At 41.6% G+C, this 48,889-nt stretch carries 49 protein-coding genes, 3 tRNA genes and 2 pseudogenes; 32 read left to right on the top strand and 22 right to left on the bottom strand.

The annotated features are described in order from the left end of the window. Positions 1-168 precede the first annotated feature (168 nt). Together dacB and glgA are read left to right on the top strand one after the other, a co-directional pair. On the top strand, positions 169-1,593 hold the full coding sequence (dacB, locus tag H6G40_RS12725; RefSeq protein ID WP_069474228.1) for a D-alanyl-D-alanine carboxypeptidase/D-alanyl-D-alanine endopeptidase: 1,425 nt from the start codon (positions 169-171) through the stop codon (positions 1,591-1,593). Positions 1,594-1,769: 176 nt separating this feature from the next. Next, positions 1,770-3,248 carry a glycogen synthase GlgA gene (gene glgA, locus H6G40_RS12720; protein WP_002737697.1) on the top strand — a complete coding sequence of 493 codons (1,479 nt, stop codon included), beginning with the start codon at positions 1,770-1,772 and terminating at the stop codon, positions 3,246-3,248. 143 nt (positions 3,249-3,391) lie between these two features. Here the strand turns inward: glgA and H6G40_RS12715 are convergent, their stop codons facing one another. From H6G40_RS12715 to trmB, 3 genes are read right to left on the bottom strand one after another with little or no spacing between them, the layout of a single operon-like run. Next, positions 3,392-4,192, bottom strand: a complete 801-nt coding sequence (locus tag H6G40_RS12715; protein ID WP_069474229.1) for a tetratricopeptide repeat protein — start codon at positions 4,190-4,192, stop codon at positions 3,392-3,394. Positions 4,193-4,211: 19 nt separating this feature from the next. Then, the gene (locus H6G40_RS12710) at positions 4,212-4,820 is read right to left on the bottom strand and encodes a hypothetical protein (RefSeq protein WP_002737033.1); all 609 of its coding nucleotides are present in this window, start codon (positions 4,818-4,820) and stop codon (positions 4,212-4,214) included. A 34-nt stretch (positions 4,821-4,854) separates the two neighbouring features. After that, positions 4,855-5,490, bottom strand: coding sequence for a tRNA (guanosine(46)-N7)-methyltransferase TrmB (gene trmB / locus H6G40_RS12705; protein ID WP_190537763.1), 636 nt, complete (start codon positions 5,488-5,490; stop codon positions 4,855-4,857). Between the two features lie 65 nt (positions 5,491-5,555). Here trmB and H6G40_RS12700 point away from each other — a divergent pair, with 65 nt between their 5' ends. The 3 genes from H6G40_RS12700 (at position 5,556) to petG (ending at position 7,666) form a co-directional block, all read left to right on the top strand. Beyond that, positions 5,556-6,692, top strand: coding sequence for a metallophosphoesterase family protein (locus tag H6G40_RS12700; RefSeq protein WP_190537761.1), 1,137 nt, complete (start codon positions 5,556-5,558; stop codon positions 6,690-6,692). Positions 6,693-6,779: 87 nt separating this feature from the next. Beyond that, entirely contained in the window at positions 6,780-7,265 is a 486-nt protein-coding gene (locus H6G40_RS12695) for a hypothetical protein (RefSeq protein WP_190537759.1), read from the top strand. A 284-nt stretch (positions 7,266-7,549) separates the two neighbouring features. Further along, the gene (gene petG, locus H6G40_RS12690) at positions 7,550-7,666 is read left to right on the top strand and encodes a cytochrome b6-f complex subunit V (protein ID WP_002738052.1); all 117 of its coding nucleotides are present in this window, start codon (positions 7,550-7,552) and stop codon (positions 7,664-7,666) included. A 169-nt stretch (positions 7,667-7,835) separates the two neighbouring features. Here petG and H6G40_RS12685 read toward each other — a convergent pair whose 3' ends face one another. Further along, a complete protein-coding gene (locus H6G40_RS12685) occupies positions 7,836-8,387 on the bottom strand; it encodes a 1,2-dihydroxy-3-keto-5-methylthiopentene dioxygenase (RefSeq protein WP_002736975.1) in 552 nt (183 codons plus the stop codon). A gap of 131 nt (positions 8,388-8,518) precedes the next feature. Between H6G40_RS12685 and H6G40_RS12680 the strand changes: the two genes are divergently transcribed. Beyond that, a tRNA-Ala gene (locus H6G40_RS12680) sits at positions 8,519-8,591 on the top strand. Between the two features lie 41 nt (positions 8,592-8,632). On the opposite strand, the gene H6G40_RS12675 is transcribed toward H6G40_RS12680, so the two are convergent. The 6 genes from H6G40_RS12675 to H6G40_RS12650 all read right to left on the bottom strand — a co-directional run bounded on the left by H6G40_RS12675 (position 8,633) and on the right by H6G40_RS12650 (position 16,792). After that, complete coding sequence (locus H6G40_RS12675; RefSeq protein ID WP_190537757.1) at positions 8,633-10,858, bottom strand: hypothetical protein; 2,226 nt, start codon at positions 10,856-10,858, stop codon at positions 8,633-8,635. Between the two features lie 10 nt (positions 10,859-10,868). Next, a complete protein-coding gene (locus tag H6G40_RS12670) occupies positions 10,869-11,933 on the bottom strand; it encodes an NAD-dependent epimerase/dehydratase family protein (RefSeq protein WP_130757492.1) in 1,065 nt (354 codons plus the stop codon). 27 nt (positions 11,934-11,960) lie between these two features. Continuing rightward, the gene (locus H6G40_RS12665; protein WP_190537755.1) at positions 11,961-13,232 is read right to left on the bottom strand and encodes a glycosyltransferase; all 1,272 of its coding nucleotides are present in this window, start codon (positions 13,230-13,232) and stop codon (positions 11,961-11,963) included. Between the two features lie 39 nt (positions 13,233-13,271). Beyond that, positions 13,272-14,798: an ArnT family glycosyltransferase gene (locus tag H6G40_RS12660; protein ID WP_190537753.1), complete on the bottom strand. Its 1,527-nt coding sequence runs from the start codon at positions 14,796-14,798 to the stop codon at positions 13,272-13,274. A gap of 76 nt (positions 14,799-14,874) precedes the next feature. After that, the gene (locus tag H6G40_RS12655; RefSeq protein ID WP_002737062.1) at positions 14,875-15,942 is read right to left on the bottom strand and encodes an NAD-dependent epimerase/dehydratase family protein; all 1,068 of its coding nucleotides are present in this window, start codon (positions 15,940-15,942) and stop codon (positions 14,875-14,877) included. Between the two features lie 70 nt (positions 15,943-16,012). Then, positions 16,013-16,792 carry a pantothenate kinase gene (locus tag H6G40_RS12650; RefSeq protein WP_069474237.1) on the bottom strand — a complete coding sequence of 260 codons (780 nt, stop codon included), beginning with the start codon at positions 16,790-16,792 and terminating at the stop codon, positions 16,013-16,015. 372 nt (positions 16,793-17,164) lie between these two features. On the opposite strand from H6G40_RS12650, the gene H6G40_RS12645 reads away from it, so the two are divergent. Together H6G40_RS12645 and H6G40_RS12640 are read left to right on the top strand one after the other, a co-directional pair. Continuing rightward, complete coding sequence (locus H6G40_RS12645) at positions 17,165-18,442, top strand: M16 family metallopeptidase (RefSeq protein WP_069474238.1); 1,278 nt, start codon at positions 17,165-17,167, stop codon at positions 18,440-18,442. Positions 18,443-18,445: 3 nt separating this feature from the next. Beyond that, positions 18,446-19,705, top strand: a complete 1,260-nt coding sequence (locus tag H6G40_RS12640; protein WP_190537752.1) for a M16 family metallopeptidase — start codon at positions 18,446-18,448, stop codon at positions 19,703-19,705. 52 nt (positions 19,706-19,757) lie between these two features. Here the strand turns inward: H6G40_RS12640 and H6G40_RS12635 are convergent. Continuing rightward, a tRNA-Asn gene (locus tag H6G40_RS12635) sits at positions 19,758-19,829 on the bottom strand. A gap of 147 nt (positions 19,830-19,976) precedes the next feature. On the opposite strand from H6G40_RS12635, the gene H6G40_RS12630 reads away from it, so the two are divergent. The 13 genes from H6G40_RS12630 to H6G40_RS12570 all read left to right on the top strand — a co-directional run bounded on the left by H6G40_RS12630 (position 19,977) and on the right by H6G40_RS12570 (position 31,811). After that, positions 19,977-20,450, top strand: a complete 474-nt coding sequence (locus tag H6G40_RS12630; protein ID WP_190537750.1) for a hypothetical protein — start codon at positions 19,977-19,979, stop codon at positions 20,448-20,450. 479 nt (positions 20,451-20,929) lie between these two features. Next, positions 20,930-21,262 (top strand): antibiotic biosynthesis monooxygenase family protein, encoded by a 333-nt coding sequence (locus tag H6G40_RS12625; protein ID WP_002798459.1) that lies wholly within the window; start codon positions 20,930-20,932, stop codon positions 21,260-21,262. 384 nt (positions 21,263-21,646) lie between these two features. Next, complete coding sequence (locus tag H6G40_RS12620; RefSeq protein WP_002736965.1) at positions 21,647-21,895, top strand: DUF4160 domain-containing protein; 249 nt, start codon at positions 21,647-21,649, stop codon at positions 21,893-21,895. 4 nt (positions 21,896-21,899) lie between these two features. Next, on the top strand, positions 21,900-22,145 hold the full coding sequence (locus H6G40_RS12615) for a DUF2442 domain-containing protein (protein ID WP_002737254.1): 246 nt from the start codon (positions 21,900-21,902) through the stop codon (positions 22,143-22,145). A 202-nt stretch (positions 22,146-22,347) separates the two neighbouring features. Next, positions 22,348-22,602: a hypothetical protein gene (locus tag H6G40_RS12610; protein ID WP_016516668.1), complete on the top strand. Its 255-nt coding sequence runs from the start codon at positions 22,348-22,350 to the stop codon at positions 22,600-22,602. Further along, positions 22,583-22,843 carry a Txe/YoeB family addiction module toxin gene (locus H6G40_RS12605; RefSeq protein ID WP_002735847.1) on the top strand — a complete coding sequence of 87 codons (261 nt, stop codon included), beginning with the start codon at positions 22,583-22,585 and terminating at the stop codon, positions 22,841-22,843. The genes H6G40_RS12610 and H6G40_RS12605 overlap by 20 nt, the downstream gene beginning before the upstream one ends. A gap of 368 nt (positions 22,844-23,211) precedes the next feature. After that, entirely contained in the window at positions 23,212-25,782 is a 2,571-nt protein-coding gene (locus H6G40_RS12600) for a DUF3536 domain-containing protein (protein ID WP_069474241.1), read from the top strand. Between the two features lie 245 nt (positions 25,783-26,027). Then, positions 26,028-27,275, top strand: a complete 1,248-nt coding sequence (trpB, locus tag H6G40_RS12595) for a tryptophan synthase subunit beta (protein WP_123230259.1) — start codon at positions 26,028-26,030, stop codon at positions 27,273-27,275. Between the two features lie 100 nt (positions 27,276-27,375). Beyond that, the gene (locus H6G40_RS12590; protein ID WP_042790572.1) at positions 27,376-28,365 is read left to right on the top strand and encodes a CAP domain-containing protein; all 990 of its coding nucleotides are present in this window, start codon (positions 27,376-27,378) and stop codon (positions 28,363-28,365) included. A gap of 269 nt (positions 28,366-28,634) precedes the next feature. Further along, on the top strand, positions 28,635-29,264 hold the full coding sequence (locus tag H6G40_RS12585; protein ID WP_002735888.1) for a ribonuclease D: 630 nt from the start codon (positions 28,635-28,637) through the stop codon (positions 29,262-29,264). 347 nt (positions 29,265-29,611) lie between these two features. Next, positions 29,612-30,262 (top strand): DUF3318 domain-containing protein, encoded by a 651-nt coding sequence (locus H6G40_RS12580; protein ID WP_002756255.1) that lies wholly within the window; start codon positions 29,612-29,614, stop codon positions 30,260-30,262. A 114-nt stretch (positions 30,263-30,376) separates the two neighbouring features. Further along, positions 30,377-31,372: an anti-sigma factor antagonist gene (locus H6G40_RS12575; RefSeq protein ID WP_069474243.1), complete on the top strand. Its 996-nt coding sequence runs from the start codon at positions 30,377-30,379 to the stop codon at positions 31,370-31,372. After that, positions 31,359-31,811: an ATP-binding protein gene (locus H6G40_RS12570; RefSeq protein WP_002756253.1), complete on the top strand. Its 453-nt coding sequence runs from the start codon at positions 31,359-31,361 to the stop codon at positions 31,809-31,811. Before H6G40_RS12575 ends, H6G40_RS12570 begins: the two co-directional genes overlap by 14 nt. Positions 31,812-31,817: 6 nt before the next feature. On the opposite strand, the gene H6G40_RS12565 is transcribed toward H6G40_RS12570, so the two are convergent. From H6G40_RS12565 to petN, 4 genes are read right to left on the bottom strand one after another with little or no spacing between them, the layout of a single operon-like run. Then, positions 31,818-33,263 carry a serine/threonine-protein kinase gene (locus H6G40_RS12565; RefSeq protein ID WP_190537748.1) on the bottom strand — a complete coding sequence of 482 codons (1,446 nt, stop codon included), beginning with the start codon at positions 33,261-33,263 and terminating at the stop codon, positions 31,818-31,820. Positions 33,264-33,323: 60 nt separating this feature from the next. Next, positions 33,324-34,577, bottom strand: a complete 1,254-nt coding sequence (gene sbcD, locus H6G40_RS12560; RefSeq protein ID WP_002777928.1) for an exonuclease subunit SbcD — start codon at positions 34,575-34,577, stop codon at positions 33,324-33,326. Between the two features lie 42 nt (positions 34,578-34,619). Beyond that, positions 34,620-34,763, bottom strand: a complete 144-nt coding sequence (locus H6G40_RS12555; protein WP_002736416.1) for a hypothetical protein — start codon at positions 34,761-34,763, stop codon at positions 34,620-34,622. Between the two features lie 16 nt (positions 34,764-34,779). Further along, positions 34,780-34,869 carry a cytochrome b6-f complex subunit PetN gene (petN, locus tag H6G40_RS12550; protein ID WP_012265708.1) on the bottom strand — a complete coding sequence of 30 codons (90 nt, stop codon included), beginning with the start codon at positions 34,867-34,869 and terminating at the stop codon, positions 34,780-34,782. Positions 34,870-35,283: 414 nt separating this feature from the next. Between petN and H6G40_RS12545 the strand changes: the two genes are divergently transcribed. From H6G40_RS12545 to aroB, 3 genes are all read left to right on the top strand, one after another. Then, positions 35,284-35,679 (top strand): hypothetical protein, encoded by a 396-nt coding sequence (locus H6G40_RS12545; protein WP_002777927.1) that lies wholly within the window; start codon positions 35,284-35,286, stop codon positions 35,677-35,679. 86 nt (positions 35,680-35,765) lie between these two features. Then, positions 35,766-35,903, top strand: a complete 138-nt coding sequence (locus H6G40_RS22940) for a hypothetical protein (RefSeq protein ID WP_206755284.1) — start codon at positions 35,766-35,768, stop codon at positions 35,901-35,903. Then, the gene (aroB, locus tag H6G40_RS12540) at positions 35,881-36,981 is read left to right on the top strand and encodes a 3-dehydroquinate synthase (protein WP_069474246.1); all 1,101 of its coding nucleotides are present in this window, start codon (positions 35,881-35,883) and stop codon (positions 36,979-36,981) included. The genes H6G40_RS22940 and aroB overlap by 23 nt, the downstream gene beginning before the upstream one ends. Here the strand turns inward: aroB and H6G40_RS12535 are convergent. Then, positions 36,958-38,094, bottom strand: coding sequence for a geranylgeranyl reductase family protein (locus H6G40_RS12535; RefSeq protein WP_190537746.1), 1,137 nt, complete (start codon positions 38,092-38,094; stop codon positions 36,958-36,960). The genes aroB and H6G40_RS12535 overlap by 24 nt on opposite strands. Positions 38,095-38,332: 238 nt before the next feature. Here H6G40_RS12535 and H6G40_RS12530 point away from each other — a divergent pair, with 238 nt between their 5' ends. Further along, positions 38,333-39,520, top strand: a complete 1,188-nt coding sequence (locus H6G40_RS12530; RefSeq protein WP_123230253.1) for an AAA family ATPase — start codon at positions 38,333-38,335, stop codon at positions 39,518-39,520. Next, on the top strand, positions 39,517-40,107 hold the full coding sequence (locus tag H6G40_RS12525; RefSeq protein ID WP_002756225.1) for a DUF4276 family protein: 591 nt from the start codon (positions 39,517-39,519) through the stop codon (positions 40,105-40,107). Before H6G40_RS12530 ends, H6G40_RS12525 begins: the two co-directional genes overlap by 4 nt. 321 nt (positions 40,108-40,428) lie before the next feature. On the opposite strand, the gene H6G40_RS12520 is transcribed toward H6G40_RS12525, so the two are convergent. After that, positions 40,429-40,821, bottom strand: coding sequence for a DUF4278 domain-containing protein (locus tag H6G40_RS12520; RefSeq protein ID WP_176721636.1), 393 nt, complete (start codon positions 40,819-40,821; stop codon positions 40,429-40,431). A 309-nt stretch (positions 40,822-41,130) separates the two neighbouring features. Here H6G40_RS12520 and H6G40_RS12510 point away from each other — a divergent pair, with 309 nt between their 5' ends. Together H6G40_RS12510 and H6G40_RS12505 are read left to right on the top strand one after the other, a co-directional pair. Next, entirely contained in the window at positions 41,131-41,304 is a 174-nt protein-coding gene (locus H6G40_RS12510; protein WP_199309408.1) for a hypothetical protein, read from the top strand. 21 nt (positions 41,305-41,325) lie between these two features. Continuing rightward, positions 41,326-42,375 (top strand): AI-2E family transporter, encoded by a 1,050-nt coding sequence (locus H6G40_RS12505; protein WP_002737465.1) that lies wholly within the window; start codon positions 41,326-41,328, stop codon positions 42,373-42,375. A gap of 1 nt (position 42,376) precedes the next feature. Here the strand turns inward: H6G40_RS12505 and H6G40_RS12500 are convergent. Further along, positions 42,377-42,449: transfer RNA gene (locus H6G40_RS12500), tRNA-Gln, on the bottom strand. Positions 42,450-42,575: 126 nt separating this feature from the next. Here H6G40_RS12500 and H6G40_RS12495 point away from each other — a divergent pair. Then, positions 42,576-42,761 carry a hypothetical protein gene (locus H6G40_RS12495; RefSeq protein WP_002736073.1) on the top strand — a complete coding sequence of 62 codons (186 nt, stop codon included), beginning with the start codon at positions 42,576-42,578 and terminating at the stop codon, positions 42,759-42,761. On the opposite strand, the gene ctpC is transcribed toward H6G40_RS12495, so the two are convergent. Continuing rightward, complete coding sequence (gene ctpC / locus H6G40_RS12490) at positions 42,751-44,043, bottom strand: carboxyl-terminal processing protease CtpC (RefSeq protein WP_002737617.1); 1,293 nt, start codon at positions 44,041-44,043, stop codon at positions 42,751-42,753. The two genes, H6G40_RS12495 and ctpC, sit on opposite strands and share 11 nt — an antisense overlap. 353 nt (positions 44,044-44,396) lie before the next feature. On the opposite strand from ctpC, the pseudogene H6G40_RS12485 reads away from it, so the two are divergent. Continuing rightward, positions 44,397-44,600: pseudogene (locus H6G40_RS12485) on the top strand (IS5/IS1182 family transposase); the annotation flags it as partial. A 206-nt stretch (positions 44,601-44,806) separates the two neighbouring features. On the opposite strand, the pseudogene H6G40_RS12480 reads toward H6G40_RS12485, so the two are convergent. Next, positions 44,807-45,247 (bottom strand): annotated as a pseudogene (locus H6G40_RS12480) (alpha/beta fold hydrolase); the annotation flags it as partial. Between the two features lie 218 nt (positions 45,248-45,465). On the opposite strand from H6G40_RS12480, the gene H6G40_RS12475 reads away from it, so the two are divergent. Then, positions 45,466-46,635, top strand: a complete 1,170-nt coding sequence (locus H6G40_RS12475; RefSeq protein ID WP_069474250.1) for a phosphotransferase — start codon at positions 45,466-45,468, stop codon at positions 46,633-46,635. Between the two features lie 24 nt (positions 46,636-46,659). Continuing rightward, positions 46,660-47,763: a T3SS effector HopA1 family protein gene (locus tag H6G40_RS12470; protein WP_069474251.1), complete on the top strand. Its 1,104-nt coding sequence runs from the start codon at positions 46,660-46,662 to the stop codon at positions 47,761-47,763. Between the two features lie 153 nt (positions 47,764-47,916). Here the strand turns inward: H6G40_RS12470 and H6G40_RS12465 are convergent, their stop codons facing one another. Both H6G40_RS12465 and H6G40_RS12460 read right to left on the bottom strand, forming a co-directional pair. Continuing rightward, the gene (locus H6G40_RS12465; RefSeq protein ID WP_002737941.1) at positions 47,917-48,207 is read right to left on the bottom strand and encodes a hypothetical protein; all 291 of its coding nucleotides are present in this window, start codon (positions 48,205-48,207) and stop codon (positions 47,917-47,919) included. Further along, positions 48,167-48,529 (bottom strand): DUF6972 family protein, encoded by a 363-nt coding sequence (locus H6G40_RS12460; protein WP_069474252.1) that lies wholly within the window; start codon positions 48,527-48,529, stop codon positions 48,167-48,169. The genes H6G40_RS12465 and H6G40_RS12460 overlap by 41 nt, the downstream gene beginning before the upstream one ends. Positions 48,530-48,889: the final 360 nt, after the last annotated feature.

The following is a 48,889-nucleotide window of genomic DNA, read 5'->3' as shown; positions in this document are numbered from 1 at the left end:
GAAACTATCTCATCAAATTAGTCCCCCCATAGAACCCCCTTGAGCCATCTTGCACACTTTTCTCTTTTTGTCAAATTTTATGTTAAGAAAGATGTGACTAATGGATAGCCTTAATAAGGGGGGCATCTGATAATTTTTAACGCCTACCTACTGCCAAGATTTAATTCTATGCTAACACGCTGCTCGAAATTATCTTTTCTCTTGGGGACCTGTTCCCTATTTCTCTGGGTAAACCATCCCGTCACCCTCGCAACCCCCATCAGTCAAGACAATTCCCCCCCTTCCCAGTTTATCTGTCCAGCAGACTTAGCCACCGAGATCGATCGCATTTTAGACCGACCCGATTATCAAGGCGCTTACTGGGGAATTTTAGTAAAATCCCTCAATTCTCAAGAAAATCTCTATAGTCTCCACGAAAATAACTTTTTTACTCCCGCTTCTACTGCGAAATTATTAACCACTGCTGCCGCTTTCAGCAAATTTAACCGCGATTATCGTCTGAAAACCCCCATTTTAGCCCAAGGCAACCCCCCCGATTTAGAGACTTTAACCTTAGTCGGGAGGGGAGATGCAACCATAACCACAGAAAAGTTAGAAAAATTAGCAGAAAAGTTAAAAGCAAGGGGAATTAACTCAATTTCTCGTTTAATTGTCGTTGCTAGTCCTTTTGTCGTCTCCGATAGTCAAAAAACATGGGAATGGGAAGATGTCTTTTTTGACTACGCAGTTAGTGCTTCTAGCTTGGTTTTAAACGAAAATTCCGTCACTTTAAGGCTTTTACCGCGACAATTGGGGCAAAGCTTAGATTTACAATGGTCTGATCCCATTGCCGCTAAACAATGGCTAATTGAGAATCAAACCAGCACTGCAGCGCAAGGAACCCCGAATACTTTGGCAATTAAGGGCAATTTAGCCAATAATCGCCTGATTATCACTGGTTCTCTGGCTATTGATAGTCAAGATGATTTTAATTTAGCTATTCCCCAACCCTCGGAGTATTTCCTCGATCGCTGGCGTAATATCCTCGAAAAAACGGGAATTACCGTTAAAACCGCCGAAATTAGCTCAGAAATTCTCGGCGATGAAATCACAAATTTAGAATCAGAACCCCTAGCATATTTGGTGGAAAAAGTCAATAAAAATAGCGATAATTTACTAGCCGAAACCCTACTACAAATGCTCGGCGGTGTCTCGGGATTGCAAGAAACTTTAACAAAACTGGGAATTAACAGCGATAGTTATAAAATCGGCGATGGTTCGGGGCTATCACGACAAAACCTGATTAAACCCAATACTTTAGGTCAAATATTACAACTAATGGCAGAAAATCCTGATTATCGTCGTTCTTTAGCTATTGGCGGCATTGATGGCACTTTAACCAATAGATTTCGCCAGACTCCCCTAGAAGGACGATTACAGGCAAAAACCGGGACTTTAACCGGAGTTATCGCTCTCGCCGGTTATCTAGAAACCGCCGACAATCAACCCCTAATCTTTAGCATAACCGTCAATAACAGCGATAAAACCGCCACCACCCTCAGAAACGGCATCGATGAGGTGATTTTGCTCCTAGGACAGTTAAAACGCTGTTAATATTGAGGAGGCAAAAGGCAAAAGGCAAAAGGCAAAAGGCAGCTTTGTTCTCCCCACTACCCCAACACCCAAACCCGCAACTAATTCGATCGAGCCATTTAATCACAGAAGACTGTATACTTTTGTAAAAATTGCTTCTAGCTGACCTGTAGATTAATCGAGGGAGTTATTGATATATGTATATAGTTCAGGTTGCCTCTGAGTGCGCCCCAGTGATTAAAGCTGGGGGATTGGGGGATGTGGTATATGGATTGAGTCGAGAATTAGAAATTCGCGGTCATTGCGTGGAGCTAATCCTACCCATGTATGATTGTATGCGCTACGACCAAATTTGGGGCTTACACGAGGCTTATCGGGACCTGTGGGTGCCTTGGTACGGTGGCGCAATTCACTGTAACGTTTTTTGTGGTTGGGTACACGGGCGCTTGTGTTTCTTTATTCAACCCAATTCGGGGGATAATTTCTTTAATCGCGGTACTTACTACGGTTGTAAAGACGATAATATGCGTTTTGCCTTCTTCTCTAAAGCCGCTTTAGAATTTTTGCTCAGAAGTAATAAACGTCCCGATATAATTCATTGTCACGACTGGCAAACGGGTTTAATTCCGCCCTTACTTTTTGAAATTTATAAATATCATGGTATGGGCAATCAGCGCGTTCTTTACACCATCCATAACTTTAAACATCAAGGATTTGGTGGTGCAGAAATTCTCTGGGCAACAGGATTAAATAACGATTCTTATTACTTTAGCTATGCCCGAATGCGCGATAACTTCAATCCTTTTGTGATTAATTTTATGAAAGGTGGTATCGTCTTTTCCAACTATTTCAATACCGTCTCACCCCACCATGCTTGGGAAGCACACCACACCGATGTTAGTTACGGTTTAGGCCATACAATTCACCAGCATCAACACAAATTTACTGGCATTCTCAACGGTTTAGATTACAATATCTGGAACCCAGAAGTAGATAAATTTATTCCTGCACCCTACGGTATTGATAACTTCTCCGAGAAGGCACGCAATAAGAAGGCACTGCGAGAAAGACTCTGGTTAAGAGATGAACCAGAAAAACCCTTAATTTGTTATGTCGGTCGTTTAGATGACCAAAAAGGCGTACATTTAGTTCACCATGCCATGTATTATGCCTTAGCTCGCGGGGCGCAATTTGTCCTCTTAGGTTCCGCCACCGAATCGTTAATTAATAACTGGTTCTGGCATGAGAAAAATCACCTAAATAATAACCCTGATGTCCATATTGAATTGGGCTTTAATGAGGAATTATCTCACCTCATTTATGCGGGGGCCGATATGATTGTGGTTCCCAGTAATTTTGAACCCTGCGGACTGACACAAGTAATCAGCTTAAAATATGGAACCGTTCCCATTGTCCGGGGAGTTGGTGGTTTAGTTAATACGGTTTTTGATCGCGATTATGATACCTATCACAAACCCGAAGAACGCAATGGTTTTGTCTTTTTTGATCCCGATAATAATGCCCTAGAATCAGCCATGTCCCGGGCATTAGAATTGTGGTACACTCAACCGGAAGAATTCCAAAAATTAGCGATCCAAGGCATGGAATGCGATTACTCTTGGAATGGCCCTGGGGAAGAATACGTTGCCCTCTATGAAATGATTCGCCACAAATAAACTGTCTTGTCTCTAGCAATTCCCTGGCAATTATCAACAGAAATTCGAGGAATAGATTTGTTGAAATTACCAGGGTAATTGCTTTAGTTCTGACCGATTCCTGACTCCTAACCCCACCAACAAACTTTTTTAGTAAACCCTACTTAGTAGAGCAGAAATGTTAACTTTGCTTGGTATTCTTGGGTGAGGGGATGACTAACTCCCAAAATCTGAAATATGGCTAACATGGCTTTTCTTGCCCCATCCTGACGATATTTTCTACTTTCTTCCACCAGACTGATCAGTTTATCTAAAGCGGCGGCATAATCTTCTTTTAAAGCGAAATTAATCCCAGTAAAAAATATCGGATCGAGGGGATTATTTTCTGGTTTTAACTGTTGAAATTCTAGGAGAGTTTTCCAACCTTTGATAACAGGATTTTCCTCTTTAATAGCACTGATTAATCGATAGGCATCTGACCATTTTTCCAGACGCATGAGAAATTTTACCGCCATAATAATTAATCGCGGTTCGTTGGGATATTTAGGGAAAAGACGATCAAATAATTGTTTAGCTGCGGGCAAATTATCGAGGGCGATCGCTTCTTTGATTTCTGCTAATCCTGTTTCTAATTCCGATTGTAAATCGAGACGGGAAAATAAGTCTCTAATTTGTTCTTCTGGCAAAGCACCGACAAAACAGGGTAACACTTCTCCCTTGCTGACAATTCGCACATCGGGAACTCCTTCTACATCGTATTGTTCGGCTAATTGAGGATTTTTATCTATATCTATTTTGGCTAGGATAAAATTATATTCGCTTGCCAGTTTTTCTAGCATCGGTTTTACCAATTTACAGGGTCCACACCACAGGGCATAAAAGTCTAAAATCACTGTATTTAGATAGGACTTCTCGATCACTTCACTGTCAAAATTTGTCCCATCTACATCGATAGAATATCCCATCTATTTCTCCTCTAATAAATTATTTTTCAGCTAGTTTTGTCTCACTTACCTCTTTTACCCAAAGGGCTAATCCTCCCCCTCGTCCCCGGGCTGCTATCATTGTTTCTGTGATCAGAAAATAGGCAAAAAATGCCTGTTTTTTGATGCTTTCCTGATAAAAATTAGCTTCGCTTACCTGGCCATTTCTAATAAAACCTGAATAGAGAGAGCGATTAAATAGGGTTAAGTTGAGCCGGGTGAAATCAAAGGCAAGAAGACGGGTTTTAGGAAAAAACTTAACCGGACCGCTTACAGATAGTTTTACTGCCCCTAAAAATATCTGATTGCTGACGGTTCCAGAGACAAATTCTCCCAGTTCTAAGCTCTCATTTCTTTGGTAAGAGATGGTAATTTTTAACCAGGATGGGAGATAGCGCCCCTTACCCAAAACAATTCCCGCTCTCTTTTTCGCTTTTTGAGTTCCTGTGATCAAGTATAATCGCCAAGTACCGACTAAAGCCTCAAAAGTAAGATTTTCTTTAGTTTTTTTATTGTTTTTTTCTGTTGCTAAGAGAAATTCTAACAATTGAGATACAGGAGGGCGATTATTCTCCTCAAGTATTAGGGGTGAGTCGAGATTTATAACCATGATTTCAGACAGTGCCAAGATATTTTAGCTGAAGCTACCAAACTCGAAAAAGCGAGCGATAAACCGGTTGACCCTTATTATAAGTGGACTTTTCCCTTTCCGTCGGTACGGGGAAAATATTTTCCGCTAACCAGGGGGTTTGATGTTGCCGAACAAAATGGGGATGTGCTTGAAATCTCTCCGTCATTTCCAGGGCGATCGATTCCACATCCGACTGTAAAAAAACCCAGCCTCCAGCTACCATATACTTAGCCAAAGCTATGACTAATTCCGGCTGCACAACCCGACGCTTACTGTGACGCTGTTTAAACCAAGGATCGGGAAATTGAATCGACACCCGAAATAACTTATCTGCGGGCAAAGATTGCAGTAAAATTTCTGGGGTAACATTCATATTGCCAAAAACAAAAGCGAGATTTTTTAATCCTAACCTTTCCCGTTCCTGATTCGCTTCAATTACTAAAGGTTGACGAATTTCAATCCCCAAAAAATTAATTTCTGGATATACTTGGGCCATTTGTAACAAAAATTTACCCCGCGCACAACCAATATCAAGATGGAGAGGTTGCGTCATATCCTGATAAACTTGATTCCAATCGGGGGGAGCGATCGGATGGCGATATTTATGACTTAAGGGATTGACGTGCTGACGAACGCGAACTTTAGCCAAAGATATTTTCTCCTCATTTCTCCTCGATCGATCTAGTTTACCGATATTTAGCCCAATTGAATGCGATGAATTTCCGTTTCGCCATTCTCAGCGATCCTCATATCGCTTTACCCACAACCATTTTGAACCATTCTAATCGCTTTCATCTGGTGGAAGTGAGTATTCCCGCTTTAAAAATTGTTTTAGACCATCTCATCACCCTTAACCTCGATTTTCTGCTGATTGCTGGCGATTTAACCCAAGATGGTGAACCAGAAAATCATCGTTGGTTAGCCGATTGTTTAGCCACTTTACCCTTTCCCGTCTATGTGGTGCCGGGTAATCATGATGTTTTGAGTTTAACCGCAACAGAAAACCAGATCGGTTTAGGAGATTTTCCCTTTTATTATCAACAATTTGGTTACAGCGATCCAGAACAAATATACTACCAAAAAGAAATTTTACCCGGAGTGCAATTAATCGGTCTTAATTCTAATCAATTTGATGAGCAAGGTAAACAAATTGGCAGTTTAGATGCAGAACAATTGCATTGGTTAAAACAGATTTTACCATCGCTAAAAAACGATCTAGTGATGGTAATGATCCATCATAATGTTATCGAGCATTTACCCGGACAAAGCAATCATGAATTAGGTAAACGCTATATGTTGGCTAATGCGGTAGAACTGCTCGATATACTACAGGAAAACGGCGTAAAATTGTTGATTACTGGCCATCTCCACGTGCAGGATCTGGCTTTTACTAGAGGTATCTATGAAATTACCACCGGTTCTCTCGTCAGTTATCCCCATCCCTACCGGGTGTTAGAATATTGCGAAAACACGGGAGAATTAGCCATAGAATCCTTTCATCTGCAAAATATACCCGGATGGGAGAATTTACCCGCTATTTCTCGGCAATGGTTAGGCGATCGCTCTTATCCTTTTATGATGCGTTTGTTAACCTGCCATCCCCTCAATCTTCCCATGAGTCTAGCGGAGGAATTAGCCCCAAAATTACGCAATTTTTGGGCAGATGTGGCCCAAGGTGACACAATCTTCGATTTTAGCGATTTTCCGCCCCTAGCACGCCGTTATTTCTACGCTTTCAGTGCCATCGATCCCCTCGGTAATCCTCATTTTATCGACAATCAAGCCGTAATTAGTTTCAAGCATCAGTTTAGTTATCAGCGCTCAAACTTTCTGCCGGAGATGGGAGAATAGCTGCAACAAATAATTAACTATAGCTTATAGTTATGGTACGCGGCCGCTATCTTGGCAGAAAATATCAAAAAAAATCAATAAAAATAAATGGAAGCACTTAAAAAGGAATTAAAAAAAATCGGTTCTCTTGCCCTCTTTTTTTTCTTGGCTTTCGGTTATATTCTTCTGATCATGAAATTATTTCTGGAAGAGTATTCGATTACCACCTACGTGTTGGGTAAAGCGATCGTAGGAGCGATCATTGCCGCAAAAACCGTGGCCATTCTCGACGCAGCCATGAAGCTAGAATGGTTAGAAAATCGTCCCCGTTACGTTAGTGTTCTGTATCGAACCTTTGTTTATACCCTAGCAGCACTGATTCTCGGCTCGATCGAGGGTTTTCTGGAAGCTTATCGGGTAACGCGGGTGATTTCGGAGGCAATGGCCAAATTTTGGCAAAGGGAAAGTTTCTCTCAAATCCTTGCGGTTACTCTCTGTCTCGCAGTGGTTTTTTGTCTCCACAATCTCTGGCACGAAATCGATCGCTCTTGGGGTAAAGGCAAATTGAGAAAATTTTTTCTCGATCGCTCCTAGAGTACAGCAGTTATCTTAATGGTGAGATGGCAAGTTTTCCTTTTGGGGAGTTGTTCGTCAGGAAACAGGGATTTAGGGAGATAGGGATTTAGGGAAATTTCAGCTAAATTCCCCACTACCCCCCGCAACGCGCACGCAGTGACCACCCCACTACCCCACTACCCCACGAAAAACTTGTTCAGCAAACCCTATTTAAGCAGTGTGTGCGATCGCCCTATCTTTCGCGGGCAACCCCTGCTACGATAAAATACGGGTGAAAAATTGCTAATCCAAGGAGTACAGACGTGATTGAACCTTTAGTGCTAGGGATTGTCCTAGGCTTAATTCCCATTACCCTAGCGGGTTTGTTCGTTGCCGCCTATTTACAGTACAAACGGGGCAATCAATTCGGCTTAGACTAAATCTATCACGCCAATCCCCCGAATTGAGAAAATCTCCCGTCAAGCTAGGCACTAGACGGGAGATTTTCAACAGGACAAATTTGCCGCTTAACAGATTGTGGCTGCCAGCGTTGCCATCCCCGCAAAACTTATCTGTCTTACTGGGAGAGCGATCGCCTAAAACCAAGAGCTACACGGCTGTTAAACTAGGAAAACGAATAACGGTTTCCGTGTATTCGGGAACCCATCCGGCGGTAGTGGTGAAGTAACGCACTGCTTTAACTCGTTTACTGGCAGTGAGGTGAAACCAGTGTTCGCTATGGGCGGGAACATTGATGTATTCTTGAGGTTGAATAGTTAATTCCCCCTGAGAACCATCGGGAAAGACGAAGCCAAAAACCCCCTCCCCATCAATGATATAACGCACCTCATCGTCAGCGTGGGTGTGACAGCGCTCGAATTTGGCCAGTAAAGTGTCGAGATTGGGAATTTCAGGGTGTAAAACGATTAAATCTCTAGCTTGATAACCCGCTTCTTGCTTTAGTTGCTCAAAATAACCGTCTAAGCTGGTTAAAACTATTTCTTTTTCTTCGTCAGTCAGAGAAGCTTGCTTAAGTAGCTGACGGGTGGCCTCGTTTTCGATCGGCCAATAGTTTAAAGTAACATTTAATTTGGCCAATTCCAGACTAATATCGGCTAACTGGGTATAGGTTGTCCCATTCTCTAAGCGTAGTATCGCCATTGGTTATCATCCTCAAGATTACTTTTTTCATTTTAAAGTTTTCCAGAGGCAAGCCGCTCGATTTTTTACCCCTCGAGCCCTTGCCAGTTCCTAGGATTTTCTGCTCAAAAATGCTATTATGGTCTATATCTGGGGAATTAGCTCAGTTGGTAGAGCGCTGCGATCGCACCGCAGAGGTCAGGGATTCGAGTTCCCTATTCTCCATTTTCCAGAGATATTAACCGCTTTTCAAGGTTCAAGAAAGATTACGAACCAGTCTCAACTTCCCAAAAAGGCGTTACTTTTATTTCTGGGGAGAATAGCAGAGGATTACTGACAGAAAAGCTAAAAGATTTGACTTGTGGTGGTAATTTTCCTTGAAAAAATGCCATTAATTCCTGATCATTTCTCGGTAAATGACTAAGGATAACTCCATTAGCTGAATTATCTTGAACAAAGCGAAAATTGGCTTGAGTTCCATCGAGATAATTAACGTTAATTATCACGGGAGGGATTCTAAATATTTTTTTGATTATTTTACCGAACCAAGAATATTCAAATTTAACTTGAACACGAGTAATCCCACTATTACGAGTAGGTAATTCATAGACTTGATCCCAAGTAACATTAGTAGTCTCTCCTAGAGGGGTTGGAATGCAACGACTGACTTTTTGTTTTTCTAGAAGATAAAAGTTGGTTTTGATTGCGGGGACTTGGAAGGGTGAATTTACCGAGTCAAGTTGATAATTACAAACCACATAGGAAAAGGCTTTAGGTTCATCAAAAAAAGGATGTCTGCGATCAATAGATTGAAAGTGATAAATCAGATAATCTCTGGGAGATTTAGATAAGCTTTGGTAATTTAGTTCATCCAGTTTTTCTGTATAAGCAGAATAGGATTGAATAATCGGCCGCGGTTTCCAATTAAGCTGATTGCCCGGAATCAGTGAAAATTCCCAGGGAATTATATCAATAGTTTTGCCTTGCACTTTTCCCAGCACAGAATCGGGTATTTTGGTAGCGGTAGCAATGACTTGTAAATTTTGAGTTGTACTCCTTTCACCTCGCATTTTTAATTCTCTGGGATTAAGCATAGAGGAAATGACAACCCCGATATTATTAACCACTCTATCGGGACTGAAATTACTCCACTGGTGAGCATTTTCCAATATAGTCCAATTAGGACTAGAGGTGATAATAATACATCCCAAAAAAATTATTCCCCAAGCACAATAAGCAATTTTCTTAAACCGAGATTTTTTAATAATTATTGTATAGAGAGAAGCTAAGACAATAACCACAAGTGTAAAAACAACAACGTGAGCATCTTGCCGAACAAATCCATGCTTAAATGATAAAAATATGGGAAAAATATAGGCAATAGCCAGACTAATTTTTTGGTCTATAATTGCCAGAGACATTAAAAGCAAACTTAAGGCAAAGCAGAGCAAAGCAATTAGTAAACGCGGGTAATTTCCTACAATACTCATCGCACTGGAATAACCAGAAGAAATTTGCCAAGAATTGCTTAAATATCCGATGAGAGAGGGAAAATTATCTAGATTAATTGTTTGGATAAGAAGTAACCCATAAAGCCCATAAAATACTAACAGAGGTAAGAAGTTAAGTAAGTGGTTATGATTAAATAGAAGATAGATTCTGCCTTTGATACCCCTTGCCTCTCTTAATAAGGGGGGTGCCGATAGGCGGGCAGATCTGACGATAAACCAGAGAGTTAAAGCCACTCCTCCAGCAATGCAAAAATTAACTATAATGTGGATAAAGGCTCGGTTAGAGGCAGCTGGATAGAGAAAAATAAAGGCAATGGAAGGAATGCTTAAAGTTAAGTTAATACCAGCGAGAACATTTTTTATAACTATCGATGGTGACTTCTGAAAATATCCCCGAACAATATTAACGATTATGTAGATAAACAGGCTGCCTGCTAGATAAATTCCTAGAGTTAGTTTGGTGAGTATAGAGAACCCAGTGATCATGCCAATAGCTATAGCTAAATAATTGATGTACTTTTGAAAAAAGTTATCAAAAGACATGAGTATCAGGAGGATAAGTGTCATCTGATAATCAACAGTAAAGCCGATACTGTTGTAGGGATTTCCTACTAGAGTAGCAAAAATAATTGACAGCACAAAAACTATTTGATTGCTATAGTCCTTAATAAATAATAATCTGAGAATAACTACTGCTAATAGACAAAGGTGTATCAACCAGCGAAAATAGATAATTTGGGAAAAGTTGTGATTTAAAGATGTGCCATGAATCAGATAGCCTAGGGGTCCATAGGTGAAGATAATATCTTGGCCAAAAATTAACTGTTTATGGGCAGCATCACTAATAGCAAAAGCCCAAGAAGCATCTAAGCCCCTTTTTAACCGATCAATAATAGGCAAATTTGCCAGAAAAAAGTAGGCAGTAATAATAATTAGTATTCCCTTGACGAATACAGGTAAATCGAGAGATTTTTTTTGCATAATTTTTGAGTTAAAAAATTCCTTTTAATTCCTTCTCGTGATTATAAATCCAATCAAAGATATCTTGGATTAATTTTCTACCGTCTCGCTGGGGTTGCCATCCAGTTATAGAACTGATTTTGCGGGAATCAGTGATAAAAATTGGCATATCTCCGGTGCGATTTTCGGGAATTGCCTCAATCATTATACTATTGCCCGTGATTTCTTGACATAGTTTTGTAGTTTCATAAAGGGACAAGGAAAAATCTTGCCCACCCCCCACATTAAAAGTCTGCCCTTTGAATTGTTCTAAATTAGCAATCTGAATATCGATTAAATCGAGTAAATCAGCTACATGAAGAAAATCTCTAACCTGTTTCCCTGTACCCCCATAACCGATATATTTTAAGGACTTCTGAAAGTAATGATTAGCTACCCAAAGGGCAAAAACTCCCTGATCAACTTTTCCCATCTGCCAAGGACCGGTTAAAACTCCACAGCGATTAATTAAAGTTCTTAATCCGTAGGCATCCCCATATTCATTAATAATCAATTCCGATGCTAACTTAGTGGAACCGTAGAGAGAACGGGGCAAATCTAAGGGAAATTGTTCACTGATACCAAAAGCAGAAACCCCAGGTAAATCTTGCTGTTCAGATAACTGAAAACGAGTATCTGTTTCTGTATAGTTTAATTGATTAAGATAGGCGATAGGATAAACTCTGCTGGTGGAGAGAAAAATAAAATCTGCTTGGGTTTGTCTAGCTAATTCTAAACAGTTAATCGTTCCAATTAAGTTAGTCTGCAAAACATAGCCAGGAGAAGTATAACCAGCTAAAACGGAAGGTTCTGCCGAACATTCTAGGATTAAATCCACTGGCAAAGCGGCTGCTTCTAAGTCTTCCGCATTTCTGACATCTCCATGAACAAATTCAATTCCCGCCTGTTTAAGACGGGGAATATTCAACTCGGAACCGCGACGTTTTAAGTTATCTAAGGCGATAATTTTCCAATCGGGATAACGTTGGGCTAATCCTAAACCTAAAGAACTACCCACAAAACCCGCACCACCAGTAATTAACACTTGCCTAGTCATCAAAAATACTCCACTAGATGATAATTATCAAACAACTTGATTTTTTTTCCGTTTGCGCTTATAGTCGCCTCTAGAAAGGTGTTTTTCTAACCAGATAGAGAGAACTATAAATAAATAACGACTGCCCATTTCCTTGAGTTTTAACTTGGAAATCCCCGTGGTACGATTGCGCCAAGTGATGGGAATTGTCGTGTAGGAATATCCTCGCACGATTGCTTTTAAGGGCATCTCTACTGTTAAGTTAAAATGGTGAGATAGTAGAGGTGAGATTCCTTCGATAACATCCTTACGATAGATTTTAAAGGCGTTAGTGGTATCATTAAATTTTAGCCCAAATAAAACTTGAATGAAGAGATTAGCCAAACGATTAACGATTAACTTGTGTATGGGATAATCAATAACTTTTCCTCCCCTGATAAAACGAGAACCAAAAACGCAATCGTAGCCTTCTTGGAGTTTATAATAATAGTCCACCATGTTATCGGGAGAGTCGGAATTATCTGCCATTACTACTGCCACTGCATCACCGCTAAAATTTTCTAATCCACAGCGTACCGCAAAACCAAAACCGTTGGGATAATAGTTATTGATGTAGCGAATCCGATGATTTTCTTGGTTGATTTTTTGCAGAACTGCTTCGGTGTTATCTTTGCTATTGTCATTAACAACTAGGATTTCATAATCAATTTTATCCCGTTCTAAACGTTCGGATATTAAGTGAGCAGTGCTTTCGATGCAATCTTCTTCGTTGTAAGCAGGGATAATTATTGATAAGGTTTTTACTGCATAGTTATCCCTTGATTGACGTGGGTGAGAGTAACCGTCCATCTCGAAAGCTGGTGCTAATCCTTCGGGATAGTACATTTCTGTCTCATTAGTCTTATTCTTAGGTTTAAAAATTAGGCTATCACTGGCGACATAATTAATACCAGCACCCAGTAAAACCCCAATCATTGTGTTAACTCCGGGGCTAACTCCTAGCCAGTTTAAGAATGGAAATACCAAAAAAACTCGCAGTAAAACTGCTAAACCTGCCGAGAGATGATAGAGAGGAAGTTGTATCAAAATTACATCTCTAATTGTCCAATCTCCCCCAGTCCACACCCAGATTCTATAGATAAAGAAACTAGCAATTAAAGATATTTCTATCGAAATAACATTAGCAACATTCTTCAGAAATGGGGTATTAAATCCTAAGTCGTCAATGAACCAATAAATGAAGAATAAGTTGATTAAAAATGCCACTCCCCCAGCAATGAGAAATCGAAAAATTTTATTATTGTAGATTTTAGTTAACATAAGGAACTCAACTCAATATAAATTACAGATAATTATCTCTTATTTACCGTGTCTTGTTGTGTATATATCACAATGTTTGTTAGAAAAAACGGGCTTGTCATTAGGATTATACAGGCTATTTAAATATTTTTTATCTTCTCGGTTTTCTTTTGTTTTGCGGCAAAAAACTATCGCCTCAACTTGATAATTAGCTCTTGATAACTTATAGAGAGCATTTTTTGATTCTTCCTCACTTGCTTCACTATAAATCATTAAGGCACGACGTTGACTATAGTAGGGTATCAATGAACTCCAATAATCTCCGTAGATTAACAAAACACCATCAGGAGAAGTAATACTTTGGACTTGAGAGGCAATTTCTAAGTAATTGATACTATAAAATTTTGTTTTAGGATGCCAGAAAGCTCGATAAAATTGCAGTTGTGATAACAAAATTAAAGCTAGGAAAAACCAGCCTACAGACTGCCAAATTTTCCGTTTTTTTTCTATTAATCCCATGATGGTAAATCCAGAAGCACCGAGGAGAAAGATAGCATTAGCATAGGGATAATAGTTATGAACAAAATGCAAATTGGTAAAAATGGCAACTGTCAATATAAATAGTAAACTTAAGCCATAACTTAGTAACTTTTTTGAGGTGAAAATTGGTAATATTACTAAAGCCATAACGCTGATTATCAATCCGCCAAAAACGTCATTTAGAGTCCTAGTTAGATAATTTCTCCACTGTGACCGAGATAATTTTTGAGCGATAGTTCCAAAGTTCCAATCTCTCAAAGCTTTCGAGGTGATAAAATCTGCTGCCATGGGATTGAGTAGCTTTTGGGCATCGGTAAAGTTAACCCAAATTTTGGCTATAAGGAAGGGTATGATTATAAAAACAACGACCGGTATCAATAAATCTCTCGCTAAGTTACGAGATGACTCTTTCTTAAACCAATTAGCACCTATCCAGACAGAAGCTAAAATTAAAAATCCAGCCATAGTCGTTACTTTAGTTAGACTGGCAGCGATTCCACAAAGACAGGCTAGTAAGGCAATAATTGGCGATTTATAGCGAAAATAAACAGCAATACAGGCAAGATAAGCTAAAGAGAAAAATAGGGCGGTTGATTCAATCATGAATGTTCGCGACCAAAACAGATAAAGAGGACTGGCTAAAAATAAACTCAAAAACAGCCAACGGAAAGCTCGCGCTACTTGTAAATAAGATAGGATTACATATATAGGAATCAAACTTAAATAAAAGAAAAAAGCACTCACAAATCTACCAGTTTGATCTATCGGTGTCTGCAAAAGCTTAACTAAAATAGCCACTATTCCTTGATAGAGCGGAAACTCCATCGGAATTGACCAAGGCACTCCTAAAACAGGGGTTTCATAGGCTAACCAAGGACTACCTTTGAGTAAATAAAAAACCGAGATGGCCGTTTGAGTTTGACGAAAGGCGTGAGCATCTATCAAAGGATTATTCCAGCCTCTGCTAATCCCCCAAAAACTATGGATTAAGCAAGCTGCAAAAATTAACAATAATATTTTCTCAGTCCATGATTTAAAAGCAAGCATATTTGACCATCTCCAGTTTTTTAAACCCATAGACGCACAGACCCAGATAGTTTTGACATAGTAATCTAATGATCTACTATAACCAACGGCTAACGTTTTGACTAAAAATCTCTTTGAGAATATCTGTTACTGTGTAGGTTAACTGCCAATCAGGATAATGATTTTTAAACTTACTCACATCAGAAATCCACCAGATATGATCACCAATGCGATTAGTCTCCACATACTGCCATTTTAACTTTTTATCCGCAATCGCTTCACATTCTTGAATAGCTTCTAACATGGAACAATTACTAAAGCGACTACCACCGATATTATAAACTTCTGCCACTCGCGGAGTCTGATAAAAATGATAGAAAGCATTGACCAGATCGTAACTATGAATATTATCGCGTACCTGCTTACCCTTATACCCATAAATACTGTATTCTTTGCCAATCATCGTACATTTCATTAAGTAGGATAAAAACCCGTGTAATTGGGTTCCCGAATGACTTGGACCGGTTAAACAACCGCCACGAAAAGAGGCAGTTTTCATCTCAAAATAACGCCCGTATTCCTGTACTAATACATCCGCCGCCACTTTTGAGGCACCGAACAAAGAATGTTTACAAGCATCAATACTCATCAACTCGTCAATACCTTGAGCAAAATAAGGATGACTTTCCGAGATTTCCCAACGTAATTCTTTTTCTACTAAAGGCAATTCATTCGGTCTATCCCCGTAAACTTTATTAGTGGAACAGAAAATAAATACTGCTTGGGGACAGTGTTGACGAGTATTTTCTAATAATACTAAAGTTCCGTTAGCATTGACACTAAAATCCATATAGGGATCCTTAGCTGCCCAATCGTGGGAAGGTTGCGCCGCCGTGTGGATAATTAAGGATATATCATGACTATAGGTTTTAAATATATCTGCAATAGCCTCATGATCGCGAATATCTACAGCATGGTGAATGTATTTATCCCCGTAATCTTGGGATAATTTGGCTCGATTCCACTCCGTTGAAGCGTCTTCGCCAAAAAATACCTGACGCATATTATTATCAATTCCAACGACGGTATAACCCCGATCACAAAAAAACCTCACTGATTCGGAACCGATTAAACCAGCAGAACCGGTTACTAGAACGATCGCCATAACTATATCCTGAATTTTTTGCCTAGTTGTTCAGAAATTTCTCAAGTTGAGAAAACTTTCTCCGACTTTACTAGATAGGTTCGCCTTTGTCAATTAAACCCGAGGAGATTCCCTTAACTGCGGCAATTCCCTGAAAAATGATCGTCTCATCTACTAGGAGCGATTTAATGGCCTTTTCTTGCCAGTAATCCCTAATTAAGTCCCCATCTCCCCCCGTTAAAATTATCCCGCTCTCTGGATATAAATTTAACCATTCCCGACTGAATTTTTCTATTCCCGCCAAAATTGTATAAATTATCCCACTTCTTATCCCTTCTGCTGTTTCTTTTGCCCACATCTGGGGTAATCTTTCCGATAAGGACACCTCTGGTAAGGCTGCCGTCCGTTCCCTTAAACTGGCTAATTGCACCTTTAACCCGGGTAAAATTGCCCCCCCCACTAGCTTTTTATCCCCATCCACTCCCGTAAAAGTTAAGGCTGTTCCCGCATCGATGACTAAACAGGGAAATCCGTATTTTTTTCCCGCACCTAAGACAGCTAAAGCTCGATCGATGCCGAATGTCGGATATAAATCCAGTAAAGGAATATCTTTTAAAGTAATTATCCGTAAATTGTCATAATTTGCCCATAATTCTTTTTGGCTAGGAACCACAGAAGCGACAACCAATTCACAGTTACATTTATTTGTCAAGAGTTTAGGGAAAATTTGTTGCAAAAATTCATTACTTGGGGGTTCCCTCAGGTGGGGAGTATCGAGACAAGCTAACAGGGTTTGACCGCGAAAATACCCCCAATGTAGCCGAGAATTGCCGATCATCAACCCTATCCAGTCAGTATCTTGCTCAGTCATTTAGTTAGTAGGAAGTATTTTCAGTGAACAGTGAACAGTAATCAGTAATCAGTAATCAGTGAAAAGACAGCACTGTTAATGCTATTTAATACTCCTCACTTACAGCTTTTCTCAGATACATGAGGTTCGTTCTTGCAGCTGAAATACTTGATTAGCAAAGATCAGCTTGTGCCTCACCTTTACGGGAAAGGCTGTCTTACTCTTCACTAAAAACTCACATCTGATAACTGATCACTGATCACTGATCACTGATAAGGCCGATATTTGGCGGAATTATCTAGAAATCATGACAAAAGTTTTTTAATGGTTGCACAGGCAAGAGAATAAGATAACCTAGGTATAGAATTTAACAAAAAATCTGGTTAACGGACATTGATCAAGTCGATAGCGCAGTGTCAAACGAGTTCTTTTCCCGCTCAGGTATGGCAATTAGATCACGGCTTAACCGTAATTCATCAGTACTTACCCGTGACTCCTGTGGTGGTAGTAGATGTGTGGGTTAAAGCAGGTGCGATCGCTGAACCCGACCCATGGTTAGGTATGGCCCATTTTCTCGAACACATGATCTTTAAGGGGACGAAAAAACTTCCCCCCGGACTCTTTGACTATTTAATCGAAAATTGTGGCGGCATGACCAACGCTGCCACCAGTCACGACTATGCACACTTCTATCTCACCACCAGTGTTGACCAAATTGAACATACCCTACCCCATCTGGCCGAAATTCTCCTCCATGCTGAGATTGACGATGAGGAATTCTATCGGGAAAAAGATGTAGTTTTAGAAGAATTACGCGCCTGTTATGATGATCCCGATTGGATTGCCTACCAAACCCTCTGCGGAAGTATCTATCAAAACCATCCCTACGGACGCTCTATTCTAGGCGATCAACCCCGTTTAGAGCAATTAACCCCCAATCAAATGCGCTGTTTCCATCGCACCTATTATCAACCAGAAAATATGTGTGTGGCGATTATCGGGGGAATTGAACCCCAACCAGCTTTAGAAATTATCCGGCAATCTTTTCGGGAATTTCCCGTCCCCTCGGAATCCCCCTCCCATCTAGTGGCTGCCGAACCCCCCCTGATCGAAATTCGTCGTTCCCAAGTATATTTACCCCACCTAGAACATTCTCGTCTCTTGATGGGATGGACTGGACCAGGATGCGATCGCCTAGAAGATGCCTTTGGATTAGACTTGATTTCGGTAATTCTTGCCGGGGGACGCTGTTCGCGCTTAGTGCGACAGCTGCGGGAAGAAGCGCAAATCGTCCTCGATATTAACAGTAATTTTTCCCTGCAACGAGATTCCAGTCTCTTTACCATCGGTGCTTGGCTATCTAGCTCAGAAACTGAGACAATTGAAGGCATTATCTGTGAACATCTCCAACATCTGCACGATGATCCCGTCACCCCCGCAGAATTACACCGCACTCAACAGTTATTAGCTAACGATTATATTTTCTCCACAGAAACCCCGGGCCAATTAGCCGGACTCTATGGATATTATCAAACCCTGAGAGCTGCCGACCTAGCCACGATCTATCCCCAAGTTATCCAAAGTTTGCAACCATCAGATCTACAACGTCTGGCTCGTCAGTATCTCTCCCCGGAGCGATATGCTATTACAATAATGCAACCCTGTGAATAAACGATGTCCGCTTCCCCCATTCACCGCTTAACCTTAGAAAATGGCATCACCCTTTTAGTGGTGGAAAATACGGCCGTGGAGTTAGTTGCAGGGAGGATTTTTCTCAAAAATGCGGGTACTCGTTGGGAAAAAACCGAAAAAGCGGGTTTATTTCGTCTTTTAGCCGTGCTGCTCACCAAAGGTACAGAAAAGTTATCTTCCCTAGAAATTGCTGATCGCGTTGAGTCCACGGGGGCCGGTTTAAGTGCAGACACGGGGACTGATTATTTTGTGGTTAGTTTAAAGACTGTTACCAAGGATTTTTTAGATATATTGCGTCTAGCGGCGGAAATTATTCGTTTTCCCAGTTTTCCCCCCCCAGAAATCGAATTAGAGAAAAATCTCACCCGTCAAAGTATTCGCTCTCAATTGGAACAGCCTTTTAATGTAGCTTTTAATCAATTACGCGCCGCTATGTACCCAGATCATCCCTATGGTATGTCTTTATTAGGTACGGAGGCAACGGTTTCGCAATTGCAACGGGATGACCTGCTGGCCTATCATAGTCGCTTTTTCCGTCCCGATAACTTGGTAATTAGTCTTTCTGGCCGTATTACCCTAGAGCAAGCAGTAAAAGCAGTGACGGAAATTTTTGGCAGTTGGTCAATTCCCGATCTTCCTTTATCTAGTTTACCTCCGGCCGCTTTTGATTTTCAGCCCACCTGTTTAACTACCGTCCAAGCTAGTCAACAGGCGATCGTTATGTTAGGATACCCCGGCTCTTCTGTGCAAGAGGATGATTATGCGGTTTTAAAATTATTGAGTACCTATCTGGGGAATGGGTTATCTAGTCGTTTATTCGTGGAATTGCGAGAAAAACGGGGATTAGCCTACGATGTTTCCGCTTTTTATCCCACCCGTCTCGATTCTTCCCAATTTGTCATTTATATCGGAACTGCACCCCAAAACACAGCGATGGCCCTGTCGGGATTGCGTCAGGAAGCAGAAAGGTTATATAAAGTAACTTTGAGTGAGGAGGAGTTACAGTCAGCTAAAAATAAGTTATTGGGTCAATATGCTCTCGGTAAACAAACTAACTCCGAAATCGCTCAATTATACGGTTGGTATGAAAGCTTAGGTTTGGGGATTGAATTTGATCGCACTTTCCTGGATTCTATTAATCAGATTACCCCCGAACAAGCGCGATCGGTAGCCAGTAAATATTTTCAAAATCCTTACATTTCTCTAGTCGGTCCAGAAAATGCGATCAACGAAATTCTCTAGTAAGAGCAAAAAGCAGCAACAAAAAACTATTGCCGCTGCTATTTTTGATTAACTCCCCGGGTGGGATTCGAACCTACGACCAATCGGTTAACAGCCGACCGCTCTACCACTGAGCTACCGAGGAAGGCTACTCACAATTAATAATTATAATCATAAGTCCCTCAATAATGCAAGTGTTTTCTGGATTTTTTCTCAAAAAAATTTCCGGTGCCGGTAGCGGTGGGCAGAGAATCGACTATTGTGGAGATAAGGACACCATTAAGTCTAGTCTATGCTTGCCCATCACCGCCGTCCCGTTTCCTTCTGTCTGCTCTCGACAGATCTACCCATCCTCTCCTCTTTAGACACTGCCGCTACCCTCTACCAAAAGGATCGCCACCGGTTTCATCTTCTCCTCAATCAACCCCCAGTCGCTCTCCCAGAAATAGAGACACTTAAACCCAAAAATAATCAAAATAAATTAATTTGGCTAGAAATTTCAGCCAATCGGGTAATTATGACCATGCAGGGCCAGGGAAAATTCGCCTATCGTCATTTTTGGGAGCAAGGGGTTTTTGGTGTCAGTCGCTACTGGTTAAATGCCGAAAGTTCTCAACCGGGTTACGCTTTTCGCGTCCGCAACTATACCCGTAGTCTCAAATTAGAGGGGGATAATTTCCCCGAATATTTGCGTCTAGAGTACGAATTATGGTCAGATAACCTGATTTTAGGTCATTATGTCCTTCATTTGCAGGTACACCAATAAATAGGGTTGGCTGCATAGAGCTAAGTAGCTGGTTATAATTAAATTAAAAATGGATTTTAGGTTTGATCCCCCCTGCCCCCCTTGATAAGGGGGGTGCCGATAGGCGGGGGGATCTGAAAGTTTTTAATACCTATCTACTTAAAAACCTTGTGGGATAAAACTTTTGGACTTTTTGTCCTCAAAAAGTGCCAGCCGGTGGCAAAATTTAGGCACTTTTTCCCCGAAAATTAGTTAATTGTCGGGTGGATTGAAGACTTAGTGCTACACTTCCCGAAAAGTCTATTTTATTTGAGCTTGTTGTTAGGAATCCACTTAAAAGAGGTTGTTTAATCTGGCTAATAAGCTCTTGGGTATGATATGGGAAAAAGTTCCAGCAATTGCGCTAAAATGGAGCAGTATGCCGAAAGTTTCCACCTATCGTTACTCTGAGGACTGTTATACAGAAAGTTTCTGTATAATATGTAGTTCGCCAACCAGCCATGATTCTTCGCATCTTTCGTGTCGAGATTGATCCATCAACCCGTTCCGCTTTTGAGGCCGGGTTTCGATCCCTGTCCGTCGATGCAGTCACGCGAGCCCCCGGCAATCTTTCGTGCGAGATTGGGATGCCTACTCGATGGGCGCCCAACACGTATTCCATGATCACCCGATGGCGCGACGAAGATGCTTTGGTCGCCTTCGCAGGGCCGGAATGGAACACACCAGTGATTCCCGCCGGTATGGAGGCTTTCGGAAGAAAGCTGTCCGTAGAGCACTACCGGATTGACGATTCTCCCATCGGCGAACAACGCAATGCAGCGGACTCGCGATAAAATCGGGCGGTGTGGATCGTCCAAGGTCGCGAGCCGCTGATTGCCAACGTTATACATACATTACCCGTAGCAGAAAGCAGCAGCTATCGCCGTAGGGTGCATTCCCTAATGCAAGTCCTGCTACAAAGCGCTCGCTTTTGGGGAACGCACCATGCACATTGATGGCAGCTGTCAGTGGGATGCCGAAGAACGTAGTGCGATCGCCGTAATCTTCTTGATTAAACTTTAAAACTGCCATTGCTTGGGATAGGAACGTCACTGGCGATCGCTTTTTGGGGATGAGGAGTGCGATTGCTGATCTTGTCGTTTAAGTCGAGGTAACAAAACCCAACAAGCTTTGTTATAATATTTTTGTCATAAAGCAAGACTTATAAAAATAGATTTATGCCAGAAATTACTCGATTTTATGGAATTATCATTAAAATCTTTTTTGCCGATCATCCACCTCCCCATTTTCATGCGATTTATGGAGAATATAACGCCCTATTTAATCTGGAAACCTTAGAAATCATTGAAGGAGACTTACCTAATAGAGCTACAAAAATGGTTGTAGAATGGGCAACAATCTATCAATCAGAATTATTGAAAATGTGGAACACTCAAGAATTTAATAAATTACCACCTTTGAAATAAAACAATGCTTTACCCCAAAATAACATCAGCCGAAATCATTGAAAATTATACTCTATTGGTGCATTTTTCTAATCATCAAGCTAGAAAATATAACTGTGAAAATCTACTAGAAAAAACGATGTTTTCTTCCCTTAAAAACTATGCTTTCTTTAAAAACTTTCAACTTGATCCATCAGGTAGCGGAATCGTTTGGAATGATGAAGTTGATATAAGCGAGTATGAAATTTGGATCAATGGAATTGAACTATGATTGCCGATCTTGTAGTGCGATCGCTGTCATCTTGTTGATTAAACTTTAAAATTGTCATTGCTTGGGATGGGAACGCCAAGGGCGATCGCTTTGGGAAGGATCAATTTTTGGGAAATGGCGATCGCTTTTTTTTCATTAGTTCTAACTCATGCTGATTTTGATATAATAGCCATAATTGTTTGACATCTTAAGAGAAAAAATCATGATTAGAGCGATTAAACAGAAAGGAATTGTTGGTAGAGAAGGAAAAATAGAGCTTTATTCTGCGGAACTAGAAGAAGGAACAGATGTGGATATCATTATTTTAGTATCTGATCCTGAACCCGATACAACCGAATATCTTCTTTCAACAGAAGCCAATCAGCGTGAATTATCCGAAGCTATTGACAGAATAGAAAAGAAAGAAAACTTAGTGACAATTACTGTAAAAGAATGGCGTGAAAAATATAGTATTTGATCCAAAAGCTTTTAAACAATTCAATGAATGGGCTATAGAAGACAAAAAACTCTATAAAAAAATCGTTGATTTAATTGACGACATATTGCGCCATCCTTTCTCTGGAATCGGTAAACCCGAACCCTTAAAACATCAACTCAAGGGTTATTGGTCAAGACGCATTAATGATGAACATCGCTTAGTTTATAAAATTACAGAAACAGAAATTATTATTATCAGTTGTAAATTTCATTATGACTAGGCTCAATGTAATCGCTGTCATCTTGTGGATTAAACTTTAAAATTGCCATTGCTTGGGATAGGAACGCAAATGGCGATCGCTTTTTGGGCTGCAGCAGGAGCGATCGCATCTCTCTTAGGGTAGAACGCTGATGGCAATAGTCAACAGCCTACCGGGAAAAGCTAGATTTTGTCACAAAATTTAGTATTACTTAGTGCTGTGTATAGAGAAGTTGCGAATTGTTAACCCTAGCTTTGCTAGGAACGCAAAATATGATATTGTGACACCAAGTCCGTAAAAAACGGCAAGGTTTTCAGTTTTTTAAAACATCAGGTCGCTACATTCTACAGCTATTTTCGCTCAAAAAAACCGATTTTCTAGGCATTTCTATGACTTATCTTGTTGAAAATCCTTCTACAACCTTTTATTCCTATACCGACACGGGGGTTGATCCCCTAAAAATCGCTCACGGAGTTTATATCACGGTTCACGGACATTTTTACCAACCACCGCGAGAAAATCCCTATCTAGACAGAATTGAACGGCAACCGAGCGCCCATCCCTTCCACAATTGGAATGAACGCATCCATCACGAGTGTTATCGTGCCAATGCTTTTGCGCGCATTTACAATGACCGGGGGGAAGTGCTCAAAATAGTTAATAACTACGAATATCTCAGCTTTAACATCGGGGCCACCCTCATGTCATGGATGCAATCCCACGATCCCGAAGTTTATCAACGCATCCTGGCAGCGGATCAAAAAAGTTGTCAACGCTTAAACGGTCATGGTAACGCCATCGCCCAGGTCTATAATCATATCATTCTGCCCCTAGCCAACAAACAGGACAAATACACCCAAATTCGCTGGGGAAAAGCCGATTTTCAGCACCGTTTCGGCCGGGATCCCGAAGGAATGTGGTTAGCAGAAACAGCCATTGATTTAGCCACAGTGACAGCTTTAATCGATGAGGGGATTAAATTCACCATTTTAGCCCCTTCCCAGGCCCTGCGCTGTCGTCCTTTCCCTAGCGACCATGATCCCCATCCCCAATGGCACGCGGTGGCCGGAGGTCAAATCGATCCCACCCGTCCCTATCGCTGTTACATCCCCGATGGTCGTTATCTGGATATTTTCTTCTACGATGGTCCAATTTCTCGCGATATGGGCTTTAATGATGTCCTAGCCAGCAGTGATTTTCTCGTCGGTCGTCTGGGACAAGCAATTAAAGGGGATCATCGTCCCTCCCAGTTAATCAGCGTCGCTACCGATGGGGAAACCTTCGGCCACCACAAACGGGGGACAGAGAAGTGTCTTAGCTATGCTTTTACAGAATCTTTCCCTAAAAACGGCTGGACAGTCACCAATTTCGCCCATTATCTCAGTATTTGCCCCCCCACTTGGGAAGTGGAATTAAAACCCGTGACCGCGTGGAGTTGCGTCCATGGCGTAAATCGTTGGCAGGATGACTGTGGTTGCGGGGGAGGGGGAAATTACCAGCAAAAATGGCGTAAACCCCTGCGGGAGTCCCTAAATTGGCTCAGAGATGAGTTAATTAAGGTCTATGAGATTCAAGGACAGGAATTTTTCCGCGATCCTTGGCAGACAAGGGATAACTACATTGCAGTTATTTTAGATCGATCCCCAGACGCGATCGAACATTTCCTGGCTGTGCATCAAAGTCGTAACCTGAGTAAAAGCGAGAAAATCGATGCTTTGCGTTTATTAGAAATGCAAAGACAAGCTTTATTGATGTTTACCAGTTGTGGCTGGTTTTTTGAGGAAATTTCTCGACCTGAAGGTACGCAAATTTTGAGATATGCTGGCCGGGCCCTGGAATTAGCTGGAGAAGTGGCCGGAATTCAATTAGAAATGAATTTCCTCAGTCGTCTAGCTTTCGCCCCCAGTAACGTTAAGTTATATCAAGATGGGGCTGATGTCTATCGACAATTGGTCACTTCTGCGCGGGTCGATTTGGAACGGGTGGCGGCCCATTACGCCATTAGTTCCCTATTTACCAATTATCCCAGTCATCATCGGATTTATTGTTACAATGCCCGTCAATTAGATTATCAAAAACAAGCGATCGGGTCTTTAACTTTAGCGGTGGGACAGGTGGAATTAACCTCGGAAATTACCCAAGAAAGTGAACATTTTGTCTTTGCTGTTCTACATTTAGGAGGTTGGGATTTTTACTGCTGCATTCAACCGTTTAACAGTCGGTTAATCTACACCAATCTTAAGGATCATCTCTTTGAATCTTTACAACAGGCCAGTGTTTCGACCATGATCGTAGAAATGGGGCGCGGATTGGGAGAAAACTTCTTTGCTTTACCCCATCTTTTTGCCGATGAAAGACACCGAATCATGCAGAAGGTGACAGCCGAAACTAAAAAACGTCTCGATCAATTATACACCCAAGTTTATCGGGATAATTACGGCATTTTAGCGGCTTTCCAACGGGATGAGCTGCCCGTACCTCAAGAGTTACAGGTAGCGGCCGATATTGCCATTTCTCACCGTTGTTTACAGGTGATTAATGCCCTAGAAAAAGATTTTGAGCATCGGCAAGTGACGGAGAATAATCTCGATCAATTATTTGCTATTGCTAAGGAAGCCAATCATTTACACTGTCAATTAAACATCCCCGAAGCGCGTCAAATCTTAGAAAGTCTGCTCTGGCAATCTCTTGGGAAATTATTACACGATGGCGATCCTTTAACGGCGGAGGAGGATACTCGTCTAATCACCCGTTTAATTGAAGTTAGCCAACAATTAAAGCTAGGATTATCCCTTGATCGCTCTCAGGAGTTATACTATTATTATTTCCATGATCGTCTAGTTCCTAATTCTTTGCGGTCTAATTTAATAGGTGCTGCCTGTCCCTGGCCGATGACTCAATTAAAGTGGTTATTACTATTAGGACAGGTGTTAAAAGTTGATGTGAGTATTTGGCTGTGAAATCAGTCAAAGGGTGGGCAATGCTCACCCTTTAATGATTAAGTGGGTTATACTAAATCCGGTTATTAAAAACTGATTATTTATTCCCCCTTTTGCCCCTTGCCTTTTGCCTTTTGCCCGTCCTGATATATAGCCTATACTCAACGGATTTAGTATTAGGTGATGATTGCCCTGAAACTCAGGTTAACCCAGAGACTAAACCCTTAGATTTATAATGGATCATAAGTCTCTCATTGAAGGTTTACATGACTATCACGCCGATTTATACCGCCTCAGCCAGCACAGTAACCCAGTATCCCGATGCTTTTGGGCGTTTTGGACGCTACGGGGGCAAATACGTCCCAGAAACCCTGATGCCAGCCTTAAGTGAACTAGAAACGGCCTATAATCAGTATAAGGACGACCCCGATTTTCAAGAAGAATTAAATCAACTGCTCAAGGATTACGTCGGCAGACCTAGTCCCTTATATTTTGCCGAACGTCTCACCGCCCATTATGCCAAAACGGACGGTACTGGGGCGCAAATTTACCTAAAACGGGAAGATTTAAACCATACCGGGGCCCACAAGATTAATAACGCCCTTGGTCAGGTTTTATTAGCCAAACGCATGGGTAAAAAGCGAATTATCGCCGAAACCGGGGCAGGACAGCACGGCGTGGCCACCGCTACGGTTTGCGCTCGTTTTGGTCTAGAATGCGTGATTTATATGGGAATTCACGACATGGAACGCCAAGAACTCAATGTTTTCCGCATGAGACTGCTTGGCGCAACGGTGCAACCCGTGGCCGCCGGGACGGGAACCCTGAAAGATGCCACCTCGGAAGCGATTCGCGACTGGGTAACAAATGTGGAAACTACTCACTACATCCTCGGTTCTGTGGCAGGTCCCCATCCCTATCCGATGATGGTGCGCGATTTTCATGCGATTATTGGTCAAGAAACTCGTCAGCAAAGTCTGGAAAAATGGGGCGGTTTACCGGATATTCTCCTCGCTTGCGTGGGGGGTGGTTCTAATGCTATGGGTTTATTTCATGAGTTTGTTAAAGAAACTGCCGTGCGTTTAATTGGTGTTGAGGCTGCCGGGGAAAGTATCGCCTCTGGAAAACACGCCGCCACCCTTACCCAAGGTCAACCGGGGGTTCTACATGGAGCAATGAGTTATTTATTACAAGATAGCGAAGGTCAAGTTATCGAGGCCCACTCCATTAGTGCCGGTTTAGATTATCCCGGAGTCGGGCCAGAACATAGCTTTTTAAAAGATAGTGGTCGCGCCGAATATTACAGTGTTACCGACAAGGAAGCACTAGAAGCTTTTCAACGAGTTTCCCGTTTAGAAGGGATTATTCCGGCCCTAGAAACTGCCCATGCTTTAGCCTATTTAGAAACTCTTTGCCCACAAGTAAGTGGTAGTCCTCGCATTGTTATTAATTTCTCTGGACGGGGTGATAAAGATGTGCAATCGGTGGCTAAATATTTATCGATGAATGGTTAACAGTGAGCAGTTATCAGTTAACAGTTATCAGAGGGACAGCTATTGTGCATCTAAATTTTATATTCATTTTGACCTATTCTCTGTTCTAGACTAGCTTAATATGAAAAGTTCTTTTAAGAAGGGTTATCAGTTAGGAATTTTGATGCTTGTATCGACAAGTTTAATGGCCTGTAGTGCCTTAAACTATAGCTCTTTTACGGAACTTGTACCATCTTTCTCTCCCGCTCCTTCTCCCTCTCCTTTAGATGCGGCAACTTTACTTGTTTTAGAGAATAAAATTTATCAACAGGTCAATCGCTATCGTCAATCTCGCAATTTATCTCCCCTACTGTTAAATCGGACAATTTCGCAACAAGCAAGATTACATAGCCAACGTATGGCCGCGGGTTTAGTTCCTTTTAGTCATCAAGATTTTGACAAAAGAGTGCAAACTATTGGCGTTTCGGTTCCCTATGAAGCGGTGGGGGAAAATCTGGCAGTTAATCAAGGTTATGATGACCCAGTAATGATTGCTGTGGATGGTTGGATTAAAAGTCAAGGTCATCGGGAAAATATGAAGGGAGATTTTGATAGTACTGGGATTGGAGTAGCGACGGATAATCAAGGAAAATTGTACTTTACTCAAATATTTTTAAAACGTCAATCCGCTCCCGTTTCTACTAATCCCCTTAGCTACGATTCTATCGGGAATCAATCTTTTTTAATTACCCTCGAAGAAAACACTAATTATCAAGTTAATCGCTACCGAATTTCTCAAAATTTACCGCCCCTACGTCTCGATGCTCGTATTAGTCATGAAGCTCGCTTATTTAGTCAAAAAATGGCCAATAAACAGGCTCCTTTTAGTCATGATGGTTTTGAGGGAAGAGTCAAGGCAGTACAAAGGAAGATTCCTTTAGAAAAAATGGGCGAAAATTTGGCTTTTATGAAGGGATATCCTGACCCCGTTAGCGTTGCCGTCAAGGGTTGGATTAATAGCCCCGGTCATCAAAAAAATATGGTTGGTGATTATAATCTTACCGGTATCGGTATCGCTAAAAATAATGCTGGTGAATATTATTTTACACAACTTTTTGTTAAAAAGCGTTGACAAAATGGTCATGATGATATTTAAATTTAATTATCAGTTTTTAAAATCAGTTATCAGTTATCAGTTAAGTAGTCGGACATAAATTCTGTGGTCTATCTTAAGAAATGTAAATTGCCGCAATTCTTACTGACGACCGACTCGGAGACTCCTTACCCCACAGTTAACTTTACTTTTGTCCAACTACTTATCAGGGAAATAAAGGCAGTCGTGCGATAGGCAAAAGCATGACAAATTTCCCTCCTATCTCCTATCTCCTATCTGCTAACTATATGAACTTAGACAATTTTCAAGTGTGCGATCGAGATTTAAGCGATGACCTATTATCCCGTTATCTAGGGGTTAATTCGATCGCTGTAGATACAGAAACTATGGGATTAATCCCAGGACGAGATCGACTGTGTTTAATTCAACTCTGTGATCCCAGTGGTTTTGTCACCGCTATTCGCATTTTTAGGGGGCAAACAGAGGCTCCTAATCTCAAAAAGGTCATGGAGGATGAGCGGATAGAAAAAGTCTTTCATTTCGCCCGTTTTGATGTGGCTCAATTGTCCCAAACTTTTGGCATTGCGACTCAACCGATTTTCTGTACCAAAATCGCCAGTAAACTGGCTCGGACTTATACTAGCAGTCACGGTTTAAAAAGTCTCGTGCAGGAATTAGAAGGCATAGAATTAGACAAAACCGCTCAAAGTTCTGATTGGGGAAATGCCGTTAATCTTACCCCAAAACAACTGAGTTATGCCGCCAACGATGTGCGCTATTTACTCTCAGTGCGAGATAAATTAATTGTGATGCTGCAAAGAGAAGAAAGATGGGAATTAGCCCAAAAATGCTTTAGTTGTATCCCCATCTTCACCGCTTTAGATTTACAGCAGTATAAAGATATATTTGAGCATTAGTCAGCAAAAGTTACGGTCTATTTAATAAGTAAATAGAAGATAAATTTTGTCTTTTATCCCCCCTGCCCCCCTTGATAAGGGGGGTGCCGATAGGCGGGGGGATCGCCCTTAATAAGGGGGTATCTGACAATTTTTAACACCCACCTACTTAGTATGATTGACTCCCAATCGAACTTTAAAAACCCAGTTATGGATTGTTTCTCCCCACTTCCCACTTCCCTCACTGATGACTGATCACTGATCACTGAAAATACTTCCTAGGGCTAAAAGCTGCCAAGATCAGAAAAAAGACCGCTATGATCGAAAATGGAAATCATCGTCATTGGTAGAGAATAGGTAAAAAATCTATGACATCTTATGCGGCCTCCTCTGCACGAGCCGAAATGAGCGAACTTCGGCGCCTAAAAACCCTGCTACCCCCAGAATTACAAAGCTGGGTAACGGTAGAAGGTTCCACAGAGATTAACCCCCCCCTGATCCGTTGTGAAGAAATTGGCAGAGATGAGGTAGAAATTCAGATAGATTTGGCAAAATGGGAAAATTTAGCCATCGATCAGCGTAATTTGCTCTTTTGGCATGAAGTGGCCAGGATTCAAAATGATAGTATTCCCCGGGAAGGCTGGGAAATGGCCGCCCTCGCTATTGGTTTAGGTGGTGCGGTGGGGGAATTATGGGTACAGGACGGTTTATTATTGCTCTTGGCCATGGGATTGTGTGGGATTTCTGGTTATCGTCTCTGGCGCAAAAATAATGGCGATAAAATTCTCAAAGAAGCGATCGAAGCCGATGAAAAAGCGATCGCCTTGGCCACTCGTTTCGGTTATTCTCTTCCCAACGCCTACAAGAGCCTAGGCAGTGCCTTTAAAACCCTAATCGAACAAACACCTAACCGTCGTCTGCGTAAGCGTTATGAGACCCGTTTAGATGCCCTAAGGAAGAGTGCGGCGAAAGCGAAATCCCAAACCCAAGGCCGTCCGCCTTTAGGTGAGATTCGTTAGCCGATAATCACAGGTAATCTGTAACATTGCCTATTGGTATTTGGGGAAAAGTGTAGTAAACATTTAAGTGGGTCATCAGGCCTTGTTCATCTATCAAATCATCTTTTTGTGTCGATGACTTCCCAAATCCCTGAAACGCGTTTTCTGATCATTCCGATGGAGTATCCCATTTTGCGGATACCCGATCGCTTGACTGTCCTGGAAGCATTACAGTTCAAGGATATCTTTCACCATCTCATCACCCAAACACCCACTCCCGAAAAAGTCATTCTCGATCTCAATGCCACTCAATTTATGGATAGTAGTGGTGTGGGTGCTTTGGTGCATAATCTCAAAGCGGCCAGGGCAGAAAATATCGAGTTAGTGCTGGTTAACGTCCATCCCCCAGTGATGGGGGTTTTATCGATTACGGGACTAGATCAATTATTCACTTTTCAAACCCCCCCCCTAGCACCCCAAGAAAATGGCTTTACTGCCACTGAAAACCATCTACTGAAAACCCATCCCTCGATTCGTAGTTGGTTAAAGCGCGGTCTTGACCTTGTTGGTGGGATCGTGGGTTTATTGATCACGGGGGTTATTTTTGTCCCCATTGCTATCGCTATTAAGTTAGATAGTCCGGGTCCGATTTTTTTTAGTCAAACCCGCTGCGGTTGGTTGGGAAAGCAATTTAAGATTCTTAAGTTTCGTTCCATGTGTGTGGATGCAGAAGCACTCAGGGATAAAATCCCCAATCAAGCGCAGGGAGCTTTTTTTAAGAATAAAAATGATCCCCGGATTACCCGGGTAGGAAAATTTTTACGTCGCACCAGTTTAGACGAATTCCCCCAGTTTTGGAATGTGATCATTGGTGAAATGAGTCTTGTTGGCACTCGTCCTCCCACCCCCGATGAAGTGGAACGCTACGATGTTCCCCAATGGCAACGTTTAGATGTAAAACCCGGTATGACGGGAGAATGGCAGGTGAATGGTCGCTCTCAGGTGCATAATTTTGAAGAGGTAATTCAACTAGATTTGCGCTATCAAGAAAATTGGAGTTTAAGCTACGATCTACGACTGATTTTTAAAACAATTTTGATTCTCTTTCAAAAAAACAGTGGTGCCTTCTGAAGTCTTAATTTCCCCTTCTTTCCCCCTTCAATTCCATCTACAAGTCCGGACGGAATTGGCAGCTCTAATCCCAGTCCTACAATGGTTTGAATCCCACGGCTGCCCTTTTTTACCTGAGTCGGTGCTTTGGCAGTGTAAGGTGGCTTTAGCAGAAGGATTTACTAATACTGTCCGTTACGCTCACAAAAATTTACCCCCAACTACACCCATCGATCTAGAATTAACTTTTTCGTCCCATTCTCTAGAAATAAAAATATGGGATCACGGTCAACCTTTTGATCTGCAAGCAAAACTTGATTCTCCACAACAAGATCCCGTCGCACCTTTGGAAATGGAAAGCGATCGAGGATTACTTTTGATGCGTTCTCTTACTGATACTTTACAATATATCCGCACTGGCGAAGGGAGAAACTGTTTAATTCTCCAGAAAAGTTTTTAAGTCAATTTATCCCCTGCTAGAAACTCTGTCCATAGCACAGGTTTCCAGACGAGAAAAAAGAATTATCCCACCCCCCACACCCCACACAAGGGTGGGGAGATGTCCAGGGGGTGCTTTGAGAGAGAAAGTAATTTGATCGTAGTATAACCACTTGTTATTAACTCGCCAACCGACTTTTGACCCAAAATCGTTCCATTTTTGTTGATCATAATTGCCGCTTCCTCCCAAACTTTCATAGATTCTTTTCTGAACAGATATACCGAATTTTCCCTGACTATATTTTAACCAGAGTTGATTGATAGTGGCTAAATCTTCACAGGGAAAGTTATCTATGTCTTCTATCTTAAGATATTTTTCTTTAGTTCGATCGGCAACTTTTAAGAAGAGATTAGCCGTTTCTTGATCTGCCTCTTGCCATTTTTCTTGCGCTAAGAAATCCCGTAGGTTAGTGTAATCAATTTCCTTGGCACTTTTGAGGTTAATTTCCTCCCTGGTGGCGGCTGGAAAAACTGGCAAAACTGTTTCTTGAATTGTATTCTGTGATCGGGGTTTTGGCGGAATCACTACGGCTAATTTTACCGCTAACTCTTGCAGGACTTCCCCGGCTGATTGATAACGTTTTTTGGTGCCAAATTCAATTAATTTATCTAAAATTTTACCTAATTCAACACTAACAGGATTATTAATCAGGTGCTGTCTCCATACCCATTCATGTTCACTCACATCGAATAATTCAAAGGGAGATATTCCCGTTAATAAATAGATACAAGTGACTCCCAAACTATATAAATCACTGCTATTAATCGCTTTGCCATTACTTTGTTCTGGAGCGATATATCCCGGCGAACCGATCACTGTTCCTGTTAGAGAAAGATTAGCAATGGTTATAAATTTAGAGGCACCGAAATCCACTAAAATTATTTTATTATCGCTGGGTCTCCTAATTATATTAGCTGGTTTAATATCTCGATGAATGACTCTTTTGGCATGGATAAAATCAAGAATTGGCAAAATTTCTAATAAAAGATGTTTGATCTTTTCTTCATTGAAAACTCCTTCGCTTTGTAATTCTTGTTCTAGATTTTGTCCTTCAATATATTCTTGAACAAGATATTGTCGCCCATCATTGCCGGTAAAATAGGCATAGAGCGAGGGAATTTGTGGGTGTTGACCGAGATTATCTAAACTAATCGCTTCTTCTCTAAATAATTCCGCAGCTTTCTTGAGAGCATTACTATCTTGAGCGCTAGGAAAAAATTGTTTAATCACACAATAAGGTTGAGAAGGTTTATCCTCATCAATTGCTTGAAAAGTTTTACCGAAACCTCCTTGACCAATTAATTTTATAGCACGATAACGATCTTTTAGTAATAATTGAAAGCGACATTTTTGACAGAATTTATCCGTAGGATCATTGTTATATAGACAATCGGGATTAAGACATAAACTCATTGTTAGTTCAAACAGGGATAGGGAAGCTGTTTCAGTAAACTGATAACTGATAACTGATAACTAAATCGAGGTTTCTTCCTCTAGCCAAATTTCTGGCTGTTGATTTAATAAAAGCTGGGCTGCCTCTAACATATCATCAACAATATCGCGCAAATCTTTCTTATTATCGATATAAGCTTTTAACGCTTCCATCGGATCTAATTGATTACCCACCCCTAATTCCGGTAAACGGGGACGGGTTAATTGACTAATTAATTCCGCCCGAATACTATAACTATGGGCAGTTTTTAACGCTTCGTCAAGCTGATTGGTGTTGATTAGTTCTAATTGTTCACTGCGAATTTTATAAACTAAGCGGATAACTGCTTCCTGAATATCGTGTTTTTTGAGAGCTTTCAGCAATTCTTTTTGGGGGTTTTCTGCCTCGGAAACATCCACTTCGATGGAACGGAAAGGACGCACGGGTAAAGGACAAAATTCCCATTTAACCTCTCCTTTAGCCACTTCTATTAAAACATAGCCCTTATCTTCTTTTTCCTCGCTAAAATCCACTCGATCGATGCTCCCCGGATAGACAATGGGCGGATCATTGCTAGGATTAAGATTTTGATGTTTGTGAACATGACCGAGGGCAACATACTCGAATTGTGGACGATTTAGTAGCGATAAAGGCACGGTAAAACCTTTACCAACCGCTAAAAGTCTTTCTGCTCCTAGACTAGCTCGATCAGCCATTAAATGGGCTAATAAAACTGTTGGTACACTTGTATCTAATTGGCGAATTTCTCCTTCTAACACCGGTTCCAAACGGTTAATTAATAATTCATTTACCCCACTCAAGGATAAACCCTCGGTTTCGGGACGGGTTAAGAGAGTGGCGCGGGTTAACCAGGGTAAAGTAATTACTTGGATATCGCCGTTGCGGGTGGTGATGCGATGGGTGGTCAAGCGATCGCCAACAATAAAACCCGGCACCGCTAGGGTACGATAGATGGAGAGACTGACACCGCCATTACCATGAGAATGTTGATCGTGATTACCCACTAATAACACTGTCGGGATATTAGCATCGGCAAGACGACGGAATTGACTGGCAAAAGCTTCGTGAACAAAAGGAGGAGGAGTGGCATCGGGAAAGGCATCTCCCCCAAAAAGCACTAGATCCACAGGGGTGGCAATAGCCCGATCGATACAGAGGCTTAAACTGCCCATAAAATCCTCGAAACGAGTATTTAATCCCGTTTTTGGATTTAAACGTCCATGGGAAAAACCGCTCCCCATGTGAATATCCGATAAGTGCAGTATTTTAATCATAGTAAAGGAAAAACAGGCGTAATTAAGTACACCTGTTCGGGATTATTTTCCTAATTTTTTATCGCCATCTTGACGACGGCGATCGCGCCATTCTGTAGTCGTCAGGTAGAGAATGCCACCACTGACGATAACGAGGAGAATTAAGGCGACTAGAAAGAGAGTGTTCAGAATCAAGGATGTTTCCATGGTATCTATAGATTACCTAGAAACCGTTACGACCCCAAACCACCATGGCGATCGACCAAGTGAACAGGGCGAGAATGCTAACCCAACCAAGTGTCAAAATATCCATAATTGCCTTTGTTAAACGAATTACTTGCGAGTTGACACTCTCCGCCCTAAAAGTGCGGAGATTCTTGGGCTGAATCTTGCCGCTACTAGCAAAGCTAATTTTGGTCTTACAGTTTCATGTCTAGTCCGACTACACCTACAAGGTAAGCACTCTTAAAGACTACTCCCCAAGCGTAAATTTCTGTGTGTCCCACAGTATTTAATTGTTTTTCGCTCTTACCATGTGGACTTACGATGAAAGCTTTTGTACCAGTGATGGTTAGAGATTTAGGGATTACGGAGTGTCGCTTGTTTCCTGCGTTCCCAAAGTCAACGACTCAATTTAATGCTAACATAAAGTCGCCCTAAAGGGCGAGGTTTTCAACCCAAATTTTCGATAATACTTCATCAGTGACTCCGTTTTAGAGAGGCGATCGTGCAAATTACGCTCAAGGAAAGAATCGAATCCATACAGGTGGGGAGTATCTCGGCGCTGGCTTTCCTGGTTCCCTATCTGCTATTTTTAACTGTTGATCGACTATTTTTAGGGGGATCGCTTACAGTAATTGGCGCTTTTGTCAAGATATCCGGGGCGATAATTAGCGGATTTCTCTTCGGTGTCACCTATCGTTATGTCGTCCGTAACGACGATAATCCCCATCTCAAAGATGGTACAGTAGCAGCTTTTGCCCTAGTCCGCGGCCTAGTTCCCCTACAATTATCCACAGACTTGCTCGCTGACAGTGGGCAATTAAGTCTCTTTCTGGGAGAGAGCTTTATCTGTTTTTTATCCTCTCGTCTGCTCTTAGAGTTGACTAAGCTGCGTCAATAACCGATCATCTTTTTGCCTATCGGGAGTCAGGAGTCAGGAGATAGGAGTCAGGAAATAGGGTGATAAGGTTTTGGGGTGATAGGGTGATGAGACAACTTCCCCACACCCCACACCCCACACCCCACACCCCACACCCCACACCCCACACCCCACACCCCACACCCCACTTCCCCACACCCCACACCCCACACCCCACACCCCATGGCTATTTGTATTCCCGTTAATTTACCCGATCGCTCCTATAATATTCTGATCGAGAAGGGCAGTTTAGCCAATCTCGGTGCAGAAATGAGCCGGTTAAACTTAGGTAAAAAGGTTTTATTGGTTTCTAATCCCGAAATTTTTGACTATTACGGACATACAGCCGTTAATTCTCTAGAAAAAGCGGGATTTACCGTTTTTACACATCTGATCCCCGCCGGCGAAAATTATAAAACCCTCGATTCGATCGCCCAAGTTTATGATACTGCCCTCGCTCACCGGTTGGAACGTTCCTCGACTATGGTTGCCCTCGGTGGTGGTGTGATCGGGGATATGACCGGATTTGCGGCAGCCACATGGTTACGGGGCGTTAATTTTGTCCAGGTTCCCACCACCCTGTTAGCGATGGTAGATGCTTCCATCGGGGGTAAAACCGGTGTTAATCATCCCCAGGGCAAAAATCTGATCGGGGCGTTTTATCAACCGAAATTAGTTCTGATTGATCCTAGCGTGCTTAAAAGCCTACCCGTGCGAGAATTTCGCGCTGGAATGGCAGAAGTGATTAAATACGGTGTAATTTGGGATGCTGAGTTATTTCAACAGTTAGAAGACTCGGACAATTTAGCCAGTTTTTCTCAGATCGATGGCGAGCTATTGCAAACAATTATTACAAAGTCTTGCCAAGCTAAAGCAGATGTGGTATGCACAGACGAAAAAGAAGCGGGTTTGCGGGCGATCTTAAACTATGGTCACACGATCGCCCACGGCATTGAAAGTTTAACGGGATATACTAGCGTTAACCACGGGGAAGCGGTGGCCATGGGGATGGTGGCGGCAGGAGCGATCGCTGTTAAACTGGGAATGTGGACCGCCGGGGAAAATCAACGTCAAACCGATTTAATCGAAAAAGCCGCCTTAGAAACCCGTATGCCGCCTTTAAATGCCGATGAGATGGTAAATGCTCTCACTGCCGATAAAAAGGTTAAAGATGGCCAAGTTAGATTTATTTTACCAACGGCAATCGGCCAAGTCACCATTAGCGATCGAGTCACCCCTACCCTGGTGCGGGAGGTGTTATCACCAACCGAATCCGGGCAGTAAAAGCTTTTTCAATTGTTGCATCGCTTGTTCCGTAACATCCCGGTATTTTAAATCTCCCACGAGAATACGTCCCATCAGTTGACCGGCGATCGGCCGTTTAACGGCGACATTGTAGGCGATTTGGGTAAATTGATAGAATAAACCGGCTAATTTAGCCGCTAAAGCCATATCTTCCCCCCATTCTTCCCGAATTATCCGACTATAGCCCGCTAAAGCCCGATGATCTCCGGCTAAAGCTCGATCGATCGCTTCGGCTGCCTTAACTCCCGTCAAAATTGCCGGACGGATACCCTCTCCGATGAGCGGATCGAGAATCCCCGCCGCTTCCCCTGTAATTAGGGCATTTTGGGCGTGTAGCGGTTGATTTCCGTTCCAAAGGGCTAAAGCATAATCACTATAGCGATAATCCTCTAAATTCCAGCCCTTTTGACGGGCATAATTTAACAGTTGTTTTTTCAGATCCTCGGATTTGATGCTGCCCTTAAAACAAGCACCGCTAATTGTGTAACCATTAGACTTGGGAAAAGCCCAGATATAACCATTTTTTAGGGAACCAAAATCAAAAAAAGCTTTTTGGGGGGGAATAGTCGCTTCTGCGTTAGTAATTTCCAGAGTAGCCCCGATCGCTTCGTTTTTTGCTGGTAATCCCAACCAGCGACTGGTATTACCCTTAACACCATCGGCAGCAATCAGATATTTACCTGAAAATGTTCCTTGAGATGTGGTAACTTGCCAGTGATCTTGGACAAATTTGATCTGGGTAACTTCGCTGTTATCTTGGATAGTTGCCCCGACTGCGATCGCCTGTTGACCTAAAAAATCATCGAAACGATCCCTTTGTACCATCCACATCGGTTCTAGCATATTTAACTTAGTGGTGACGGCATCCCCCTGTTTCCAAGTAAACTGTACTTGCGTGACGGTATTCTCGATCACGGGGGTAAAATCAAAATCAAACCACTGCTTAATTGCCGGGGATACCCCCCCACCACAGGGTTTATAACGGGGTAATTTCGATTTATCGAGGATCAGAATCGATCGTCCCTTTTTAGCTAGATGATAACCCGCCGTCGCTCCTGCTGGTCCCGCACCGATGATAATACAGTCAAACATTTGTACTAATTTAAGTCGTTGAACAAATTTATAGACAATTTACGCTATTTTGGGCAACTTGTGTTGAGTCTGGTTTCTTGTCCCTTCCTCAGGCGGTTGAGCTTGCCTCTCTAGTTTCTAACTGATTTATCCCCCAATGTCCAAGAGAGTCTAATCTCTGGCTTTTTTGGCTAATTGATCAATTATCTTCACCTGATCAATCGTATAATCAAAAAAACTATAACGGCTCGATTATATCATGAAAATTGTTTCTATTAAAATAAAAAACTATCGTATGTTTAAAAATATACACATAAGAAATATTCCCCCTTTTTGTGTGATTATTGGAGCTAACGGCACGGGAAAATCTACTCTATTTGATATTTTTGGGTTTCTGCGAGATGCCCTTAAAAACAACATTCGCCAAGCTTTACAAATTCGCGGCGGTTATAGAGAAATTATCACTAGAGGTCAAGAACAGGAAGATATTGAAATCGAGCTGCAATTTCGCATGAAAATCTTAGATACAGAACGTCTGGTTACTTATCAAATCATAATTGGACAAAACAATAATCGCCCCGTTATCAAACGCGAAATACTTCGCTATAAACGGGGTGAACACGGTAAACATTTTCATTTTTTAGATTTTCAACTTGGTCAAGGATATGCTATCACCAACGAAGAAGATTTTAGTAAACCGGATAAAGAACTCGATCGAGAAGAACAACAGCTAGAATCTAACGATATACTAGCAATCAAAGGATTAGGACAATTTCAACGTTTTAAAGCCGCTACAGCCTTTCGTTCTCTGATTGAAAATTGGCACGTTTCTGACTTTCATATTAGCGAAGCTAGAGGAAGTAAAGAAATATCTTACGCTGAACACTTATCCCCCACTGGCGACAATATAGCTACAGTTGCTCAATATATTTATCAACAATATCCCGAAATTTTTCAGCAAATTCTCGAAAAAATGAAACAACGAGTTCCGGGTATTTCCTCTGTGGAAGCCAAAGAAACCGAAGACGGTCGCTTGATTTTACGTTTTCAAGATCAGGCCTTTAAAGACCCTTTTATTGATCGCTATGTTTCTGACGGGACTATGAAAATGTTCGCCTATTTAATATTACTATTCGATCCCAATCCTCATCCCCTACTCTGTGTCGAAGAACCAGAAAACCAACTTTATCCTACTTTATTAAAAGAACTAGCCGAAGAATTCGCCCACTATAGCGATCAGGGGGGTCAGGTATTTGTTTCTAGCCACTCCCCCGATTTTATCAATGCGGTTCCACTAGCTAGTATTTTCTGGCTAATTAAATCCCAAGGTATCACCCAAATCCATAGGGCTGCCGATAGCGAAATCCTCAAAAACTTAGTAGCGGAAGGCGATTTACCCGGCTATCTTTGGAATCAAGGCTGGTTTGAAGGAGTAGAACCCTCATGAACTATGATATCGTATTTTTGCTAGAAGAGTCATCTATAAAAAATGTGTTAGAAGAACTTTTGCCTAAACTTATTCTCCGAGAAATCAGCTATATATGTATTAGTCATCAAGGTAAACAAGACCTAGCAAAATCTATTCCTATAAAACTCAAAGCTTTCAATAAATCTAGTCCCAATACCAAATTTATTATTGTCCATGATCAGGACTCCCACGATTGTCAAAAACTCAAAAAAGACCTAGGAGAAATTTGTCAAAATGCCAGTGATGCTCAAGTCTTAATTCGGATTATTTGCCATGAATTAGAATCTTGGTTTCTGGGAGATTTAGCAGCGGTGGCCAAGGCGTATAATTTAAATAGTCTCGGCCAAAAACAAAATAAAAGTAAATACAGAGAACCGGATCTGCTTAACTCGGCCAAACAAGAATTAAAAAAGCTAGTGAAAGAGTATTATGCAGGAACCCACTCTAAACAGATTGCCCCCCATCTTTCCCTAACTGAAAATAAATCGCGTAGTTTTCAAACTTTTATCCAAGGTATCAAAAATGTTGTGGAAATGATACAACGCCCCAATCCGAACCCGAACTAAAATAGACCTCGACCTAATATAATTAAAAGCCTGTAAACTCCTAACTAGAGTTGGCTGAAAAAATCTAATACCATTTCTCTAAATTAAAACTACACATCGAATTTAAGTCACCCTTTTTAAGGGGGATTTAGGGGGATTAAACTTCTGTAGTCAGACTTTGGAGAATTGGTATAAAAATCTTGTTGGATAATATCTTTAGGCTTTTTTAAAATCAAAAAGTGCTGGCCCTGGGAGTGAGCGGGGGGAAGATTTAGGCATTTTTGCGCCCAAAAATATTCCCCCCGGCAGAACCGAGGGGAAAGTGGTAAAAAAACCGCTAATCTAGCAGTTTAAGGCTAAGTCTTGGGATTCTTTTTTCAAGAGATTAACGAGGGTTTCATCCCCATTCTCTTGAGCGATTTGTAAACGACGTTCCAGACGAAGACGAATATTGCTCAGATGGACGCTAGAAAGGGTTTCCTCTTGGACGACAATAGGGGGGTTGACAACCGGCAACGGACAAGTGCTTGGGATGACTTGTCCAGCAAGATGAGGACGGGTGCTGTAGGCAACCCCACGATACTGACGATGCAGTTTCGGCTCTAATTGGAGCATATGGCGAGGATAATGGTGATTCCAGTCTTGACCTCGATATTTACCCCCGATATCTCCAGTCTTCATCTCCAAGGGGAGAGAATCCCTTTCATACTTAACTCCTCGATAGGCTAACATAATATCACTGACTCCCTGCAATGCTTTAAAGTGACTTTAATCCCCCTTGTCGTCCCTATTTAGGGTCAACAAACGAAAAGATCTTATTTCTTATTCTGTATCTATTTTTACATTTTGTTAGGGAAATTGAAAAAACTTTATAAAAATTTAATATTTTCTAGTTGGCCATAGTATCCTTTTCCGGCTGAGTTTGGTTGCCCACCAAAGGAGCCTCTAGGGATTTGAGGATTAAGGGGGATGATTGCCAGATTTTGAGCAATTTTTAACCTCTTCAGGGATAAGATAGTGCTGGTGTCCCCTAAACATTCATCTATGAGCGGCTTTATTATCAAAATAATCTTGATATCGGCTTTAATTTCCCTGGGAATTAAATATCTTGCCCCTTTATTATCGATCGCTCCTGGTCCTCTTAACACTTTAATTCTGGTTTTTACTCCTTTTCTGCTCACGGTTTTTGCCCTCTGGAGACGGACAATAACTGATTAGGAATTTTTCTCCTTACTCATCATGACTTTTGGCAGCAGCTTCGGTTTAGTCCTGTTAGTCTTTTGTCTGTTGATTCTCTGGCAGATTCGACAGATTCTTTTATTATTATTGATGGCGATTCTTCTGGCTCAGATTTTAAATTTGGCTGTGACTTGGTGGCAGCGTCATCACCTGAAGCGTTCCTACGCCCTAATTATCACCCTTTTTGGCTTCTTTATTGGTATTATCGGTATTTTTTTAGTAATTATACCCGCTTTAGTCCAACAATTTCGCCAATTATTTAGTTTATTACCCCAAGCGATAGAAAGACTCTGGGGACAAGTGCATCGTCTTGAGGATTATCTCGATCCTAGTCTGGCCAGTGTCTTTCCAGACTTTAAAACGCTGCTGGCTCAATTACAACCCCTAATTAACCAAATTGCTGGCCGGGGTTTGAGCATTTTTTACGGTACTTTTGGCATTATCCTCAGCTTACTGCTAATTATTGCCCTGAGCTTGATGATTCTCGCCGATCCTGCCGCTTACTACCGTTGCTTTCTGCGTTTATTTCCCGCTTTCTACCGTTCTAGGGTACGATCGATCCTAGAACACTGCGATCGAGATTTAAAAGCTTGGCTAAAAGGGATTTTCTGTCATATGTTGATTATGACCTTGGGCAGTTGTTTGGGTCTATCCCTGATTGGCATTCCCCTCGCTTTTTCCCAATCTATTCTCGCAGGATTTCTCACCTTTATCCCCAACCTCGGGCCGGTTTTAAGCACGATTTTACCCTTTTCTATCGCCCTTCTGGAAGCTCCCTGGCAATCCTGGGCGGTTTTACTACTCTACAGCAGTATTTATCTGTTAATTCAGTATTTCGACCATCATCCACCGTTGCCCATTTTAACAGTGCGGTCGCTCAAGCTCTTACCCGCTTTTACCCTGTTGGCCCAGTTGTTTTTTGCCTCGATTTTTGGCTTTTTAGGGCTATTTCTGGCGGTTCCCCTGACGCTTATTGCTCGTATTTGGCTCAAGGAAGCTTTGATCAAGGATATTCTCGATCATTGGCGGATTAGGGATAAAAAATCTTAAACTGGGGATCTAGGATTCGAACCTAGGAAATGGCGGGACCAAAACCCGCTGCCTTACCGCTTGGCTAATCCCCATTGGACAGACCTTTCTAATATTAGCATTTATCTCCCCGGTTTTGTCAAGAAGTTGATAAAAATTTTTTACTTCGGGATTGAGAGACGCTATAAACAAGGGAATAGAGGGATTAAGGAGAAAAATCTATGGATAATAGCGCACAAAACTGGTACATTGTTCAAGAAAATACGGGAATTTGTCAGATTATAGCCCTAGAAAACGGAAAAACCCCAGTTAATGGTCAATACTGGGGTCCTTTTGCCGAGCGGGGAGAAGCGATCGCCCGTCGGGTGGGTTTAATTCGAGCGGGCAAATGTCAACCTATTGTTTAGCGGTATTGGTGGGCGTTTTCTTGCCTTCAGTGATTTCTTTTTCCAAGATTTCAAAAGCTTTCTTGAATTGAGGATCCTGGAAAGTTCCCACCCGATCCCGTTCCTGTTGAAGATTTTTGCGCTCTTCCTCGCTCAGTTCCGACTCCACATCCGGATGAATACCATCTTTATTGATGTCGCGTCCGTCGGGGGTGAGATACTTGGCAATTGTCACCGCTAATCCGGAACCGTCACTAAGACTGCGTACCGATTGCACTAATCCCTTACCAAAGGTTTTCGTACCGACAATAACCGCCCGATCATGATCCTGTAAAGCTCCGGAGAGAATTTCACTGGCACTGGCGGAACCACCATCGACGAGAACAACTAGAGGTTTATTAGTCAAAGCTTGATTGTTGGCCCGTTGACGTTCCGTCACCCCTTTGCGATCAACCGTAGAGACAATTAAACCATCGGGTATCCACATCCGAGCGATTTCGATGCTGGCGTAGAGTAAACCGCCGGGGTTGGAACGCAGATCGAGAATATAACCCTTCACCTGTTCAGCTTCCAATTCGCGAATCGCTTGACTCATATCGCCACTAGCTTGGGCGCTAAATTGATTGAGACGGATATAACCGACTTTACCGATCGGGGTGTTTTCTGTGTGGGCGCGTACCGGGTGAATTTCAATTTTAGCCCGGGTAAGAGTCAATTCTTTCTTCTCCTCACCCCGTTGAATCGTGATCTTAACGCTTGTCCCCACTTTGCCGCGGATCATGCTCACCGCTTGATCGAGTTCCATGTCTGCGGTAGATTTACCATCGATAGCGATAATCACATCTTTGGGCAGCACACCAGCTTTAGAAGCGGGAGTATCTTCAATGGGTGAAACCACGACTAACTGCTTAGTTTTCTCATCTTTGGTCAATTGAATCCCTACCCCAGTCAATTCTCCCGATGTATCGATTCTCATATTGTTAAACTCTTTGGGATCCATAAAACGGGTATAGGGATCATTGAGAGTTTTCAACATCTCGCGGATAGCGGTGTATGCTTCCTCTTGATTTTTGTAGGAACGATTTAAATACTGATTGCGGATGGCGTTCCAGTCCGATTGATTAAAAGTGCCATCTAAATAAGTGCGGTTGATGATCTGCCAAACCTCATCAACGGTTTCCTTGGGACTTTCCTGAAAAAAAGCTTGACTTTGGGAGAGTCGGAATCCCGCCCCCGTGACGGCGACGGTAGACAGGACCACTGCTGTAGCACCGAGAACAAGTCCGCGTTTGTTGATAACCATAGGTAATTTTCGGATAAATTAGGCTGTTCTTGCCGGAACGCTCTTTCGGGCTGACCGTCGAAATATCTTGGCAAAAAGGAGCGTTTAGGTTTAATGGAGACAGACAAAAGAACGCCTGTAGACTACTACTGTTATAACATTTATTATCTCTTTCTTTGTCAAACTGGTTATTTGAGTAGCGATCGAGTTGCCAGCAGCCCACCTCGCGACCTAAGATAGGGTTGGCTGAATAATGGTAAAAACCTTACAGGAAAGGGCTTTTAGCTTGATTGAGAGCTTCCCAAATGCACTTAAATCTGCTAGAATCTCTTAAAACCCTTGCATCACCCTTGCATCTTCTCTAATTAGTGCTAATGTACCGTAAAAGTGAGTTACCCTCAACCCCACCAGAAAACTTCGAGCTGCCCTTTGAGGGGAAATTATCCCAAGATAATCGTTGGGTAATTATGGCCAACCTCATTCCCTGGTCAGAATTTGAAGCGGGATACGCATCACTTTTTTCAGAAGAAATGGGCGCACCAGCCAAAACATTTAGGATAGCAATGTCCGCCTTAATTAGGGTTTGCTGAAAAAGCTTTTCCTGGGGGCAGGGTGTGGGGTGTGGGGTGTGGGGTTTTACCGATTTTGAGGTAGTCAGTTACCTAATTTTCAGGGAAAAAGTACCTGAATTTTCTCCCCGATCTCCGCAACGGCTGGCACTTTTTGAGGGAAAAAAAGTCTAAAAGTCTTATCCAACAAGGTTTTTAGATTTATTCAGCCAGCGCTAATTAATTTCTAAAAAATCTTGCAATTTTTTTAGATAAGTAGGGGCATCTTCTAACATGGGGAAGTGAGCAGTATTAGCCATCTCCACATACTGGATATTATTATTCAAATCCGCCGCCATTTTACCCATTTTGGCAGGGATAATAATGTCTTTTTCCCCTGATACTAAAAGAGTTGGTATTTTAATCTCGGCAAATTTACCTGGCATAATTTCCACTGCTTTTTTACTCACAGATGTATAAATTGTGCCTAGGACGGCCTCGTAATCTGCCGCTAAAAAATCTTCTAAAAAAGCAATTCTTTCTGATTTTGGGATCGATCGATGCAAAAATCTTGCCATAAATAATCGATCGGCAAAAGGTACTTTTAAAAACCAATCATAACGAAACTGTACCACATACTTACCGAATTTATGAAAGGCAGCAAAAGCCGCCTTGTCCCTGTGGAGAAACCCGGTTTCTTTGTCTATAGAGCGATCGCAATTAGCCCTAAACCAATCTAACAGGTAGGTTGACTGGCGCGATTAGTTTAAGTTTAGACATAATTGTGTTAATTATGTTTTTTTAATGCAGATGAATAGCTTGGCAATAAGGCTATCATCAATTATAATTAAAATCAATAAAAACAGATCAGCGATATTTGAGAATAATTGTAATTATGAAATTTGTGTTAAGTTCTCAAAATGTTTATGACTATTTAATCGACCAAAAAATCTGCGATCGCTCACAAGAAAATCCGGGAGTAGAGCAGATTCAGGCTAAAAATTTTAACTTATTAGTGACTTTACCAGAGGGGCGAAAGTTACTGGTTAAACAAGAACAATTTATTAATTTAGAAAAGGAAACGGTGGGTGAGTTTTTTGGGGAATGGCGAATCCCCAAATTTCTAGAGAACTTTCCTGAAATTGACCATTGGCGTAGTTTTCTGCCAGAATTACTGCTCCACGATGCTGATAACTCAATTTTAGTTTCTACTTATCTGGATAATTATCAGGATTTAGCAGAGTTTTATTCTAAAGAGAATCTCTTTCCGGCTCAGGTTGCTACTCAAATCGGCAGTTGTTTGGCGACAATTCACCGTGATACCTGGAATCAGAGTATTTATCGGGAATTTTTTGTCAAAGAAGAGTTTGCTGGAAAACCGAAAGTATCTCCGCTATTATTAGAGAGTTTGGAAAGGATCGGTCCTGAAATTTTTGGCATGGCTCCGATGGATGGATTGAAATTTTTTGCACTTTATCAACGATATGATAGCTTAGGAGAAGCAGTTCATCGAGCCAGTGAAACTATTTCTCCTGTTTGTCTGACTCACAATGACATCAAGCTGAATAATATTCTTCTGAATCGAAACTGGGAAGATATTAATGGAAATGTGATCCGGTTGATTGATTGGGAAAGGTCTGATTGGGGAGATCCAGCATTTGATTTGGGAATGGCGATCGCTAGTTATCTACAAATTTGGTTGGGTAGCTTGGTGATTAGTAATTCTCTCAGTATTGAAGAATCTTTGCGACTAGCCACTACTCCCCTAGAATTACTGCAGCCATCTATCGGTGGGTTAACTTTAGCTTATTTAGAAACTTTCCCAGAAATCTTAGAATATCGTCCTGATTTCCTAAAGCAAGTAGTCCAGTTGGCTGGTTTTTCTTTAATTATTGCAATTTTAGCAATGGTTCAGTATCAAAAAACCTTTAATAATACGGGGATTGCTATGCTTCAGGTAGCCAAGGCTTTGTTATGTCGTCCTGAATCATCAATGCCTACGATTTTTGGGGCTACTGCTACTCAGTTAAATCAGATTAATTCTTCTGTTGTTGGCCAAGTTTAATATCGTTGAGTATCTTGAAAAATTATGTCATTACTTAATTCTCAATTCCATCATTTAGCCCCTGAGGTTAGAGGTCGGTTAAAGGAAGTTTTGCTAGATATTGTTGAAAATCTCGAAATTTCCGCTGATTTTTCGATTCGTCATCCTGATTATCAACCCTGGGAACTGCCTGCTGAGATGTTGTCTCGGATTCAGGCTTTACCGAAGGAAATACAGGATAAATATATGAGTTTACAGTTGAGGAGTTTTCTTTATGGCATTTATTATAATGGGTCGATGCAAGCATCGCAAGCATTAGGTTCTGAGAATAAGGGTCAGCAATTAGATTTGGAGAATAATAGTTTTGCTGGCGTATCTATGGATTTTTATGGGCAGTTAGAGGAAGCGAATAAGGGTGAGGGTTATTTTGATTCGGGTTGGTCGGTTTTGAGAGAAGAAACCGATGGCAGTTTGGCTGTAACTAAGGGCGGTTTGCGGTTACATATCCAACGGGACAAGCATCTTCAAGAGTCTGAAAAAGCGGCGGCTGTGGGGGATGTTGTGTCAATTTTGATGCCTAAGAATTTGGTGCAAAATGGCTTTTATATGGCGGTGGGTAATGCCGGTTTACAGAGAGAGGAAGCGATGGTGCGGCTCTATTTTAATGTTACTCCCGAAGGCGCGGTGGCTGTGATGACTGGGTTGACTGAAAGGTTAAATGAGAGGGGGATTCCTTTTAGTTTTAAGGCTTTATATAATCCAGTTGATTATCAACGATATGATGCTGGGGTGCTTTATTTTGGCAAAACAGATTATGAGTTGGTGAGGCAGGTTGTGGCTAATGTTTATCAGCAGAATCAGTCTGTTTTTAAGCCTGAAATACCTTTATTTACTCTGGAGTTAGCACCGGGATTGGGGTTAGCGGAGGAACCGGACAAAAAGTTTGGCAGTGAGGAAAGTTTTGGGATGAATCGCTGTCAGATTATAGCCAATGGGTTGTTGATGGCTTGGCAACAGGAGGACAATTCTGCGGCGGGTCGGATTGCTGCTATTTCTGAGCAGTTTTCTGGGTTGGGGATTGATTGGCAGCGTCCTTATTTGAATGCTGATTCTGAGGATGTTTATCAGGGATTAGAGTTGGCAAGCTGATGCTAAGAGAAAATCAGAAACCGGGTTTTTACTATTTTCCTGAGTTATTCTGGGTAAAGCATAGAAAAAACCCCGGTTTCTTTCTTGGCGCAGAACTCGGAGACTCAGAAACCGGGTTTCTTTTTCGGGTAAAATAGGCTTATCGCCTTGCTTTTACTCTGGTTGGCAAAAGCGACCTGTGACTCGCTCATATTCATCTTCCAGTAACCACATAAGACTTTCTTCGTAAGTATCGCTGGTAAAGATAGATTGATAGTTTTGTGCGGGATTTTGAATCGAGAATTTACCGGATTGTTCTTTAACTAACATCAGAATATAGGGGGGTGAAAGCCAAGGATCTACCCAGATTTCGGCAAATTCCCATTGTGTTTTTTCTGTTGGCGTAATTTGCGTTTTTGCGTTTTCAGGATTTTGTGGTGCGCGGTCTGGTACGAGGTATGACATGATATTTTCCTGTGCTTTTTTTTATTTTTATTTCTCCATAGTGGAGAGTGATTCTCGTTCCATCTAATTTTAGGATATACCCAATTGGTTCGGCAAAAAATAATCCATAGCGTTCGTATTTGTCTTCTGAATCTGCTGCTCCCGTTCTCTCTCCTCTTTGCTTAATTTCCTCTGCCACTCTCTCCATTGTCTGGCGATTGTTAAACAAATAGACGATTCCTTCGATTTCCAGTTCTCTTTGGGATTTTTCGGTTTCGGGTAAATGTTTGTCAATCAGACTGGTTCGGTTTTCTAGATATATTTCTCTGTTAATACCACTCATGTGATTTGTTTAACTAGCCATCTTACTATAACAAAAAGCGGTAAGGGTCGCTATGCCGTCAGGCTTATCGCCTATCTTAAAATAAAGTAGCAATCGGCCCATCGCTAAAGTTTAGTCTCATTAGGGCATAGGGCTATTTTTTTGACCCACCACCCCCCGAACCCAGAGGAGAGAGATATAAAAAAGACATAATTGTGTTAGTTCTGTCTCAAAAACAAAGCTCGGTGATACGAAATCATGGGAATTTGCGGTCATAATCCGCCAATTCAAAAATGAAACGCATCAACCTCAAGAGTTGACAAAGAAAGGCTCATCAGGTACTGTCTGATCATTAACAAAAACAAATCAGACCCAAAATGA

Source organism: Microcystis viridis FACHB-1342 (genome assembly GCF_014698335.1).
Taxonomy (GTDB): Bacteria; Cyanobacteriota; Cyanobacteriia; order Cyanobacteriales; family Microcystaceae; genus Microcystis; species Microcystis ichthyoblabe_A.
Note: the sequence above shows the minus strand (reverse complement) of the source record. Positions and strands in the feature narration are given on the sequence as shown.

Coding starts and splice junctions, on each gene's coding strand:
- H6G40_RS12675 (WP_190537757.1), bottom strand. CDS start 10,858: ATGCAAAAAAAATCTCTCGATTTACCTGTATTCGTCAAGGGAATACTA.
- H6G40_RS12670 (WP_130757492.1), bottom strand. CDS start 11,933: ATGACTAGGCAAGTGTTAATTACTGGTGGTGCGGGTTTTGTGGGTAGT.
- H6G40_RS12665 (WP_190537755.1), bottom strand. CDS start 13,232: ATGTTAACTAAAATCTACAATAATAAAATTTTTCGATTTCTCATTGCT.
- H6G40_RS12470 (WP_069474251.1), top strand. CDS start 46,660: ATGTCATTACTTAATTCTCAATTCCATCATTTAGCCCCTGAGGTTAGA.
- dacB (WP_069474228.1), top strand. CDS start 169: ATGCTAACACGCTGCTCGAAATTATCTTTTCTCTTGGGGACCTGTTCC.
- H6G40_RS12660 (WP_190537753.1), bottom strand. CDS start 14,798: ATGCTTGCTTTTAAATCATGGACTGAGAAAATATTATTGTTAATTTTT.
- H6G40_RS12620 (WP_002736965.1), top strand. CDS start 21,647: ATGCCAGAAATTACTCGATTTTATGGAATTATCATTAAAATCTTTTTT.
- petN (WP_012265708.1), bottom strand. CDS start 34,869: ATGGATATTTTGACACTTGGTTGGGTTAGCATTCTCGCCCTGTTCACT.
- H6G40_RS12465 (WP_002737941.1), bottom strand. CDS start 48,207: ATGTCATACCTCGTACCAGACCGCGCACCACAAAATCCTGAAAACGCA.
- H6G40_RS12640 (WP_190537752.1), top strand. CDS start 18,446: ATGTCCGCTTCCCCCATTCACCGCTTAACCTTAGAAAATGGCATCACC.
- H6G40_RS12535 (WP_190537746.1), bottom strand. CDS start 38,094: ATGTTTGACTGTATTATCATCGGTGCGGGACCAGCAGGAGCGACGGCG.
- H6G40_RS12510 (WP_199309408.1), top strand. CDS start 41,131: ATGAGCGGCTTTATTATCAAAATAATCTTGATATCGGCTTTAATTTCC.
- H6G40_RS12625 (WP_002798459.1), top strand. CDS start 20,930: ATGATTCTTCGCATCTTTCGTGTCGAGATTGATCCATCAACCCGTTCC.
- H6G40_RS12700 (WP_190537761.1), top strand. CDS start 5,556: ATGAATTTCCGTTTCGCCATTCTCAGCGATCCTCATATCGCTTTACCC.
- H6G40_RS12715 (WP_069474229.1), bottom strand. CDS start 4,192: ATGGGATATTCTATCGATGTAGATGGGACAAATTTTGACAGTGAAGTG.
- glgA (WP_002737697.1), top strand. CDS start 1,770: ATGTATATAGTTCAGGTTGCCTCTGAGTGCGCCCCAGTGATTAAAGCT.
- H6G40_RS12630 (WP_190537750.1), top strand. CDS start 19,977: ATGCTTGCCCATCACCGCCGTCCCGTTTCCTTCTGTCTGCTCTCGACA.
- H6G40_RS12585 (WP_002735888.1), top strand. CDS start 28,635: ATGAACTTAGACAATTTTCAAGTGTGCGATCGAGATTTAAGCGATGAC.
- H6G40_RS12460 (WP_069474252.1), bottom strand. CDS start 48,529: ATGAGTGGTATTAACAGAGAAATATATCTAGAAAACCGAACCAGTCTG.
- H6G40_RS12495 (WP_002736073.1), top strand. CDS start 42,576: ATGGATAATAGCGCACAAAACTGGTACATTGTTCAAGAAAATACGGGA.
- H6G40_RS12610 (WP_016516668.1), top strand. CDS start 22,348: ATGATTAGAGCGATTAAACAGAAAGGAATTGTTGGTAGAGAAGGAAAA.
- H6G40_RS12575 (WP_069474243.1), top strand. CDS start 30,377: ATGACTTCCCAAATCCCTGAAACGCGTTTTCTGATCATTCCGATGGAG.
- H6G40_RS12565 (WP_190537748.1), bottom strand. CDS start 33,263: ATGAGTTTATGTCTTAATCCCGATTGTCTATATAACAATGATCCTACG.
- H6G40_RS12505 (WP_002737465.1), top strand. CDS start 41,326: ATGACTTTTGGCAGCAGCTTCGGTTTAGTCCTGTTAGTCTTTTGTCTG.
- H6G40_RS12650 (WP_069474237.1), bottom strand. CDS start 16,792: ATGACTGAGCAAGATACTGACTGGATAGGGTTGATGATCGGCAATTCT.
- H6G40_RS12555 (WP_002736416.1), bottom strand. CDS start 34,763: ATGGAAACATCCTTGATTCTGAACACTCTCTTTCTAGTCGCCTTAATT.
- ctpC (WP_002737617.1), bottom strand. CDS start 44,043: ATGGTTATCAACAAACGCGGACTTGTTCTCGGTGCTACAGCAGTGGTC.
- sbcD (WP_002777928.1), bottom strand. CDS start 34,577: ATGATTAAAATACTGCACTTATCGGATATTCACATGGGGAGCGGTTTT.
- H6G40_RS12615 (WP_002737254.1), top strand. CDS start 21,900: ATGCTTTACCCCAAAATAACATCAGCCGAAATCATTGAAAATTATACT.
- H6G40_RS12590 (WP_042790572.1), top strand. CDS start 27,376: ATGAAAAGTTCTTTTAAGAAGGGTTATCAGTTAGGAATTTTGATGCTT.
- trpB (WP_123230259.1), top strand. CDS start 26,028: ATGACTATCACGCCGATTTATACCGCCTCAGCCAGCACAGTAACCCAG.
- H6G40_RS12530 (WP_123230253.1), top strand. CDS start 38,333: ATGAAAATTGTTTCTATTAAAATAAAAAACTATCGTATGTTTAAAAAT.
- H6G40_RS12580 (WP_002756255.1), top strand. CDS start 29,612: ATGACATCTTATGCGGCCTCCTCTGCACGAGCCGAAATGAGCGAACTT.
- H6G40_RS12655 (WP_002737062.1), bottom strand. CDS start 15,942: ATGGCGATCGTTCTAGTAACCGGTTCTGCTGGTTTAATCGGTTCCGAA.
- H6G40_RS12525 (WP_002756225.1), top strand. CDS start 39,517: ATGAACTATGATATCGTATTTTTGCTAGAAGAGTCATCTATAAAAAAT.
- H6G40_RS12600 (WP_069474241.1), top strand. CDS start 23,212: ATGACTTATCTTGTTGAAAATCCTTCTACAACCTTTTATTCCTATACC.
- H6G40_RS12685 (WP_002736975.1), bottom strand. CDS start 8,387: ATGGCGATACTACGCTTAGAGAATGGGACAACCTATACCCAGTTAGCC.
- H6G40_RS12695 (WP_190537759.1), top strand. CDS start 6,780: ATGGAAGCACTTAAAAAGGAATTAAAAAAAATCGGTTCTCTTGCCCTC.
- aroB (WP_069474246.1), top strand. CDS start 35,881: ATGGCTATTTGTATTCCCGTTAATTTACCCGATCGCTCCTATAATATT.
- H6G40_RS22940 (WP_206755284.1), top strand. CDS start 35,766: ATGAGACAACTTCCCCACACCCCACACCCCACACCCCACACCCCACAC.
- H6G40_RS12475 (WP_069474250.1), top strand. CDS start 45,466: ATGAAATTTGTGTTAAGTTCTCAAAATGTTTATGACTATTTAATCGAC.
- H6G40_RS12710 (WP_002737033.1), bottom strand. CDS start 4,820: ATGGTTATAAATCTCGACTCACCCCTAATACTTGAGGAGAATAATCGC.